This is a genomic window from Janthinobacterium sp. OK676, from assembly GCF_900103595.1.
GTDB lineage: Bacteria > Pseudomonadota > Gammaproteobacteria > Burkholderiales > Burkholderiaceae_D > Janthinobacterium.
Window position 1 is genome coordinate 1 of record NZ_FNHA01000002.1, and the last position, 57,671, is coordinate 57,671.

The following is a 57,671-nucleotide window of genomic DNA, read 5'->3' on the forward strand; positions in this document are numbered from 1 at the left end:
CCCGTACCATTCGCATAATACGTCCCCATCCGGTCATAGGCGGCAGGTATGCCCAGCCGCATCGCCTTTTCCACCAGTTGCACCGCTTCTTCCTCACCATATAAAGGATCGCGCCCTTCCACATACAGGCTGGCCAGATTGAGCATCGCCTTCCAGTGCAATCGCTGCGCCGCCTGACGCGTCAGATCGACGATTTTTTTGTAATCGCGGTCTTCCACGAAAATTTCGGGGTCCTCCAAGGCGCGCGCTTCGAGGAACCAGTCCTCGGCTTGCGCATCGAGGGGAGGCACCTTGCTCCCCTCGATTTCGCAAATGAAGTCGGGAACATGCGGATTGAAGAGCGGCAGGCTTTGGTTGCGTGGCAAGACTTCTTTCGTGTCGTTCGACATTTTGCAAGCACCTAAAGAGAAACTCAGGATAACTGCCGCGAAAAAAAATGGCAGGGGAAGAGGGAAATTTTTATAGTTTTTCATGCTCATCCCAAACGTATCGTGGAACTGCGTCGATCTTCCAAGGGGAGCAAGAAGCCGGTCATTTTCTTGTGGTCAGCACTTGCAGAATCAGATTTTTTCCTGCCACGGTTTTCTCCCATCAACTCGACCCACTTCCGATAAGCATCCACAATCTCCGCCTTCGTCCCCTCCCCGCCATCAACCAATCCCCCGCTATGCATGCGCCACACCCGCTTGCGCAAATCGCGGGCCACGCGGCGGTCATTGGTGGCGATATTGATCTCGCTGTCGACGGCCATGCTGCGCTGGTTCAGGTTGGCGCTGCCCAAGGTCATGAACACGTCGTCGACGAGCATCAATTTGGAATGGATATAGATTTCACGGTAGCGCCAGCGGTCGTTATCGAACGCGCTGACATTGAGCATGGCCACCGACACCTTCAGCCCGAATTCGCTTTCAAGCGTCATCGCGCCGGGTTTGTTGATGCCGTTGGAATGCCGCACCACGTCGGGCAACTGGACTTCCGCCTCGGAGGAAATGCCGAATCCGGCCCTGACACGCCGGGTTTTCGGTCGCTTGTTGTAGTCGTCGATCATGGTGTTTTGCCCGGTCATGCCAGCGTGCTGTCCCAGCGCCGCCAGCGTGTCGTGGGTGCGCGGCACCATCTGCGCCCGCTCCGGCACCGGGATGACGATGAATACGTGCATGACGGGCATATCACGCATGGTCTTGCCCGCTTTCACGCTGCCGGCCTTCCAGGCGGCAACCACCTTCTTGCGCTCGGCAAGCAAGTGCGCGGCCCAATCTTCATACTGGAAATACTGGTTTTCCACATACAGGTAGCCGGCCGCCAGGCTGGCCTGGGTCACGGCGCGAAAGTAGGTTTCCTTGATGGTCTTGTCCTGCTCCTCGGGCTGGGTCAGGACGATCTGCACGGTGGAGTCATCCTTCCTGGCCTCGCGCAACAGCCGCGCCGGTGGGCTGCCACATGGCAACTCCTGGCTAACACAGTCGGTGGAAGCCGAACGCGTGCGGTCGTCGATAGCGCGGTCCCATGCCTTTACGAAATTGTTGTACAGCGCGATCAATGCCTTGCCGCCATCGATGCGGCAGGCGTAATCCTGATAGGGCTTCAAGGTGGCGAAGCCGCCATCCGCGGTCATTCCCTGCAAACACTCGCGCCGCTCGTTGACGCCGCCCTGTTCGCGGCGCGTATCGTCGAGCAGATGGGCCATCGTGTCCCAATAATCGGTCACCGAGTTCAGGCCCATCACATAACCGACGGCCTTGGCGCCCTCTTCATGGTCGAAATCGATCAGGACCGGCTTCTGGTGGTGCGTGCCCAGGTATTGCATGCCGGGCTTTTCGATTTCCCCCATCGTCAGGCCGTGCGGCTGGTTTATTTCGGTCGCGATATTCTTGCTGATCGCGGCGCTGTCGCCGTGCCGCAAGCGAATCTCCAGGCCTTCCAACAAGCCATGGAACGCGGCCGCATACCAGCTGTAGCAATATTCTTCACGCGCAAGCATTGGGATATCCTCGGGCCGGACGATATCGCCCCTGAAAGCACTGCTTAAAACAAGTTTTTTCCTGACTGCCTCCTGCAACATCGCCAGGCTGGCTTTTGCGCTGATGTCGTCGGCGCGCTGTCCATCGGTTTTCCATGGCGAGGTACCGTGCGAATGGCCCGGCATATTGTGCACCATCGGCGAACCGATCCGGTCATGCCAGATCAGCAGGCGCACCCTGACGTGACGCCGTGCGGCGGCGATCAGCAAGTCGCCAAACGTGTCGCCACGCGGCCAGGTGGCGCCGTTGCCGCGCACCAGTTCCATGCCCGGGTCGAAGCCCCAGCAGCACAGGTCGACCGAATGTTTAGCCTTGGCGATCTCGCCGGCGATGTCGGCGAACGCTTCCTGTCCGCAAATGAACAGCGTCAGCTTGTTGTTATGCGTAATCGGGTGGCTGGCCTTGCCTTTCAGGTTGCGGTTTTCCAGCAGCCACTGGAGCGAACTGGTCGCAGTACGGCCAACCTCGTCGATGTGGGTGGTTTCGATACGGCCGCTCGATTCCGGCATGGCGCTCTCCAGTCAGTGTCGTGCATCATTGAACCCAGCGGCCATCGGCGGTGTCGTCGAACGCGCGCAAACCGCGGTTCGATAGCTTCTGTTCGCCGTCCGGCGCGGCGTTCGGGTCGAAGCGTGCACTCGCCTGCAATGAGAACTCTTCGCCATTGCCAAGGACGACACGGTAGCGCGGCGTGCCGTCCTGATGCGCGATGTGGATGCGGCCGAATTCGTCGGTCAAGCCGCGTTCGACTTCGGCGTCCCCCTTGTACAGCGTGTACGGCACGTGCGCGTATTGACCGCCGTCCGCATGGGCCTGTATCGTATGCTGTAACTGCCCTTCGGCGGGTCCGATGGCAGGCTCCAGCTCCGGTTGCGGCCGGTTTTTGGGAGCCAGCGTTTCCAGGTTTCCATGGAACAGCGTCGGCGACGCGGTAAAAAACTGTACCTTGTCGCTAATTTCAAGCATGCAATTGGCGCCATGCAGGCGCACGCCTTTGCGGCCGCGAATATTTACCCAGTCGGTCTGGCTGATCAATTCCAGAACCTTGTTGGCGACGATATCGACCGCATCGGTTTGCGCCGCGATCTGCACCGGGCCAGCTGCGGCGATCAGTTTCATGCCCGCCTTGTGGACGAACAGGCGAAACGCCGCGCCGATGCTGGCGAACAGGCCGCCGCCGGCCGCCAGCGACAAGTCGCACCCGGTCGTCAGCGCGGTATGCTCGGCGCTGGCGATGTGCGTCGATTGCGCGGTCGTCGTTTCGATACCAGCCGGACTGGCCAGCACCAGATGCGGCTTTGATAATTCGGGAAACGCGTTTTCGCCATTGCCGCCACCGCCCTGGATCCCGGCATGCTGGGCTTTCAGCACATCGGCGGCGGCGCCCTGCTGGGCGGCGCTTTCTTGCGCACCGTAATGCTGCGCCAAGGCGGCAAGCGCCTTGTGCCGTTCAGCAGCCTCGGCCAACCGGCGCAAGGTTTCATCCATACTCTTGATATGCGAGGCGACGCCGGGGCGCGCTTCGGTGGTCAGCAACATGCCGCGCCCCGCGCGCGCCACGCCCCAGGCGTCAGACGCCAGCTCCCAGCCCTCGCCACGCGCATCCTTGCGTCCGCTGGCGTCTTCGATGCGGGTGATGCAGCCGAGCGACAACTGGCTGTGCTGATGATCGCTTTTCAGTTGTGCCTGGATGCGCTGGTGCGTGTCATCAAACACCAGCTGGTTGCCGCGCACCCCGTAGCCGCCGCCAGGCATCAGTTCGGCGCTGCGCCAGCCTCCAAGCATGCGTTGCCCCGGCAAATTCCACGGCGGCGCATGCTTGCCGTTGTACACAGCACCGACTATGACGGGACGGTCGATATTGCCGTCGAGAAACTGGATCAGCACTTCCTGGCCAATGCGCGGCAACGCGATCTGGCCGAACGTCTGGCCCGCCCATGGCGTCATGACCCTGATCCATGGCGAACTGCCCGCGTCGAACTTGCCCAGCCGGTCCCAGTGAAATTGCACCTTCACCCGGCCCAGACCGTCGGTATGGATGGTTTCGCCTGCCGGCCCGGTGACAATCGCCGTCTGCACGCCGGGCAATGTGCAAGGCGTGCTGTTGAACTGCCGCCCCGGATACCAGCGGATGCTCTTGCGGACGCTGCGAAAACGGTTTTCATAATGCGACTTCGCGCCCATGCCTGCCTGGTAATTGTTGCTGGCGATATGATCAACCGACAGGATCAGGTATTCGCGCGAGCCGATGTCCGGGCGCGCCGGCTCACCCCTGGCCGGCATGGATTGCTTGCCGCTGAAGTGTCCGCCCAGCGTGAAACTGCGCCCGGCCTGGGCGCAGCGGTGATTGCCGCCAGCGTCGAAATATTGCGCCTGGCAGTTGCTCTCCTCCAGGCGGCGTTGCGCCAGCGCTTCGCCGTCGCCCATGTCGGCATAACCATAGCCGGTATCCTGATACAGTTCATGGGCAAACACGTCGCCCTGCTGGTGCAGCGCATAGCCGCTGGCGCGGCTGGCATACGGCTGCTTGTAGTTGAAACTAGCCAGCGTGAGCGAGCCTGAAGCAATCTTCCGTATTGCCTGCCAATCGCGTATGCCGTCGCGCTCCAGCGAGCCCGCGCCGCTGCGAAACACCATCTCGTCGGCTGTGCTGGCAAGGCCGTCGCCTGGATCGATGCTGTCGCTCAGCCAGGTATTGTCGCCCAAACAGAGCGTATGGCCGTCGGCGCGATGTTCATACCAATAATGGATACCTTGGTCTTCCCAGCGCCGGTGCAGATGGTTGTAATCGGTTTCATTATGCTGGTTGGCGCAGCTTAATATCGCTTTTTCCTCATGCAGCCGGTTTTGCCAGTCGCGCTGCAAATAGTGATCGAAGGTCGTTTCGCTGATGTCGATGACCGTGCGTTCGTGGAACGAAACGTTGTCCATGCGCAGCCTGGAAAACACCAGCCAGGGTTGCAGCACCATCTGGTAGAACGCGAAACCGCCATCGCTGCGCAACAAGCGAAATTCGCCGACATAACCATTGAAATAGCGCAAGCTGCCGTCATCGCGCACCATCGAAATCGTGACCATCCGGCCCATCATCGCCGTCAGGGGGACGTGGAGATTGTCGGACAGCAGTTCGGCCTCGAAGCGGAAGTCGCGCGACATTTCCTCGTGTGCCCGCAAGCTGTTGACCAGCAGCGCGGTATCGGGCGGACCGTCCTCACGTGGAAAATCCATGCGCAGCAAGCGGCTGTCCTGGACTCGCCTGCTCGCTCCGAAAAGCCGCGCCAGATCGGCTGCCAGCTCGCCATCATCCATTTTTCCTCCTTCGGATAGTTCCCCTAACCCATGCTAACCATGGTGAACGCTGGCATATTGACGGAACTCAAACTAGTTGCCCATACGCAAAAAAGCCGCATCAGCCCTGCGGCGGATGCGGCTTTTATTTCAACCAAGAAAGATTATTTCTTGGCAGCTTTCGGATACTTGATGCTCATTTCCTGCAGCAGGTTATCCGCATGGTCCACTTCCTTCATCACCCACAGCATGTAGCGGATGTCGAGGTGGATGGCGCGCGTGATGGCCGTGTCGAAGTACCAGTCCTTGGTGATCGATTCATACGTCGAATCGAAGTTCAGGCCGATCAATTCGCCGCGCTTGTTCATCACGGCCGAGCCGGAATTGCCGCCCGTGGTGTCGGCGCTGGTGAGGAAGTTGACGGGCACCGTGCCCAGCACCGGGTCGCGGAACTGGCCGTAGCGTTTTTGCTTGACGGCGTCGACCAGCGCTTGCGGCGCTTCGAACGGGGCCTTGCCCGTGACTTTCTCGACGATGCCTTCCACGGTCGTGAACGGTCCCTTGGTCAAGCCGTCGCGCGGCGAGTATGGCGACACGGTGCCGTATGTTACGCGCAGGGTCGAGTTGGCGTCAGGATAGACAGGCTTGCCTTGCGACTTCTTCCACGCGATCACGGCTTGCATGTATTGCGGAATCACGCGCTCGAGGTTGCCGTCGATTTCCTTGCGGCGCTCTTCCAGCGCCACGTCCACCGGATGCAGCTTGACGGCCAGTTGCATGAAGGCGTCGTCGGACTGGGCAACGGCGGCCTGGTCCTTTTCCAGCCAGGCCAGGCGCTTGGCCGTGTCAGCCAGTTGCGTCTGCTGGTACAGTGCGGCCACGGCGCCTGGGGCCGGCAGCAGCGCGTCCAGGCCTTGCGGATGGCTCTTCGCCGCCAGTTGCGCGTAACGCTTCAGGCCAGCTTCAAAACGTGCCTGGTCGACCTTGTTGACGTACGACTGTTCCAGACGTGCCAGACGGGCCTTGATGAAGGCCAGGTCGCGCTGCTGGAAGCCCGACTCGCGCTCGGCATCCGCTTTCTGGCGCTCCAGCGACAGACGGTAGATGGTGCGCGCGCTTTTCAGCAAGTCGCTGTTGGTGGCCACCGTCCAGGCGAACTCTTCTTCGCTCAAGGCCATGTCGCTGGCGATCGCCGCGTCCAGTTCGGCCAGCAGGGTCGGCGACACGTTCGGCTGCTTGGCGTACCAGGCGCGGAACTCGGCATCCTGCACGTCCTTGATGGCGGCGATATCCTTGCGCGCAAAACCGTCGAGCAAGCCCTGGGTTTTCTTGAGCACGTTGTTGATGCTTTTCACCACGCTCGCATAGCGCACGGCCGCGGCAGCGTCGCCATTGGTGGCATCGGCCATCACGGCCAGGTCCGCCTGCAATTCCGATACTTTCAATGGGAAGGCCGTGTCGCGCGCAAAGCGGATTTCCGCCGGCAGCTTGTAGCGGCTGGTGCGGCCGGGGTAGCCCGCCAGCAAGATGCCGTCACCGGTTTTCAAGCCTTCGGCCGAGACCACCAGGAAATCTTTCGATTTATACGGCACGTTGTCGGGCGACGGATCGGCCGGACGGCCATCCTTGCCCACGTAGGCGCGCAGGAACGAGTAGTCACCCGTGTGGCGCGGCCATTCGTAGTTGTCGATGTCGCCGCCGAAGTTGCCGATCTTGTCCGATGGCGCGTACACGAGGCGCACGTCGCGTATCATCATCTGGCGGATGCGGTAGTACTCGAGGCCGCGGTGGAAGGCGGGCACGGAGCAGCGGTACATCTTGTCCGTTTCGCATTCGGCGATCAGGTCCTTGATGCGCTTTTCCACGGCTTCGTGGCGCGCGCGGCCGCTCATGTCGGCCGTCAAGCCTTTCAGCACACGGTCGCTGACGTTCTCCACCTTGTCCGTCACATACACGAGGCTGTTCGGACCGCCCGGCAGCTCTGCGGCGCGCGTCTTGGCCAGAAAGCCGTTGGTGATGTAGTTGTGTTCCGGCGTGGAATTGCGCTGCACGGCGCCGTACGCGCAATGGTGGTTCGTCACCACCAGGCCCGCGTCGGAAACGAAGGCTGCCGAGCAGCCGCCCAGCGACACGATGGCGCTCATCGGGTGCTTGCTCAGGTCTGCCAGTTTTTCCGCAGGAATTTCAATGCCGACCCGTTTCAGTTCGGCTTTCAGCTGTGGCAATTGGTGTGGTTGCCACTGCCCTTCGTCGGCGTGTGCGCCGGCGAACGCGCCCATCAAGGCGACTGGTAATACGATTGTCTTGAACAAGATATGCCCCTCCATAAAAAGCAGGCGAAAGTATAGCCTGTCCAGGCCGTCAGGGTCGGCAAAAAATGTTCCTGCAGCAATTACCGCTCAGGTGACCGCGCGCGCCGCGTCCGGCAAGGGAATCTGCAGGGCCAGCCGGCAACCGGCGCCCGAGGCCGGCAAGCCCACCTCGAACTGCCCGCCCAGCGCCGTCACCCGCTCGGCGATGCCGATCAGGCCAAAGCACTGTTTCTTGCGCTGCTGCTGCGGCGTGATGCCGATGCCGTTGTCGCTGATGGCCACGTACACGGCGCAGGCATCCCAACTGAGTTCGATCTCGACCTGGCTGGCCTGGGCATGGCGCATGACGTTGCTCAGTGCTTCCTGCACGATGCGGAACAGCACGATCTCGACCTGGCTGTCGATGGCGGCAAACAGCGCCTCGTCGCGTATCAGCAGGCGGCAGGCGACGCCACTGCGCTTGCGGAAGTCGCCCACCTGCCATTCGATGGCGGCCTGCAAGCCCAGGTCCAGCGCCATCGGACGCAGTTCGTTGATGATGCCACGCACGCTCTTGATGGTCGTGTCGACATTGCTGAGCACGGCGCCAACGCGGTGGTGCAGGCGCGGATGGGAGCCTTCCGTGCGCGCGCTGAGCATGGAAATGTCGATGCGCAGCGCCAGCAGGTTTTGTCCCAGTTCATCGTGGATATCGCGCGAGATGCGCTTGCGCTCGTCTTCCTTGGCCGTTTCCAGATGCAGCGCCAGCTGGCGCAGCTGCGCGTGCGACTGGCGCAGCGCGCCATCCATCAGCTTGCGCTCGGTAATGTCCGTGTGCGCCACCACCACGCGCAGCGGCCCTTCACCGAGGAAACGGCTGACCCTGGCCTGCGACCAGCGGGGGCCGGAACGCGTGGCAAATTCATACTCGAGCGCAAACGTGTCCGCACTGCCGGCAATGACGGCGCGGATGCCGGCGGCCAGCTCGCGCCCGGCGCTGCGCTGCCAGCGCGGGTCCGTCTCGCAAAACGCCAGGTAATGCAGCGGTTTTTGCATCTGCCCGACAAAATCCAGGCAGGCCTGGTTGGCATGCACGACGCTGCCTTCCCGGTCCAGCACCAGCACCCGGTCCGTCAGCGAATCGATGGTGGCGTGAAAGAAGCGTTCTGCATCGCGCAACGCTTCCTGTGCCCGCTCGCGCTGGTGCACTTCCAGCTGCAGATGCTGGTTCGCCCGCAACAGTTCTGCCGTGCGGTCGATGACGCGCTGGTCCAGTTCGCGGTGCAGTTCGCGCAAGTCCGCCTCGGCCAGCTTGCGCTCGGTGATATCGGAAAACACGCCGACAAAATGGCTGATGGTGCCGTCCGACGTGCGCATGGGCGTAATCGACAGCGATTCGACGAAGCGTTCGCCATTTTTGCGCCGGTTCACCAGCTCGCCATACCAGCTGCCGTCCTCGTGCAGGCTGCGCCACATGGCCTCGTAAAAATGCGGCAAATGCGTGCCGCCGCCGAGGAACGATGGATCGCGCCCGATCGCTTCCTCGGCCTGGTAGCCGGTGATGGTGGTGAAGGCGGGGTTGACGGAAATGATGCGGTTGTCGCTGTCCGTCACCAGCACGCCTTCGCGGATACTGTCGAGGATGACGAAGGCGCGCCGCAAGGCCGATTCGCGCGCATGCTCGTCGCCCAGGTCCGTCACCAGCATGCGCGCCGTGGCGCTGTCCGCATCGTAATTGGCTTCGATGCGGACCACGCCGCCCGCCGTCCCTTCGAACAGCTGCGCCTCGAGCACCTGGCGCGCGCCGCTGGCGAAGACGGCGTCGAGGAAGCGGCGGAAGCCGCCTTGCGCCTGCGGCGCGATGAATTGCTCGAAACGCCGCCCCAGCAGCTGATTCTTGTCGCGCTGCAGCAAGGCGCAGGCCGCCTCGTTGGCGCGCGTGACGACGCCCTCGGGCGCCAGCGAGAAATAACTGACGGGCGCCTGCTCATACAGCTGCGCATAACGGTCGCGGCTGCTTTCATATTCATTCTTCAGCTGTTCAAGCTCGGCCAGGGCCGCGTTCTGCATTTCCAGCTCGATCTGGCTGACCTGCAACTCATGCAGCTGGCGCATCACATCTTCATTCGACTGCGGCACGGGCTGGCGCTGCTGCGCCGCCAATTGCTCGGCCTGCTCTCGCAACCTGGCCGGCACGTTCCCGTCGTCGAATGGTTCGTTCATGACACGTTCTCGCCGCTATGGCCGCCCGCCACGGCGCCGGACTGGATCTGGCGCAGCTGGGCTTCCAGCAGTTTCGATTCCGTGATGTTGATGAAGGTCACCACCACGCCATCGATCACATTTTCAATCGTGCGGTACGGCATGATGCGCACGTTGTACCAGCGCCCGTTCTTGGTCGGCACCTGCCGCTCGCAAAACACGAGGCTGCGGATCACTTCCAGCGCATCGTCTTCCAGGCCCGGATAGTCGAGGTCGTTGACGATGTCGCTGAGCGGACGGCGCAAGTCCGTCTGGATCAGCTTGTAGATTTGCGTGGCCGGCGCCGTGAAGCGGCGGATGCGCAGGTCGCTGTCGAGGAAAATGGTGGCGATGTCGGTGCTGTTGAGCAGGTTTTTCATGTCGCTGTTGACCAGCGACAAGTCGTCGACCTTCGATTGCAGCTCGGCATTGACCGTGTACAGCTCTTCATTGAGCGACTGCATCTCTTCCTTCGAGGTGGTCAGTTCCTCGTTCGTCGATTGCAGCTCTTCATTGGTCGACTGCAATTCCTCGTTGGCCGATTTCAGTTCCTCGCGCGAGGCCTGCATCTCGTCGCGGACGGCCTGGATTTCATTGCGCGCCTGCGCCAGCTGCTGTTCCAGTTCCAGTACCTTGGGGTTCGGCGAGCGGCCCCTGCGCGCCTCAGCTATCAGCGGCACGCTGGAAAACGTCACGAACACCATGCCGCGCAGGGATTCGGGCTGGCTCAGCGCTTCCGCGCTCAGGTCCACGCCCAGCGACTGCCCCAGGTGGTCCCTGACCACGAGGCCCTTCAGGCGCACCACGCTTTCGCTTTGCAGGGCTTGCTTGATCAGGCCGGCCAATTCATAGCGCAAGCCTTCGCGCGCCATCGCGTGGATATTCCAGTTGGCCTTGCCGGCCGCCGGTTCCAGGAAGGCGCCCGTACGGCCATTGATGTACAGGATGTCGCCATCCTGGTTCAGCAGCGCGGCGGCAGGCGAATATTTCTGGAGCAATAATTGCTCGACATGGGATTGAATCTTTCCAGTCATGCTCACTTCTCTCGTGTCGCTAGGTGTAGGGGGGGATGCCAACGATACCTTGGTAGGAAAATACGTGGGCAAACGCTGGCGCGCCAGGTTGTCGAGGCGGCGGTACAGCCGGGTCGACGTGGTCAGCGGTGAAAACAGGTCGGAAAAATGGCCCGGCGTGTCGGCGCTGCCCAGCAGCAAGATTCCGTCGCGGTTCAGGGCGTAATGAAACAAGGGTATCAAACGCTGCTGCAACTTGGCATTGAGGTAAATCAACAGGTTGCGGCAGCACAGGATGTCGAGCTTGGTAAACGGCGGATCCGAAATGATGTTTTGCTGGGCAAAGATGATCGTGTTGCGTATCTCTTTCTTCACGTGGTAGCCGTTCTTGTCATTGACAAAGAAACGCTCGATCCGCTCGGCGGACACGTCACTGATGATGCTGTGCGGAAAGCGGCCCTGGCGCGCGCGGTCGATGGCATCGGCCGACAGGTCGGTGGCAAAGATCTGCAGGCTGTATTTCGACGGCGGATTGATGCTGGCCACCACTTCATGGAAGACCATGGCCAGCGAATACGCTTCTTCGCCCGTGGAGCAGGCAGGCACCCAGGCCTTGAAGGCGCGCCCGTCCGGATGAGCCGCCAGCAATTGCGGCAAGGCCACCATCTTCAGGTATTCCCACACCTTGGGGTCGCGGAAAAAGCTCGTCACGCCGATCAGCAATTCCTTGAACAGCAAGTCGATTTCGGCGGGATTGGCGCGCAAATACGGCACGTATTCTTCCATCGACGTCATTTGATACAAGCTCATGCGCCGTTCGATGCGCCGCAGCACCGTGTTGATCTTGTAATCGGTAAAGCTGTTGCCCGTGTGCTCGGATAGCAAGGCAACAATTTCCTGCAGGGAATTACGCCCGTTCGGCTCATGCCCCGGCAAGCTGAGAAAGCTGCTGCGGAACAGATAGGTGATGATCTTGTCCGGCATCTTGTCGGGGAAATCGACCAGGTCCACCACTTCGGCGGCAATCGCGCTTTGCGGCATCATGTCGAACTTGGCCGTGTCGGGATGCTGGGCCAGGGTCAGGCCGCCTGCCTGCTTGATCGCCTGCAAGCCGCGCGTGCCGTCGCTGCCCATGCCGGAAAAAACCACGCCCACGGCCAATTCACCCATGTCGCTTGCCAGGCTCTCGAAAAAGGTATTGATGGGCAAGCGGTGGCCGCGCAGCTGCACCGGCTCGCTGAGCACGAAACGCCCCTTGGACAGGCCCAGGTCGGCATTCGACGGTATCACATAAATATGGTTGGGCCGCAACTCCGCCTGGTGCGTGATTTCCGTGACGGGAATGCTGGTGGCGCGCTGCAGCAGTTCCGGCAGCATGGCCTTTTGCGTGGGATCGAGATGCTGGATCACCACGTAGGCAATCCCGCTTTCCTGCGGCACATTGGCCAGGAAAGCGACGATGGGATCGAGCCCTCCGGCGGAAGCCCCGATGGCCACCACGGGGAAAACGATGGCGGCCACTTCGGGAACGGAAGCATTGCTGTGTTTACTGCGTGTCATCGTCGGCAAGAATGCAGCCACGGCCAAAGCGTCAGGCTGGGAATTGATAATCTTGCATTCTAGCACTCAAGATGCGCGGTAAAACGCGAATTTGGCGCAGGGGTTTTCCCTTGCGCCGTGCGCCCCTTACTGTGCCTGCGGCACGTGCCAGCCGCCGCCCAGCGACTGGATCAGGGCCACGGCCGTCGTCTGACGGTCCGCCTGCGCCTGCACCAGCGAACGGCGCGCCGACAGGGCCGTCACCTGCGCCGTCACCACGTCCGTGTAGCCGACCTGGCCTGCGTTGTAGCGGTTCAGCATCTGCTGCTCGACCTGGTCGGCGGCGGACGACGCCTGCTGGCGCAAGGCCAGCTGTTCGGCCAGCGCACGCGTGGCCGACAACTGGTCTTCCACGGTGCCAAAGGCGGCCAGCACCGTCTGGCGGTAGCGCGCCACGGCCGCCTCGTGCCCCGCCTTGGCCGCGTCCACGCTGGCCGCCGTGGCGCCCGCATTGAACAGCGTTTGCGCGGCCGACACGCCCAGCGACCACAGGCTCGACGATGCATTGAACAGGTCGCCCACACGGCTGGCGCCCGAGCCATACGATCCCGTCAGGTTCAGGCTCGGGTAATACGCCGAGCGGGCGATGCCGATCTGCTCGTTGGCCATGGCCACCCTGCGCTCGGCGGCGGCGATGTCAGGACGGCGCTGCAGCAGGGTCGACGGCACGCCCAGCGGCACCTCGGGCACGGTCAGGGTCCATGGCGCCACGGCCAGGCTGAAGTCGGACGGCGCCTTCCCCAGCAGGATGGCGATCGCGTGTTCGAGCTGGGCCCGCGCGCGCGTCTGGCTCGACAGGTCGATCTGCGCATTGGCCAGCTGCGTCTGCGCCTGCAGCAGGTCGGACTTGGCGGCGATGCCCGAGTTGAAGCGGTTGGTGGTGATGTCGAGCACGCGCTTGTAGCCGTCTATCGTGGCATTGAGCAACGCGATCTGCGCATCGCTCTGGCGCAGCGAAAAATAATTGGTGGCCAGCTCGCCCTGCGCCGACAGGCGCGCCGCGGCCAGGTCGGCCGCGCTGGCGGACGCGTTGGCGTCGGCCCCGGTCACGCCGGCGCGCAGCTTGCCCCACACGTCCGGCTCCCACGACGCGCCGATGGCGGCCTTGAAGTTGTTGTTCGTCTGCTGCTCTCCACCGCCACCGGAACGGGCGCCGCTGCCCGTCAGGTTCACGGTGGGGAACAGCGAGGCGCGCTGTTCGCGCACCAGCGCGCGCGCCTGCTCGTAGGAGGCGATGGCGGCCGCCACGTTCTGGTTCGATATGTCGATGCCTTCGGCCAGCTGGTTCAGCTGCGCGTCGCCGAACAGGGTCCACCAGGGACCCCGCTCGAGGGTGTCGGCCGGCGCGGCAGGCTGCCAGCCGGCCGCCTCCTTGAACGTTTGCGGCGCGGCGGCCGTCGGCGTTTCATACACGGGGCTGACGGCGCAGCCGGCCAGCAAGACAGCTGCGGCCAGCGCCAGTAAATGGCGTGCGGGGACGGCGGATGGAATAGGTTTTACTTGCTTCATGATTGTGTGCTCGGGTTATCTGGCCCAGGAATGCGGCTCAATTGCTGCTCGTCGGCGCCGCGCGTGCGCAGCTTGTCGAGCAGGATGTAGACCACCGGGGTGGTCAGCAATGTGAGTAACTGGCTGGCAATCAGGCCGCCGATGATGGCGACCCCCAAGGGCTGGCGTAGCTCCGACCCCTCGCCGAAACCGATCGCCAGCGGCAAGGCGCCAAGCGCCGCCGCCAGGGTGGTCATCAGAATGGGACGGAAACGCAGCAAACATGCCTCGCGCACCGCCTCCACCGCACTCAAGCCGCGCGAACGCTCGGCCTCCAGCGCGAAGTCGATGATCAATATAGCATTTTTCTTGACGATACCGATCAACAGGAACACGCCGATCAGGGCGATGATGGAAAACTCCATGCGGAACAGCAGCAAGGCCAGCACGGCGCCCACCCCTGCCGACGGCAAGGTCGACAGCACGGTGACGGGGTGGATCAGGCTTTCGTACAGGATGCCCAGCACGATGTAGATCACCACGATGGCGGCCAGGATCAACAGCGGCTGCTCCTTGTTGCTGTCCTGCGCGCTCTTTGCCGAACCCTGGAAGCTGCCGCGCACGTTGACGGGCATGCCGATTTCCGACTCCGCCTGGGCCACGGCGGCCTGCCCGTCGCTGAGCGGATAGCCGTCGGCCAGGTTGAACGACACGGTGGTGGCCAGTTCGCCGCCCTGGTGGTTGATCGAGGTCGCCGTCGAGCTTTCCGCAAAGCTGCTGAACGAGGACAGCGGCACCATGTGCGCCAGGGTGGTCGACAGGGCCGAGCCGCTGGACGGGTCGCGCGCGGCCGTCGTGTTCGACGGCGCCGCGCTGGTGGTGGCCGTCGCCACGCTGGTGGCCGTCGTACCGGTGGCGGCGGCGGCCGCCGCATTCGACGCCGGCACGTACACGGAGCGCAGCGCTTCCGGGCTTTGCGCATAGCGCGGCGCCACTTCCATGATCACGTGATACTGGTTCAGCTCATCGTAGATGGTCGCCACCTGGCGCTGGCCGAAGCTGTTGTACAGCGCATTGTCGATATCCTTGACTTGCACGCCCAGCTGCGTGGCGCGGTCCTTGTCGATGCTGACAAAGGTTTCCACGCCATTTTCCGCCTGGTCCGTGTCCACGTCGATCAGGGCCGGCTGCAGCTTCATCTGGTCGGCCAGTTTCGCCGCCCATTTCTTCAGGTCCGCCTGGTTGTCGCTGATCAGGGTGTACTGGTAGGTCGAATTGCTCGAACGCCCGCCCATGCGCAAATCCTGCACGGGGTTGAGGAACAGCGAGATGCCCGTCACCTTGGCCAGCTGCGGACGCAAGCGGGCGATCACGGCCTGCCCCTTGTCCGTGCGCTGCGACGCCGGTTTCAGGTCGATGAACATGAAGCCGCCCCCCGCCCTGCCGCCGCCCGTAAACCCGACGACGGTGGCGACGGCCGGATCGTCCTTGATGATGTTGACCAGCTGGCGCAATTTACTCTGCATGGCCTGGAACGAGATGCTCTGGTCGGCGCGCATGCCGCCATTGATCTGGCCCGTATCCTGCTGCGGGAAAAAGCCCTTGGGCGCGGCCGCGAACAGGTACACGTTCAAGCCGACGACGAACACGAGGATGGTCATGACCAGCGCCGCGCTCGACAGGGCCCAGTCCAGGCAATGCTCGTAGACTTTCAGCATGCGATCAAATCCCCGTTCGAACCAGCGCGCGACTCTGCCTGGCGGCTTGTGCTGCTGCCCGCTTTTCAGCAGCCAGGCGCACATCATCGGCGTGGTGGTCAGCGAAATGACGAGCGAAATCATCACGGCGGCCGACAGGGTCACGGCGAATTCGCGGAACAGCCGCCCCACCTGCCCGCCCATGAACAGCAGCGGGATGAAGACGGCCACCAGGGACAGGCTGATCGACAGCACGGTAAAGCCCACTTCGCGCGCGCCCAGCAGGGCTGCCTTGAAGCGGTCCATGCCCGCCTCGATGTGGCGCTGCGTGTTTTCCAGCACCACGATGGCGTCGTCGACGACAAAGCCCGTGGCCACCGTCAGCGCCATCAGGGACAGGTTGTTCAGGCTGAAACCCAGCATGTACATGACGCCGAAGGTGCCCAAGAGCGAGACGATGGTGGCGACAGCGGGGATGATGGTGGCGCGCACGCTGCGCAGGAAAGCGCTGACCACCAGCACGACGAGCACGATGGACAGGATCAGGGTGAATTCGATTTCGTGCAGGGACGAGCGGATGGAGTTGGTGCTGTCGGACGCCACCTGCAGCTTGATGTCGCCCGGCAGCTGCGCCTGCAGTTGCGGCAGCAGCGCGCGCACGCCGTCGACCGTGGCGATGACGTTGGCACCCGGCTGGCGCGTGATCAGCACGATGACGGCCGGGTCGCCATTGAACAGACCCAGAGTATTCGTGTTTTCCACGCCGTCCTGCACTTCGGCCACGTCGTCGAGGCGGATGGCGGCGCCGTCGCGCCAGGCCACGACGAGGCTGCGGTAGTCGGCGGCGCTGCGCCCGCCCGAAGCCGTCGCCGCGCCCGAATAGATCTGCAGGCTGCGCTCGTCGCCGGAGATCGCCCCTTTCGGGCGGTTGGCGTTGCTGGCCTGGATGGCCGCGCGCACGTCTTCCATCGACACGGCATAGTGATTGAGCTGGTAGGGCAGCAGCTCCACGCGCACGGCCGGCAGCGAACCGCCGCCCAGCTCTACGTCGCCCACGCCCTTGACTTGCGCCACCTTCTGCTGCACCAGGTTCGACACGGCGTCGTAGATCTGGCCCGGCGTGCGCGTCTTCGACGTCAGCGCCAGGATGATCACGGGTGCATCGGACGGATTGGCCTTGCGGTAGGTCGGGTTGCTGCGCAAGGTGGCCGGCAAGTCCACGCGTGCGGCGGCAATCGCGGCCTGCACTTCGCGCGCGGCCGAATCGATCTTGCGGTTCAAGTCGAACTGCAGGTTGATGCGCGCCGAGCCCGTGCCCGACGACGACGTCATCTCGTTCACGCCCGAGATCACGCCCAGGCGCCGTTCCAGCGGCGTGGCCACCGACGTGGCCATGGTCGCGGGGCTGGCGCCGGGCAGGCTGGCGCTGACGGAAATGGTCGGATAATCGACCTGCGGCAGCGGCGAGACGGGCAGCACGAAGAAGGCGCCGATCCCCGCCAGCGCGATGCCGATGGTCAGCAGCACGGTGGCGATGGGACGCTTGACGAACGGTTCGGACAGGTTCACGCGGCGCTCCCCGCGTTATCGGCCGGCTTGTCCAGGTTCACCCCGGGTGTCTTGCGCGCGAAGCGCTGGCCCAGGCGGTCGAAGCCCAGGTAGATGACGGGCGTGGTAAACAGGGTCAGCACCTGGCTGACGATCAGGCCACCGAAGATGGCCAGGCCCAGCGGACGGCGCAACTCGGCGCCCTCGCCCCAGCCCAGCATCAGCGGCACGGCCGCGAACAGGGCCGCCAGGGTCGTCATCAGGATGGGACGGAAGCGCAGCAGCGCCGCCTGGTGAATGGCTTCCTGCGGGCTTTTTCCTTCATCGCGTTCGGCTTCGATGGCGAAGTCGATCATCATGATGGCGTTCTTTTTCACGATGCCAATTAAAAGGATGATGCCGATGATGCCGATCACGCCCAGATCCTGCCCCGAGATCATCAGCGCCAGCAAGGCGCCCACGCCGGCCGACGGCAGGGTCGATAGTATCGTCAGCGGGTGGATATAGCTTTCGTACAGTACGCCCAGCACGATGTAGACGCAGACGACGGCGGCCAGAATGAGCCACAGCTGGTTCGACAGCGAGTTTTCATACGCGCCGGCCGCACCGAGGAAGGTCAAGGTCACCGATGGCGGCAAGGCGATGTCTTTCGCCGCCTGGCGGATGGCGTCGACGGCGCTGCCCAGCGCCACGCCCTGCGTCGTATCGAAACCGAGGGTCGTGGCCGGGTATTGCGCCACGTGCGTGATTTGCAGCGGCGCCTGTTTTTCGCTGACGCTGGCAAAGGCGGACAGCGGCGTCGACTTGCCGGACCCCGTGCGCACCTGCAGGTCCGACAAATCGGACGGCGTCGTGACGATGCCCGGCTGCGCTTCGAGGATGACGCGGTACTGGTTGGTTTCCGTGAAAATCGTCGAAATGATGCGCTGGCCGAAGGCGTTGTACAGCGCGTCGTCGACGGTGGCCGTGGTGACGGACATGCGCGCGGCGCTGTCGCGGTCGATGGCCACGGTGACGGCCGCGCCCGTGGCGCCCGCATCCGTGACGACGTTGCGCAGCTGCGATTTCTCGCGCATGCGGGCGGCCAGCTTGCCGGCCCACTCGGTGACGGTGGCCGTGTCCGCCCCTTCGAGCGACACGCGGTACTGCGTCGGGCCCGATTCCGCATCGATGGTCAGATCCTGCGTCGGCTGCAGGTACAGGGTCACGCCGGCGACCTTGGCCACGCGGTTGCGCAGGCGCTCCATGATCTCGTCCTGGCTGCCGCTGCGCGAGCGCTTCAGGTTGATCAGCATGCTGCCCGTGTGCAGCATCGTGTTGTTGGCCGCATCGACGCCGACGAGGGAACTCAAGGTATCGACGTCGGGGTCTTCCAGCAGCGCGCTGGCCGCTGCCTGCTGCAAGGTGGCCATGCGTTCGTACGAGACAGCCTGCGAGGTTTCGATGCGCGCCTGCAGCTGGCCCGTATCCTGCGTGGGGAACAGGCCCTTCGGAATCGTGATGTACAACACCACCGTCAGCAGCAAGGTGGCCAACGCGACCAGCAGGGTCAAGCCCTGGCGTTTCAGCACCCACACGAGTGCATGGTCGTACTGATGGATGACCTTGTCGAGAAAGGCCTGGATGCGCTGGCCCGTGGCGCTGATTTTTTCATCGGCGTGGCTTTTCAGCCAGCGCGCCGACATCATCGGCACCAGGGTCAGCGAGACCACGGCGGAAATCAGGATCGTGATGGCCAGGGTCATGGCAAATTCACGGAACAGGCGGCCCACCACGTCGCCCATGAACAGCAGGGGAATCAGCACGGCGATCAAGGACACCGTCAGCGAAATGATGGTAAAGCCGATCTGCGAGGCGCCCTTCAATGCGGCGGCCATCGGCGTTTCGCCCTCCTCGATGTAGCGGGCGATGTTTTCGATCATGACGATGGCGTCGTCGACGACAAAGCCCGTGGCGATCGTCAGCGCCATCAGGGACAGGTTGTTCAGGCTGTAGCCGAGCAAATACATGACGCCGCAGGCGCCGATCAGCGAGATCGGCACGGACAGGCTGGCGATCACCGTGGCGCGCAGGCTGTGCAAAAAGGCGAAGATCACCAGCACCACCAGCAGCACGGACAGCAGCAGCTCCATTTCCACGTGCTCGACCGAGGCGCGGATGCCCGTCGTGCGGTCGCTCAGCACGTCGAGCTTCATGGCCGCCGGCAGGCTGGCCTGCAGGTCCGGCAGCAGGGCCTTGATGGCGTCGACCGTCTTGATGACGTTGGCGCCGGGCTGGCGCTGCACGTTCAGGATGATGGCCGGCTGCTTGCCCGACCAGGCGCCCAGGCGCGTGTTTTCCGCGCTGTCGACGACGTTGGCAACATCCTGCAGGCGCACGGGCGCGCCGTTTTTATAGGTGATGATCAGGCGTTTGTAGTCTTCCGCCGTGACCAGTTGATCGTTGGCGTTGATGGTGAATGAACGCGTGGGGCCGTCGAAACTGCCCTTGGCGCTGTTGACGTTGGCCGCCGCGATGGCCGTGCGCAGGCTGTCGAGGCCCAGGCCGTACGACGCCAGCAATTTGGTGTCGCCCTGGATGCGCACGGCGGGACGCTGGCCACCCGACAGCGAGACGAGGCCCACGCCGTTGACCTGGCTGATCTTGAGCGCCAGACGCGTGTTGACGATGTTCTGCACCTGCGTCAGCGGCATCGTGTCCGACGTGATCGCCAGGGTCAGCACGGGCGCATCGGCCGGGTTGATCTTCGCGTACACGGGCGGCGCCGGCAAGTCGGTGGGCAGCAGGGAGCCGCCCGCGTTGATGGCGGCCTGTACTTCCTGCTCGGCCACGTCGAGGGTCTGGCCCAGGGTGAATTGCAGGGTGATGATGGAGACGCCGGCCGCGCTGGTGGAACTCATGCGCTGCAAGCCCGACATCTGTCCGAACTGGCGCTCCAGCGGCGCCGTCACGGTCTGCCCCATCACTTCCGGGCTGGCGCCCGGGTACAGGGTCTGCACCTGGATGGTGGGGAAGTCCACCTGCGGCAAGGCAGCCAGCGGCAGGAACTTGAAGCCGACCAGCCCCGCCAGCACGATGGCCAGCATCAGCAGCGCCGTGGCGACGGGGCGCTTGATGAATGGCGTCGATGGACTCATTGCGCCGCGCCCTTCGCTGGCGCCGTGGCTGGCGCGCTTGCTGGCGCCGATGCGGCCGGTGCGCTGGCCGCGCCGTCAGCGTGCTGGCGGCGGTGGCGACGTTCGCCGTTGCCTGCTCCCGCGCCACCGGCGCCGCCCATGGCCGGCTTGTCGCCCGCCAAGGTGACTTTTGCGCCTTCCTTCAGGCGGTCGGCGCCTTCCGTGATGACTTGCTCGCCCGCTTCCAGGCCGGCGCGGATTTCCACCATGTCGGTGGTCGCCTGGCCCCGCGTGACCATGCGCACGGTGACGGTTTTATCCGCTTTCAGCACATAGACGAAGTCGCCGTTGTTACTGTGGCGCAGGGCCGTGACGGGCACCAGCACGGCGCCCGTGATGTTGCCCAGTTCCAGGCGCACGTTGACGAACTGGCTGGGGAACAGCGCCATCTTGTCATTCGTGTAGCGGGCCTTGGCGCGTACGGTGCCCGTCTGCACGTCGACCTGGTTGTCGAGCGCCGTCAGGTTTCCCTTGTCCAGGGTATGCGTGCGCGTGCGGTCCAGCGCCAGCGCGGCCAGGGCCGTGCCGCCATTCAGGCGTTCCTGGATGGTCTGCACTTTATCCTGCGGCACGGAGAACTCCACGTCGATGGGCGAGAGCTGCGTCACCACCACCACGCCGCCCGTGTCGCCGGTGCTGACTAGGTTGCCGATGTCGACCACCTTCAGGCCCGCGCGCCCGCTGATCGGCGACACCACCTTGGTGTAGCCGAGGTTCAGCCTGGCCGTGCCTTCGGATGCGCGGTCCGTCATCACCGTGCCTTCCAGCTGTTTCACCAGGGCAGCCTGCGTGTCGACGTCCTGGCGCGCGATGGAATCCTGGCCCAGCAAAGTCTGATAGCGTTTCAGGGTCAGGCGGGCATTTTCCAGCTGCGCCTCGTCGCGCTGGCGCTGGCCCGTGGCCTGCATCAGCGCCATCTCGAACTGGGCCGGGTCGATCTGCGCCACCACCTGGCCAGCCTTGACCATGCCGCCCTCCTTGAATTTCAGCTCCTTCAGAATGCCCGACACTTGCGGGCGCACCGTCACCGTGGACGCGGCCGTCACCGTGCCCAGCGCATCGAGCACCACGGGCAGGTCGGATTTCACGGCCGTGGCCACGCCCACGGTGGTCGATGGCGCGCCGCGGCGCCCGCCGGGGCCGCCTGGCCCGCCAGGGCCGCCCATGCCCGGGCCGCCCTGACCGCTGGTGCCCGAGTGGGTCAGGTACCAGGCACCGCCCCCCAGCGCAGCCATCACGGCCAGCGCGATGACCGTGCCGACGATTTTCGAACGACGGCTGCGCCGCGGGGTATTGGGTGTTGTCTGCGAATCCATCGCTTATCCTTGTCTAGGCCGCTGGCACGGCGAGTCTGTGGCGCCGGCCGAGGTGGAACACACTCAGGCCGGACGACCGTTTTTCGGGTTGTTTCGGTACACAGCCGGGGGAGTCAAGAGCTGAAAGTCAGCTGAAAAAAACATCGCTCCCAAGCGTGAAACGACTCTAGCATAGTCATGTAACTGTTTCATTTCTGCTTGAAACAATTACACACAGCCAGGCGGGCAAGGGAGTATCCGGCGGGCCGGCAGGCGGGCCGCCCCTGTGGGGGAACGGTGGAAAAATCAGGCTTGCGGGGCGCCGCGCCCCGGCAGCAGGCGCGCGCGGGCGACTCGCATGCAGATACAAACTCGCTACAAATCTCCCGCCAGCCGGCTTGACCAGGCGCTGCGCAGGCCGTTTGCGCTTACAGCGTCATGCCGAGGATGACATCCTGGTAGTCGGTGCGGCCCACGCGGAAGGTGCGCCGGCCCAGCTGCGCAAAGCCGCAGCGCGCATAGAAGGCCAGCGCATCGTGGTTTTCCGCGTACACGCCCAGCAGCACGCGCCCTGCCCCGCTGGCACGCGCCTGCTCGACGGCCGTTTGCATCAGGCGCTGGCCCACGTGCTGGCCCTGGAAACGGTGCAGCAGGTAGATGCGCTTGATTTCCAGGTCGTTCGGGCGCGGGTCCGCCACCGGCAGGCTGGCCGGACTGAGCACCAGGTAGCCGACGGGCGCGCCGCCTGGCGTCGCCTCGGCCAGCCACAGGCGCATGGCCGGCAGCGCCAGCCAGTCGCGGTACAGCTGCACGTCGTGCTGGCGCTGGCAATGGGCGATGACGTCGGCGCCGTCGAGGATGCCGGCGAACGCTTCCAGGAAAGTGGCTTGTCCCACGAGGGCCAGCGCCTGTTCGTCGCCCTTGGCGCAAGGGCGGATGGTGATCGCGTTGTCAGTGTGTGTACTCATGTCGCTTGCCATGCCTTACCCCTTTTGCATGGGGTCGGACCCGGCGGGTCCGACCCCGGCCCTCTGCCTTACTTGCCGCCCAAGGGCACCTCGCACAGGCAGTGCGTGAGGGCCATGAACGGTTTATGTTCGCGCGTGATGCCCGTCAGCCAGGAGATATCCTGCGCCATGCCCAGCGCCGCATCGGCCGGCAAGCCGGTCGTGGCCAGGCCCAGCTTCACGTGCTCGCCCAGTCCCAGCGACGCCATGGCCTTGGAACCGAACATGCCGATCAGACGGTCCACGTTCGACGTTTCCTGCTCCATATACGTCACGCGGTAGTCGCTGCCCAAGTTGGCGCGCTTGGCGGCCGAGGCCAGCGCATCGCCATAGCTGCCGATGCGGTCGACCAGATTGCGCTCTTTCGCCTGCAAGCCCGTCCAGACGCGGCCCTGCGCCACTTCATTGATCTTTTCCGGCGTCGTCTTGCGCGCCTTGGCGGCCAGGCCCAGGAAGTCGCCATACACGTGGTTGATCGAACCCTGGATCACTTCGGCGAAACGGGGGTCGAGCGGACGCAATGGATTGCCCGCGTCAGCCAGCCAGGTGGTCGGCGAACCGGCCGTGTGGATGCCCAGCTTTTCCACCACCTTGTCTGCCGTCGGCAGGATGGCGAACACGCCGATGGAACCGGTGATGGTGGCCGCGTCGGCGATCACTTCATCGGACGAGGTGCTGATCCAGTAGCCGCCCGAAGCGGCCACGTTGCCCATCGAGACGACCACGGGTTTACCGGCGGCGCGCGTCAGTTCCAGTTCGCGGCGTATCAGTTCCGAGCCGAAGGCGCTGCCGCCAGGCGAATCGACGCGCAGCACGACGGCCTTGATCGATTTGTCTTCGCGCGCCTGGCGGATCAGGCGCGAGGTGGACAGGCCGCCGATGGCGCCCGGTGGCGCGATGCCGTCGCCGATTTCGCCCGAAGCGATGACCACGCCGACGGCGTCGCCGACGTGCACGGGGCGCAGGCGCGCCAGGTAATCGGTGTAGTTCACCTGGCGGAAGTTCGTGCCTTCCGTGTTCTTCGCGCCGCGCGCCATCATGAACTGGCGCAGTTCATCGCGCGTTTTCAGGCCGTCGACCAGCTTGCCGTTGAGCGACAGCTTGGCGATGTCGCCACCGGCGGCCGTCATCATGGCGGGCAGATTGTCGATCGTTTGCATGATGGCGCCGGCCGGCAGCTTGCGTGCCTTTTCCACGTCCGTCGTATAGGTGGTCCACAGGCCGTTGTTCAGGTAGCGGTCCGCTTCGGCCGCCGCGTCGGACGGGCCGTTGGCGATGAACGGCTCGGCCGCGCTTTTATACGTGCCCACTTTCAGCAGGTTGACCGTCACGCCCACCTTGTCGAGCGCGTCGCGGTAGTAATTGCGGTAGCGGCCAAAGCCTTCGAGCATGACGCCGCCCATCGGGTGCAGGAATACCTCGTCGGCCTTGGCCGCCACCAGATACTGGCGCTGGTTGTAGCTCGAACCCCAGGCCGTCACTTTCTTGCCCGTGGCGCGGAAGCGTTCCACGCCGGCCGCCACTTCGCGCAGCGAAGCGAAGCCGCCGCCCTGCAACTCGTCGAGCAGGATCACCATGGAACCGATGTTCTTGTCCTTGGCGGCCGTGTCGAGCACCGCCAGCACGTCGCGCAGCTGCACGCTTTTCTTGACTTCGCCGCTGACGTTGGCCAGCACGGCTTCGCGCACGCCGCCCGGCGTTTCCTCGACGAGCGGGCCTTGCAAGTCCAGCACCAGGGTGGTCTTTTCCGCCAGGGGCTTGGCGCCGCCGCCGAAGATGGCGATCAGGATGGCGATGACGATCAGCAGGAAAATCAGATTGATGACCGCGCGGCGGGTGGCGTCAAGCGCGCGCCAGAATGCGCCGAAACCGCGGCGCAGCGGCGGGAAGGGGTTGAGTGACATTGATGCTCCGTGAGGTTATATACCTAAAGGAAACCAATATAACTGAAAACGGCTTGAATCGTCTTATTTTGACAACTGTGCCTGGCCTTCGGCATGCACTGGCGCCGGCGTGGAAATGAGGAACAGGCCGCCCAGCACCAGGGCGCCATTGAGGATCAGCAATTCCAGGCCGATGCGGTAATGCTCGAACAGCCGCGCCTGCTCCTGCTCGACCAGCGCGCACAGCAGCGGCCCCGCCACGGCCACCAGCGGCACCCAGCGGTCGCGCACGCCGCGCCGGCTCAATAAGCCGAAGGCGAACAGGCCCAGCAGCGGACCATAGGTATAGCTGGCCAGCTTGAGGATCACGCCTATCATGCTGGGGTCGTCCAGCCACTTGAAGGCCATGATCAGGATCAAGAACAGCGCGGCAAACCCCAGGTGGACGCGGCGGCGCCAGCGCATCTGCGCGGCCGGATTCAAGTCCGCCCGCCGCTGCACGCCGAGGATATCGATGCAGAACGTGGACGTGAGCGCCGTCAGCGCCCCGTCCACGCTGGGAAACAGGGCGGAAATGAGGGCGATAAAGAAGATCAGCTGCACGACGGCAGGGAAATGCCCGAGCACGACAGCGGGAAACAGTTTGTCGCCCGTGGCCGTCAAGCCGGCCAGCGGCGCATACAGGTGCAGCAAGCCGCCGAGGAACAGGAACAGCAGCAGCACACCCGTGAGCACCACGGTCAGGCTGAGCATGTTCTTTTGCGAATCGCGCAAGGTCCGCACGGAGATATTCTTTTGCATCATTTCCTGGTCCATGCCCGTCATGGCGATCGTGATGAACATGCCGGCCACGATGTGCTTCCAGACATAGGCGGGGCTGTCCGGGTCGACGATAAAGATGCGCGTGAGGCCTTGCGCGCGCATGCGCTCGAGGCTGTCGACTAGGGACAGGTCCATCTCGCGCAATAAAAACACGCTGCAGATGACGAGACCGGCCAGCATGCACGCCGTTTGCAGGGTATCGGTCCAGACGATGGTTTTCACGCCGCCTTCATACGTGTAGAGCAGGATCAGCAGCAGCACGGCGCAGGACGTCAGCCAGAACGGCACGCCCAGGCTGTCGAGGATGGTCGCTTGCAGGATATTGACCACCAAGTACAGCCGCGCCGTGGCGCCCAGCAGCCGCGACACGATGAAAAACGCCGCACCGCTCTGGTAGGAGCGCCGTCCCAGGCGCAGTTCAAGGTAGCGGTAAATCGAGGTCAGCTGCAGCCGGTAGTACAGCGGCAGCAAGATGAAGGTGATGGCCAGGTAACCGAGCACATAGCCGATCATCAGCTGGATGTAGCCGAAACCGTTGCTGCCCACGGCGCCAGGCACGCTGATGAAGGTCACGCCCGTGAGTGTCGTGCCCACCATGCCGAAGGCCACCAGCATCCAGTTGCTGTTCTTGTTACCGATGAAAAAACTGTCGTTGGTGGCGTGGCGCGAGGTGCGCCATGCCACGCCCAACAGGATCAGGAAATACGCGAAGACGACGGCAAACAGGATGAGGGGCGACATGGACGTTGCGCTGGCGGCAAAGAGGAACAGGGGCAGCAATATACAGCAAAGCCCACCATCAGCAAGCGCCAGGCTTCACCCGCTCCACTTCCAGGCCGAACCACGGACGCAGGCGCGTGCCGACGACGTTGCCCAGAAAAGCGCAGACCAGCCACAGCCAGCCGTGCAGGCTGCCCGAGATGATGCCGCTGAAGTAGGCGCCGATGTTGCAGCCGTAGGCCAGGCGCGCGCCGTAGCCGAGGAGCAAGCCGCCGACGATGGCGGCAATGATCGAGCGGCGCGGGATGCGCCACACGGGCGCATAGCGGCCGGCCAGCGCCGCCGCCAGCATGGCGCCCAGCACGATGCCGATGTCCATCACGGACGTCTTGTCTTGCGTCAGCGGCGCGGCCAGCGCGGCCGCGTTGGCCTTGGTCGACCAGTAAGCCCAGCTGGCCGTGTCGATGCCGACCACGGACGCCGCTTTCGCGCCCCACAGCGCAAACGCGGACGTCACGCCCCACGGCTTGCCCGACAGCGCCAGTGTGGCGAAGTTCAGCACGACGAGGGCGACGGCGCCCGCCACCAGCGGCCACGGGCCGTGCAGCCAGGGCGAGGCCTGTGCCGGGCGCAATGGCGTGGCGACCAGCTTGCCATGGCGGCGTTTTTCAACGAAGACCGTGATGGCGGCGATCAGCGCGAAGACGATCCAGTTCAGCGCCAGCGCGGGCACCAGGCCCAGGCTGGTGACAATGGAAATGGGCTGGAGTTGCGGCAGCGCCGTCCAGAACGGCATGTGCGCCGTGCCGATCACCGAGCCGATAATAAAAGCGGCCAGCGTGATGAGCATGCGCGTGCTGCCCCCGCCCACCGTGTACAGGGTGCCGGACGCGCAACCGCCGCCCAGCTGCATGCCGATGCCGAAGATGAAGGCGCCAAAGATCACCGAGGTGCCGGCGGGAGACACGAGGCCCGCGACGGGCGTGCCGAACAGGGTGCCGGCCGACAGCGCAGGGAAGAACAGCGCCACGCCCACGGCCAGCATCAGCATTTGTGCGCGCAAGCCGTCGCCGCGCCCATCGGCAATGAAAACGCGCCAGGCGGACGTAAAACCGAAGGCCGCGTGATACAGGGTGATGCCGAGCAAGGCGCCCACCACGTACAGCGCGGCCTGCTTGATGCCGACGCTCTGCGCCAGATACCAGGCGCCTAGCACGATGAGCAACAGGGCGACGCCCAGCGGTTTCGGATTGATGGCGGTGCGCAGGCGTAGCGGTGAGATTGCTGTATCGGACATGGGGAATAGGGGCGAGAGAAAAGTAAACGTCATTCTCGCCCGTTTTGATGTTTTCTGCCAGAAACTTACCGGCAGACCGGGCTAGCTTAGTGCCCTACCGCATGGATCGACTTTTCACCGCCAGCCCGTACGGGAATCGGGTGCAAACGATCCAGCCGGCCGCTCAAGGCCGTCAAGCCGAAGGCACCGAGCACGACGAGCGCGCCGATCCAGCCCGTGTGCACGAGGCCCAGGTGTTCGACGATCAGGCCGCCGCCCCAGGCGCCGCCGGCGATGCCAAGGTTGAAAGCGGCGATGTTCAGGCCCGAGGCCACGTCCACGGCGCGGGGCGTGAAATGTTCGGCTTGCTGCACGACATACACTTGCAAACCGGCCACGTTACCGAAGGCCACGGCGCCCCACAGCAGCACGGTGATAACGACGAGCACCGGATGCGGCGCCGTGAAGGTCAACAGTAGCAAAACAAACGCCAGCAGCAGGAAGATCCGTTTCAGGGCACTGACGGGGCCCTTCTTGTCGGCAAGCTTGCCGCCCCAGATATTGCCGAACGCCACGGAGATACCGTACACGAGCATCACCACGCCCACGGCGCCGGCGCTGAAACCCGACACTTGCTGCAGGATCGGCGCCAGGTAGGTAAAGGCGATGAAGGAGCCGCCGTAGCCGACGGCCGTCATCGCGTACACGAGCAGCAGGCGCGGCTGGCCCAGCACCTGCACTTGCTGCAACAGCGATGCGGGCTTGCTGTGGGCGATGGTCGACGGTACGTACAGCAGGCTGCCGATGAACGCCACCAGGCCGAGGGCCGAGACGGCGAGGAAGGTTTCGCGCCAGCCGAAATGCTGGCCGATGAAGGTGCCCAGCGGCACGCCCGTCACCAGGGCCACGGTCAAGCCCGTAAACATGATGGCAATCGCGCTGGCCGCCTTGTCTTTCGGCACCAATGACGTGGCGATGGTCGAGCCGATCGAGAAGAACACGCCATGCGCCAGCCCCGTCAGGATGCGGGCGACGACGAGGGTTTCGTAGCCCGGTGATTTCCACGCCAGCAAGTTACCCAGGGTGAACAAAACCATCAGCGACAACAGCAGGGTCTTGCGGGGGATCTTGCCCGTCAGTGCCGTCAGCACGGGCGCGCCGACGGCCACGCCCAGCGCATACAGGCTGACCAGCAGGCCGGCCGACGGCAGGTTGACGCCCAGGTCGGCGGCGATGGTGGGCAACAGCCCGACGATGACAAACTCGGTGGTTCCGATGGCAAATGCGCTGAGGGTCAGCGCGAGCAAGGCAATGGGCATGGCAAACTCCGATCAATGATGTTGGCATGCAGTATCGGGGTTTTCTTTATTCCGAAAAATACCTCATTGGGCAGAAGATACTTGCGCACAGCTCAACAATGCGATGGTCTGCTACACTGGCCGCATCGATACGGGGTTACCACCATGAATTCAGAAAAACTGGCGCTGCTGCTCACGCGCGAAATGCCATATGGGAAGTATCAGGGACGGCTGCTGGCCGATTTGCCGGGCCACTACCTGGGCTGGTTCGCGCGCGAGGGCTTTCCCTCGGGCGAACTGGGCAGCTTAATCGCCCTCATGTACGAGCTCGACCACAACGACTTGCGCAGCTTGCTCGACCCGCTGCGCACGCCTCAAAACAGGCCGCGTTCATAAGGCCGCGCCAAACCGCTCCACCACGAAATCGACGAAGCTGCGCAGCTTGGACGACATGCGCCGGTCGCGCAGATAGATCAGATGCAAGGGCCGGCTGGGCGGCGTGTAGCCGTGCAGCAGGCGTACCAGACGGCCATCGGCGATATCCTGTGACAGCATAATCTCGGGCAACATGACGATCCCCATGCCGGCCAGCGCCGCCCGCCGCAAACCTTGCGCGCTGTCGACCCGCATCCGGCCCGCAATCGGCACGCTGATGTCGCCCTGCGGCCCCGTCATGCGCCAGGATGGCTGCGTCGAACGCCACTCGGAGCGTGAGGAATAGGCATAGGCCAGGCAATTGTGCTGCGCCAGATCCTCGGGCCGCCGCGGCTCGCCGTGCTGCGCCAGATACGCCGGTGCGGCGCACAGCATCAGTTGATACGGCGCCAGCGGGCGGGCCACCAGGTCGGCCCCGTGCTGGTCGCCAAGGTTGCCGAGGCGGATAGCCGCCTCGAAGCCATCCTCGGCCAGGTCCACCACGGTGTCCGTGATGACCACATCGATATCGACCTTGGGATAGCGCGCCGTATAGTCGGCAAGCGCGGGGATCAGCCGTTCCGTGCCGAATGTCGCGGAGGCGGTCACGCGCAGCCTCCCCTTGGGGCTGCTTTGCGTTTCCAGCGCCAGCGCCTCGGCATCGCCGACGAGGCCGAGGATCTCCATGCAGCGTTCGTAATACGCCTTGCCGAATTCCGTCAGGTGCTGGCGCCGCGTGGTGCGGTTGATGAGGCGCGTGCCGAGATGCTCCTCCAGCGCCTGCAAATGATTGCCGACCATCGTGGGCGACAGCTCGCATTGCGCCGCCGCGGCCGTCAAGCTGCCCGTATCGACGACACGGATAAAGATGGTCATCGCCTTGAAGATATCCATTATCAATATTTTCTAGGTAGTCAAACAATAAAAATCCAGTTTATCTAATTTTTCAAGGCAATACAATGAGAGCGGAACCAGTCGGCGTTTTTCGCGACGACTCCCATCAACCAGAGCACTCTCTTCGGGACTTCCTCCTCATGCCTACCCTGACACCGCGGCACACCTTATCGCCACGCCTGACCCTGTTCGCCACCAGCCTGGGCTTCGTGCTCGTCATCCTCGACGTCACGGTCGTCAACGTGGCGCTGGAACGCATCCAGGCATCGCTGGGCACCGACGTGACCGGCTTGCAGTGGATCATCAACGCCTACACCCTGGTCCTTGCCAGCCTGCTGCTGACGGCCGGCGCCATCGGCGACCGTTACGGCGCCAAGCGCATCTTCATCATGGGCTTTGCCCTGTTTACCGTGGCATCGCTGGCCTGCGGCATGGCAGACACCATCGGCGCCCTGATTGCCGGCCGGGTCGCCCAGGGCGTGGGGGCGGCGCTGTGCGTGCCCGCCTCGCTGGCCTTGCTGAGCGCCAGCTTTCCGGAAGCGGCCGCGCGTGCGCGCGCCGTGAGCATCTGGGCGGGCGTGGGAGGCCTGGCGCTGGCGGCCGGGCCCGTGGTGGGCGGCATCATGGTCGACCGTTTCGACTGGCCCAGCATTTTCCTGCTCAACCTGCCACTGGGGCTGGTCGGCATCTGCGTGACCCTGGCCTACGCGCCATCGGGTTCAAAGTCAGCGGGACGGGGCCTGGACCTGGGCGGGCAAGCGCTGGCGATTCTCGCGCTGGGCGGACTCACCCTCGGTTTTATCGAAAGCGGCGCACTGGGCTGGACGCACCCGCTGGTGCTGTCCGGTTTTGCCTGCTTCGTCGTGGCCGGCGCCCTGTTCATCCTGGTCGAAGCGCGGGGCACCGACCCGATGCTGCCGCTTGCCTTGTTCCGCTCGCCAGTGATGAGCGCTTCCTGCAGCGTCGGGCTGCTCACCAACTTCGCCTACTATGGCCTGATGTTCGTGCTCAGCCTGTTCTTCCAGACGACCAAGGGGTATACGCCATTGATGACCGGGCTGGCTTTCCTGCCGATGACGGCGCTGGTCACGCTCGCCAATCTGCTGTCTGGCCGGCTGACGGCGCGCTACGGCCCCCGCCTGCCCATGGTGATGGGGCAAGCACTGGCCGCCTGCGGTTATCTGGCGCTGGCCGGCATTGGCGCGGCCACGCCGTATGGCGTCATCGTCGGCCCGCTGCTGGCGGCCGGGGTCGGTGTCGCGCTGACGGTTCCCGCCATGACGACGGCCGTACTCGCCACTGCCGACAGGCAGCGCACGGGGATCGCCTCTGGCGCGTTGAACGCCGCGCGCCAGACGGGCGGCGTGATCGGCGTCGGAGTATTCGGCTCGCTGGTCGCTGGCGACGCGGCACACCTGCTGGCCGGCATGCATGTCGCGCTGCTACTGGCAGGCGCCGCACTCGGCATCGGCGCCCTCATCAGTTTTGGCCAGATCAAGGCACGCTAGCTGCCTGCCCTGCCACGCTTAAAACTCGCGCACTTTCTTTGCCAGCATGGCGCTGAACTCGCCATTTTCCACGAGCTTGTGCAGCTCGCTGGCGCCGCCGATGAGCACGCCGTTGACAAAGACCATGGGAAACGTCGGCCAGCCCGTCCACATTTTCAGGGCATTGCGGCGGTGCCACTGGCTCACATAACTGCCGTATTGCAGATACTGGTAGGGCGTGCCCAGCACGTCGAGGATCTTGCGCGCCTTGCGCGGAAACGGATTGAGCGCCATGCCGACCACCACCACCTGGTGCGCGGCGATGGCCGCCCGCACTTCGCGCACGATGTCCTGGTGCTTGCTGCCGATCAGGGGGCGGGCGGCGGGATGGATCTGGGCTTGGTCGAGGATGGCGCGGGTCATGAAAGTCCTGGGGTCAGTGGCACGTGGCGTGCGGATCCACGCATTGTGCCACGCACACAGGCCGGCGTGGGCTACACTGCGCCCCATCTCCCCTTCGCGTCAAATTCGCATCAAATATATGCAAGCAATCCACCCCATGCCTGAATGCCGCAGCAGCCGCCTGCTCGGCGCTCTTTTGCTGGCCGCCTGCTGCGCCAGCGCCGTTGCCGATCCCGCGCTGGAAACGGAATTGGCGCATGCGCTGCACCTGAAAAAAGGCACGACGGACAGAGTCGGCACTTCCGGCAAGGCCATCGCCGCCTACGTGCGCGAAGGCTACATGGGCAAGCGCCCCGACCAGCGCTTCGACTACACCGATTACTACCTGCTGAAGAAACCGGCCCGCTTCATGGGACATGAACTGGTGCTCATCGAAGAGGAATACATCACGCAATACATAGGCTGCTGCGTGAGCCCCGGCGCCGGCGTGACGGTGAAGGTACGCGGCAGCACGCAGAACCTGCAGGCATTCGCCAGCGCCCAGCGCTGCACCCTGACCGACCCCGTCGATGTGCAACATGCACTGAGCGAGGTGGCCATCAGGACCCGGCTGCCCAAGGGCCATTACGCCTCATTGAGCTGCCGTGAACGCGATGCCGAGCGCGAAGAGTAGCAAGTCCTACCCCAGCGGCACGTGCAGGCCCATCTTCAGGCAAGTCAGTGCCACCGACGTGCGGTAGCGGCGGATATTGTCGTCGCCGCCGAACAGGCGCTCCGTCAGCGCCTCGTATTCGGCCATGCTGCTGGCGGTAATGATCAGCAGGTAATCGGCCTCGCCCGTAATCCCGTAGCACTGCTGGATGGCAGGCTCGGCCATGATGCGCGCGCGCATGCCGGCCGTGCGCTGCGGGTGCTCGTCGTGCAGATGCACTTCCACCGTCAGGATCAGGGGTCGGCCCACGCGGCTTGCGTCGAGTACGGCCACTTCCTTGCGGATCACCCCGCTCTCGCGCAGGCGGCGGATGCGCCGCTGCACGGCCGGCGCCGACAGATGCACGGCCTGGGCGATTTCGCGCTGCGAAGTCGTGTTATCGCGCTGCAAGATGTCGAGGATGGCCAGGTCGAAGGTATCGAGCGTGATGGAAGGCGTGAGCGAAAGTTGCGTCATGAAGGTCAAAATGCAGTGCAAAACTCGGATCAGACACAATAAACTTTCGCTATTCCGATATCAAGCCTTTTATCACCATGCCATTACGCCGCTATTCTTCCTTGATTCCCCTGCTGGCCATCCTCGGCTCCGTCACCTGCCTGGGACTGGGCACGTCATGGGCCAAGCACAGCCTGTTTCCGCTCGTGGGCGCCCAGGGCACGACGGCCGTGCGCGTGGGCTTTTCCGCCTTGCTGCTGTTGCTGTTCTGGCGCCCGTGGCGCTGGCAGCTGAGCCGTGCCGACCTGCGCACGGTGGCCCTGTACGGCGGGGCGCTGGGCTTGACCAACCTGTGCTTCTACATGGCCTTGCGCACGATCCCGTTCGGCATCGCCGTGGCGATCGAGTTTTCCGGCCCACTGGCGGTGGCCCTGCTGGCTTCGCGCCGCCCGCTCGACTTCGTCTGGGTGGCCCTGGCCGTGGCGGGACTGGCGCTGCTGCTGCCGCTCGGCCACGACGTCAGCAAGCTCGATCCCACGGGCGTGCTGTTCGCCCTGGGCGCGGCCGTCTGCTGGGCTTCGTACATCGTCTTCGGCAAGCGCGCCAGCCATCTGCATGCGGGCCACTCCGTGTCGCTGGGCCTGGCCATGGCCGCGCTGGTGGTCGTGCCCGTCGGCGTGATGCACAGCGGCGCCGCCCTGCTCTCGCCCGTCGTGCTGGCCGTGGGTCTGGGCGTGGCCCTCATTTCCAGCGCCATCCCGATCTCGCTGGAAATGGTGGCCCTGAAGCGGCTGACGCCGCAAGCGTTCGGCATCATGAGCAGCATGGAGCCGGCCGTCGCCGCCATGCTCGCGTACATCCTGCTCGATGAACGGCTGGGCGCCGGGCAATGGCTGGCGATTGCCATGATCATGGCCGCGTCGATGGGCAGCTCGTACATGGCGCAGCGCCAGAGACGCGCCGCGCCGGCTGGTGCTCAGGCCCGAATATAAGTCGTGAAGCGGGCGCCGCCCAGCGGCGAGTCGTCGATGGCGATGGCGCCGCCGTGCAGCGCGACGGCCCTGGCGGCGATCGCCAGTCCCAGGCCGTGGCCGGCGGCCGCATGGTCCTGTTCGCGGGCCAGGCGATAGAACGGGGCGAATACCTGTTCGCGCTGGCCGGCGGGAATGCCGGGGCCATCATCCTCGATCACGATGCGCAGCGCATCGCCTTCGCGCACGGCCGACAGCGCGATGCGCGCGGTGGCATATTTGGCCGCGTTGCCAAGCAGGTTGCCGATGGCGCGCGCCAGCAGGCGGGGATCGCCGCGCAATTCGCCCAGGTCATCGGCGATGCAGGCGTCCACTTGCCGCGGCAGGATGGCCGCCATGCAGTCGCGCAGCAAGGGCGCCACGGCAAACGGCTGGCGCGGCAAGGCTTGCGCGTGATCGAGCTGCATCAGGCCCAGCAATTCGTTGACCAGCGTTTTCAATTCCCCGACATCGGCGCCCATGGCGTCGATGCGTCGACGCAGGGCCGGGTCAAGCCCCCCATGCCGTTCGTCCAGCAGCGCCAGGCCGAATTCCAGCCGCGCGATCGGCGTGCGCAATTCGTGCGACACCGACAGCAGCAAATGCCGGCGCGCTTCCAGCAGGGCGCCGATGCGCTCGGCCATCTCGTTGATGCGGCCGGCCAGCGGCGCGATGCTCGACGCCGGCTTGACCTGCGCCCGCGCCGCCAGGTCGCCTTGCCCGAAATCGTCGGCCATGCGCGACAGCGCGGCCAGGCCGCCCCCGTGTGCGCGCGTCCACCAGCCCAGCGGCAGCAGCAGGCATAGCGCGATGACGGCAAAGCGGATCGCCTCCATGCGCAGGGCCTGGCCGACGTCGATGGGCAGGTTTTGCGCGTGGAGCACATCGTCCTCGCTGCCGGCATAGCGCGCGCCCGTGGCGTCCACGCGGCGATAGAAAGCCTTGCCGCCCACGTCCATCACGACGGCGCCCCGCAGCAGCTGCGCGCGCCCCTCGGCAGGCAGCGCCGGCAGCACGGCGGACAAAGGCTGGAGCTCCAGCGCGACGTCCGACACTTCGCGCACCTTGTTCAGGCGCGGCAGCCATTCGTCGGCGGGCGCCTGGTCAATGTACTGCTCCAGCAGGAAGATCTGGCCGGCGGCCTGGTCGCGCGCGATGTGCTCGAGCGGATCGCCGAACAGGCGGCTGAAGGTGAAGTAAATGACGCAGCTGGCCAGCGCGATGGCCAGCACCACCAGCAGCGCGAAACGCCAGAAAAGACGGTTCATTCCCAGGCGGAGGGCGTGAGCAGATAGCCTTCGCCCCACACCGTCTTGATGCGTTCCGCGCCGCCGTCGTCGAACTTGCGGCGCAGGCGCGAGATGCAGTTGTCGATGCTGCGGTCGAGGCCATCGAACTCGATGCCGCGCATGCGCACGAGGATCTCGTTGCGCGACATGACCTTGCCTGCGGCGTCGGCCAGGATCGCGAACAGCTTGAATTCGGCGCTGTTCATGGCGATCTCCTGCCCGCGCCAGTGCACGGCGCGGTTTTCGCGCGACACGCGCAACTGGCCGATGACGATGTCGCTGCCGCCCGCAGCGCTGCCGCGCCGCTGCAGCGCGCGCAGGCGGGCCAGCAGCACGCGCGGCTGGACCGGCTTGTTCACGTAATCGTCGGCGCCCTGCTCCAGGCCCGAGACTTCGTCGAAAGTGTCTTCGCGCGCCGTGAGTATCAGGATGGGCACGGCGCTGAGCTGGCGCAGCTGGCGGCATACCACCAGGCCATCGACGCCGGGCAAGGTCAGGTCGAGTATGACCAGGTCGGGCTGGAGGTCGCGAAAGCGCGCCACGGCCTGGTCGCCGCGCGTCACCACATCGACCGCATAGTCGTATTCATCGAGGTATTCCTTGACCAGCGCGGCAAGCCGCGCATCATCCTCCACCAGCATTACACGTTGCATCGTCCCTCCGCGCCGCCATTTTGTCGCGTATTGTAGTGGAGCGCGGCGCGCAAGTGGCATATTCGACAATCAGGTACACATTTGTACACTTTCCATACAAATGCGGCCTACAAATTGAGGACAATTCAAGGACAAACCTGGGCGGATTCCGGCATGCGGTTTGCCTAACATGGATAGCTCTTACCTCAACCGGAATCCGAACATGAAAAAAATTGTCTGCAGCACCCTGTTTGCCGTCGCCGCCACGTCGATGGTTCATGCCGAAGGCCTGTACGTGGGCGCCAGCGTCAGCCCTTCCAGCGATGGCAAGATCGAGCGTGCCGAAGGCGGCGCGACGGCGCGGCGCGGCCCCAGCAGCAAGGCGGTGCCCTTCGGCGTCTTTGCCGGCTACGAGCTGACGCCGGCCTGGGCGCTGGAAGGCGGCTACCGCGCCAGCGGCGGCGCGACCAGCTTCGACCTCGATCCCGGCTATCAGCTCAAGGTACGCAATAGTGCCGCCTACCTGGCGGCGCGCGGCACGTGGCGGCTGAACGACGACTGGTCGCTGTTCGGCAAGGCCGGCGTGGCGCGCAGCCATGCCGAATTTTCCATCGCCGGCAAGAATGCGCCGCCGGGCGAGTCGGCCAGCAAGACCGGCTTGTACGCAAGCGTGGGAGCCGCCTACCAGATCGGCAAGGACGTGGCGCTGCAGCTCGAATGGGAGCACGCCCCGAAAGTCAGATACGAAGGACTCAATAGCACCATGAACCGCCTGGCGCTCGGCGTGCGCTTCGGCTTTTAAAAGGATGGCATGAACAAGTTCGCTCCCCGTTTCTTCCCCTGTTTTTCTCCCCTGCTGTTGCTGCTGGCCGCCTGCGCTCCGGCGATGGCCGAGGAAGCCACCACCGGCGCCAGCGCGCTGATGATGCCCGACGGGAGCAGGGATATGTACGTGGGAGCGGCGCTCACGGGCAGCTCGGCGGCGGACGATGGCGCATCGCGCGGCGCCGAGCTGCGCCCGCTGCTGCAGGTCCAGTGGAGCAACGGCCTGTTCGTTTCGGCCATCGGCGTGGCGGGCATGCACCTGTCGGCCACGCCGGGCGTGGAATACGGCCCGCTGCTGGCCGCCAGCAACGCGCGCGCGCCGGCAGACAGCCGGCGCCTGCGCGGCACGCGGCAAATCAAGGGCTCGCCCGACGTGGGCGGCTTCTATGGCTATTACCTGGGCGACCAGGCGCGCGTCACGGCGAACCTGATGTACGACACGAGCGCGCGCGGCTGGCGCGGCCAGCTCGGCCTGCAAAAGACCCTGCCCTCGCTGGCGGCCCATCACACGGTGACCTTGTCGGCCGGCGTGTCGCTGGCCAGCGGCGCCGTGATGGACGAGCTGTACGCGGTCAGCGCGGCGGCCGGCGGCGCGCGCGACTACCGTCCGGCCGGCGGCGTCGCGTCCGTCGATGTCGGCGTCAACTGGAACTGGACCCTGAGCAGCAAGTGGCTGCTCAACAGCGCCGTGACGGGCACGCGGCTGGGCAACGGGCCGGGCCGCAGTCCCTTCATCGAACGGCGCAACGTCATCACCTGGTCCAGCGGACTCGGTTACCGGTTTTAAGCGGCATGCTCAAATCCCTGCTTCTCGGCCTGGCATTGCTGCCCGCGTTCGCCTGCGCACAGGAAGCGGGCGACTGGATCGCCTACCGCGACGCCTACCGCCACATGATCTGGTTCGAAAAATACGGCAAGCCCAAGCAATTCCTGCAAAACCATCTGCGCCTGCGCCCGCGCGACGCCGGCGTGTCCACCGATGGCTTGCGCCTGACCTTGCACGGCAAGGGCGCGCAGCTGGCGCTGCCGCTCGATGCACTGGGCCGCGCCGTCTTCCCGTTTTCCAGGGCCGCGTACGACGACAACGCGGAGCTGGCCTGGAACCGCAAGCCGGGCCAGATCACCTCAAGCGCCTGGGTCTCCATCGTCACGCGGCCCGATGGCGTGTATGCGGCGGCCGACTTGCGCGCCGCCTGCGAACAGCTGCTCGCCTACCTGCGCTCCACGGGCGGGGCGAACGGCAAGCGTTGCGCCGGCGTGCAGTTTTCGTATGCGAGGACGGACGGGGCGCAAGTGCGCTACCAGGGCGGCGATGGTACGGCCGTTCCGCTGGCGGCGCAGGAAGGCCCCGCGTTTCCCGGCGACGCCGTGGCCGGTTTCCGCGTCTTCCCCTACCGTTTCAGCGCGCATCCGGACGCGGGGCAAATCCTCACCAGCGGCACGCCGCTGGCCATTGCCGCGCTGCTGGAATAAGCTCACCGCAGCCGCGTGGTACGCCAGGCCAGCAGCGCGGCCAGCACGAGCAGCGCGGCGCTGGCCGTGAAGGTGGCGCGAAAGCCGTGGCCATCGAGCAGCACGCCGCCCACGGTGGAACCGAAGCCTATGCACAGCTGGACGACGGCCACCATCAGGCCGCCACCGGCTTCGGCGTCGCCTGGCAAGGTCTGCGCCAGCCACGACCACCAGCCCGTGGGCGCCGCCGTCGCCAGCAATCCCCACAAGCCCAGCAGCACGAAGACGGGCACCAGCGCGTCGCCGAACGCCAGCAGGGCCAGCGCGATGGCGGCCATCAGCAAGGGAATGGCGACGAGCGTGCGGTACAGGCCGCGCTGCAGCACGACGCCGATCAGCGCCGTGCCGATGAAGCCGGCCACGCCGATCGCCAGCAGCAGCATCGACAAGGTGGGCACGCCGACGCGCGTGACGTTTTCCAGGAACGGTCGCACATAGGTAAACAGCACGAACTGCCCCATGAAAAACGCGCCGACGGCCAGCATGCCCAGCGCCACCTGGCGGCGTTCGAGCAGGCGCAGGAGCTGACCGGAACGGACAGAACGCGGCGCCGCCGGCATCGATGGCAGGCTGCGCCACTGCCAGGCCAGCGCCAGCAACGCTACCGGCGCCAGGCACAGGAAGGCGCCGCGCCAACCGATGCTGGCGCCCAGATAACTGCCCAGTGGCGCGGCCACCACGGTCGCCAGCGCATTGCCGCCATTGAAGATGGCCAGCGCCCTCGGCACGCTGTGGCTGGGCACGAGGCGCATGGCGACGGCCACCGACATCGACCAGAATCCCCCCACCACCACGCCGATCAGCGCGCGCCCCGCCATGTACATCGCGTAGCTGGTGGCCAGCCCCACCACCAGCGCGGACGCGCACATCAGGCCCGTCAACAGCAGCAGCAAGGTCTTGCGGTTCATCGCTGCCGCCAGGGTAGCGATGGACAGGCTGGCCAGCACGGCGAAGGCGCCCGAGATGGCGATGCCGTAGCCGGCCAGGCCTTCGCTGACGCGCAAATCCGCCGCCATCGGCGTGAGCAGGCTGACGGGCATGAATTCGGAAGCGATCAGGGTGAACACGCACAGTGTCATGGCAAAGATGCCGCCCCAGAACGCGGGCGCTGCCGCCTCGCTGCGGACCGCGCTCATGCCGCCAGGGCCCGCTGGAAGAACGACGCCAGCTTGTCCCAGGGGATCAGGGTCACGCGGTCATACAGGTCGACATGGCCGGCGCCGGCAACGTAATGGAGTTCCTTCGGCTCGGCCGCGCGCCGGTAGGCATCCTCGCTGAACTCCTTCGAGTGCGCCTGGTCGCCCGTGATGAACAGCAGCGGACGGGGCGAGATCGTCTCGATATCCATGAAGGGATAGAAATTCATGAACTTCACGTTGCTGCTCAAGGTGGGACGGGTGGCGCGCTCGGGCAGCTGGCCGGCCGGGAGGTAGGCGCCGCGCGGCGTGCGATAAAAATCGTGGAATTCGCGTTCGATAGCACTTGGGTTGGCACTCAGCTCGAGCAAGGTGCCGCTCGTGTAGGCGGTGGCGCCGCCGGCAAACTCCACCTGGCGCTGGCGCGCGGCCGCGGCGATATACGCCTGGCGCTGCGCCAGCGTTTGCGACTGGCGCAAGCCGTGGCGGTTGGCGCTGCCCATGTCGTACATGCTCACCGTGGCGACGGCCTTGATGCGCGGGTCGATCTTGGCCGCGCTGATGACAAAGCTGCCGCTGCCGCAAATGCCGATGGCGGCGATGCGTTCGCTGTCGACCAGGGCTTGCGCGCCGAGAAAATCGACGGCCGCGCTGAAATCCTCGGCGTAGATGTCGGGCGAGACGGCGTTGCGCGGCTGCCCCTCGCTCTCGCCCCAGAACGACAGGTCCAGCGACAGGGCGACGAAGCCCTGCTCGGCCATCTTGGTCGCATACAAGTTCGCGCTTTGCTCCTTGACGGCGCCCATCGGGTGGCCAACGACGATGGCGGCATGCCGGCGAGCGGGGTCCAGCTGCGCCGGCAGGAACAGATTGCCGGCAACCGTCATCTGGTACTGGTTGCGGAAGCGCACCGGCTGCACCGTCACCTTGCCGCTCTTGTAGAAATTGTCGGCGCCATCGGGCATGGCTGGCAAGGCCGGCGCGGCGGCGGCGAAAATGGGTGCGCCCAGGACGGACAGGACGCCCAGTGCCGCCATGCCCGTGCCGGCGGCCTTGACGAATTCGCGGCGGCCAGCTGTCGTTTTCATGCGTGTCGTTTTCATGCCCATGCTCCTTTAAAAGTCAGGGCACCATCATGACGCAGGCAGGTTCTTTTGATTAGCGGGTACAATCTTGATGTAGTTATGAAAAAAATTCAGCAATGAGCCAAAACAAAGTCGACGATCTGCAAGCCTTCCTCGCCGTGGCGCGGGAACGCAGCTTTACCAAGGCCGCCGCCAGGCTGGGCATCACCGCGTCCGCCCTCAGCCACACCATCCGCACCCTGGAAGAACGGCTGGGCGTGCGCCTGCTGGCGCGCACCACGCGCAACGTGGCGCCCACCGACGCGGGCGAAAAGCTCATGCTGGCCATCGCGCCCCTGTTCGAGCAGATCGCCGCCGAAGTCGAAGCGCTCGGGGCGCTGCGCGACAAGCCGCGCGGCACCATCCGCGTCACCTGCACCGACGACCATATCGAACTGCTGCTGCGCCCCATGCTGGCCAGCTTCCTGCGCGACTATCCCGACATCAGCCTGGAACTGGTGGTCGACTACGGTTTCACGAACGTCGTCGAGCAGCGTTTCGACGCGGGCATCCGCCTGGGCGAAGCGATCAGCAAGGACATGATCGCCGTGCGCATCGGCCCCGACTGGCGCCTGGCCGTGGTGGGCTCGCCCGCGTTTTTTGCGCGCCATGGAGCGCCCGCGACGCCGCATGCGCTGACAGAATTCGCCTGCGTGAATATCCGCCACCGGCCCGCCGGCGCCATCTACGCCTGGGAATTCGAAAAGGATGGCCATGCCTTTGCCGTCAAGGCCGAGGGCCAGCTGGTCTTCAACAGCATCATGCACGTGCTCAATGCGGCGCTCGACGGCATCGGCCTGGCCTACGTGCCCGAGCCGCTGCTGGCGCCCTACCTGGCCGATGGCCGCCTGGTCGAAATCCTCGCCGACTGGTGCCCTACCTTCCAGGGCTACCACCTGTACTACCCGAACCGGCGCCAGGCCACGCCCGCGTTTTCAGCCTTCGTGGAGGCGCTGCGCTACCGCGCCTGATTTCGCCACGTTCCTGCGCGCCAGCCAGGCCAGCGGCAGCAAGGCGAGCAATGCAGCCGCCACGCCGGCCCATGGCGACAAGGCCATCATGTGGCGCGACACCATCAGCGCACCGAGCATGGAGCCGAAGGAAATGCCGAGATTAAAGGCGGAAATGTTCAGCCCCGAGGCGAAGTCGACGGCTTGCGGCGCATGGCGCTCGGCCGTGGCCAGCATGCCGGCCTGCAGGGCCGGCGACAGGCCAAAGGCGAACACGCCCCAGACGAACAGCATCACCGTCATCAGCCACTGCGAGTTGATGCTGAGCGCCACGCCCGCTTGCGTGACGGCCAGCAACAGCAGCATCAAACGCAAGGCCTTTTGCCAGCCCAGGTGGCTCGTCAGGTAGCCACCCGCCAGGTTGCCGGCAAAGGTGGCGACGCCGAACACGATCAGCAAGGCGCTGGCCATGGTGGCGGAAAAACCCGTCACATCCGTCAGGATGGGCGTAATGAACGTGAAGGCGGCAAAGCTGCTGCCGAAACCGAAGGTGGTCACGGCCATCATGGTGATAATGGGAGCGCTGCCGAGCGCCGCCAGCTGCGTCGTGGCCTTGCCGCCCTTGCCTTGCGCTAAACCTGCCGGCAGCCAGCGCGCCATGGCCGCCAGGCCCAGCGCGGCCAGGACCACCACGGCAAAGAAGGGCAAGCGCCAGCCCATCAGGTTGCCGAGGAAGCTGCCGAGCGGCACGCCGATCACCATGGCCAGGGTCAAGCCCGCGAACATGACGGAAATCGCCCTGCCCGCCTGCGCCTTGGCTACCAGGCTGGCGGCCACGGTGGCGCCGATGGCAAAGAAGGTGCCGTGCGCCACGGCCGTGATGACCCGGCCCAGCAGCAACAGTTCAAACGTGTGCGAGAAGGCGGCCAGCAGGTTACCTGCCAGGAACACGCTCATCAGCCCCAGCAGGGCGGCCTTGCGCGGCAGGCGCGACATCAGCAGCACCAGCAGCGGCGTGCCGATGGCCAAGGCCAGCGCGTACAGGCTGACCAGCGAGCCGGCCGATTCGATGGAAATCCGCAAATCCTTCGCGATGGCAGGCAAGATGCCGACGACGATGAATTCGGTGACGCCGATGGCAAAGGCGCCGACGGCCAGCGCCAGCACGCCACGCGGCATGGTGCTGGCTGAAGGTGAAACAGGGCTTGCGGTGCTCATGGCATTCTCCGGCTGAGTTCAAGCCAGTCAGTGTATCGATGCAAACGCTTTTGATATAGACTCCAATAATGGAAACACCTGTGAAATGGATTCAATAATGTCCAGGCAAGACATCAACCGTGCGTTCGAGATGGCCGTGTTTGTCGCCGTGGTGGAAACGGGCGCCTTTTCCGCCGCCGCGCGCCGCCTGGCCCTGACGCCGTCGGCCGTGAGCAAGCTCGTCAACCGCCTGGAAGCGCGGCTCGGGGCCCGTTTGCTCCAGCGCAGCACGCGCCAGCTGCACACGACGCCCGAGGGCGACGCCTTCTTCGTGCAGTGCAAGCGCATCCTCGACGATATCGATGGCGCCGAGCGCGAAGCATCGCAGGGCGCGGCGCCGCGCGGGCGCTTGCGCATCAACTGCTACGTGCCGTTCGGCGTGCGCCATCTGCTGCCCATCCTGCCCGAGTTCGCGCGGCGCTATCCCGACATCGTGCTCGACGTCGTCGTCAGCGACGCCATCGTCGACTTGCTGGAAGACCGCACCGACATCGCCATCCGTACGGGCAAGCTGAAGGAATCGAACCTGGTGGCGCGCAAACTGGGCGAGGATCCGATGATCGTCGTGGCGTCGCCCGCCTACGCGGCGCGGCACGGCCTGCCCCGCACGCCGCAGGAACTATCCATGCACAATTTATTGGCGTTCAACTTCCGCTGCCAGAACGAAACCTGGCCCTTCCTCGACGGTGCGGGGGGCACGCTGCAGGTGGCGCCGCAGGGCAATACCTGCGTCAGCGATGGCGAAAGCATGCGCCAGCTGGCGTTGGCGGGCATGGGGCTGGGACGCTTTTCGCGCCAGCACGTGCTGCGCGATATACAGCAAGGCGAGCTGATCCCCGTGCTGCAGGACTACAATCCCGGCGACAGGGAACTGGTGCACGCCGTCTTCGTGGGACCGGGCTTGCAAGTGCCGGCCAGGGTGCGCGTGATGCTCGATTACCTGCTGGAAAAGGTCAAGCTGGGCGACGCTTAAACGGTCGCCGTTTCCAGACGCAACTGCCGGCCCTCGCCCAGCATCACTTCGAATTCGGCCGCCGGCACGGCCGGGCTGAACAGATAGCCTTGCAGCTGGTCGCAGCCCAGTTCGCGCAGGAAGCGCATTTGCTCGGCCGTTTCCACCCCTTCGGCGACGATTTCCTGGCGCAGCTGCTGCGCCATGGTGACGATGGCGCGGGCGATGGCGCAATCGTTTTCCTCGAACGGCAGGCCGATGACGAACGAGCGGTCGATCTTCAAGGTGCTGATGGGGAATTTTTTCAAATACGCCAGGCTGGAATAGCCGGTGCCGAAGTCGTCCAGCGCCAGCGCCAGGCCCATGGCCACGAGCTGGTTCATGATGTCGATCACCTTGTCGGCGCCCCGCATCAGCAGGCTTTCCGTGATTTCCAGCATGATCTGGTCGGGCCGCACGCCGTAGCGCTCGAGCACGGCCGCGATGCGCGCCGGCAGTTGTTCATCGAACTGGCGCGCCGACAGGTTGACGGCGATGGCCGGCATGTGCAGGCCCCGGTCTTCCCAGCTGCGGATCTGGCGGCAGGCCTCGTCCAGCACCCAGGTGCCCAGCTCCAGAATCAGGCTGGTTTCCTCGGCGACGGGGATGAAGACGCCGGGCGAGACCATGCCGCGCATCGGATGCTTCCAGCGCAGCAAGGCTTCCGCGCCCACGATGCGTCCGCTGGCAAGGCTTACTTTCGGCTGGTAATGCAATTCCAGTTCCTTGTCGCCCAGGGCCAATCGCATTTCGCTTTCCAGGCGCAAATGTTCCTTGGCCCTGCGGTTCATGTCTTCGCGGTAAAACAGGAAAGTCGATTCGATGGTCTGGCTCGCCTTGGACACGGCCACGTCGGCAAAACGGAACAGGGCCGGCGCTTCCAGGCCGTCTTCCGGATACACGGTGATGCCGATGCTGGCGCCCACGTGCAGCGCGTGCGCATCGATATTGATCGGCGCCTCGAGCAGGTTGAGCAGCTTTTGCGCCACGTTTGCCGCGTGTTCGCGCTTTTCGATATGCAACAGGGCCACGACGAACTTGCTGTTGTCGACGCGCGCCAGGATGTCCGCGTCGCGCAGGGCGCCACGGAACAGCTTGCCGATGGCGATCACCAGCTGGTCGCCCACTTCATGGCCCAAGGTGTCGCTGATGGAACCGATGCGGCTGATGTCGATGACCATCAGCGCGCCATGCGTGCCCTGCCGCTTCGCTTCGGCCAGGCCCTGGTCGACCAGCTGGTTCAGCAGGCAGCGGTTGGGCAAGCCCGTCAGGCTGTCGTAGTTGGCCATGCGCTGCATGCGCGCTTCCGCATCCTTGTGCACCGAGATATCGGAAAACAGGGAAAACACATGGCTGATTTCGCCGAATTCGTCGCGCACGACGCTGATGGTGACGTCTTGCGGAAACAGTTCGCCATTCTTGCGCTTGCCGATGATTTCGCCGCGCCAGGAACCGTGTCCCCGCATGGCGGCGCGCACCTTGGCGCGGAAGTCGGGGTCGTGCACGCCCGAGCGCAGCAAGTCCGGCGTGCGGCCGATGGCTTCGGCCGGCGAATAGCCGGTGATGCGCGAAAACGAACTGTTGATCGAGACGATGCGCTCTTCCGCATCCGTGATCAGCACGGCTTGCTCGCTGTCTTCGATGATGCGCGCGTGCAATTTGACCTTGTCCACGTCGGACAGTGGCTCGCTCATGGCCGACAGGCGCACGGCCATGCCGCAGGCCTTGCCCGCCTGGTCGTGGATCACGTGGCGGTGCATGCGCAGCCACGTGACCATGCCCGACTTCTTGCGCCGGCGCACGTCGGTGGCCACGTCGCCCTGGGTGAAATGCAGTTCCAGCACGCTCGCTTCCGCGTCGTCTTCCGGATACAGGAACAGGATGTGCTGGCCCAGCGCTTCCAGTTCGGAATAGCCGAACATCTGTTCGGCGCCATGGTTCCAGCCGATCAGAAAGCCGTCGGGATCGATTTCCAGCAAGGCGTCGGCCGGCGCCACGCGCACCACGGGCCGGCTGGCGCCGCGCAGCCGCTCCAGTTCCTCTTCCAACCGCGCCAGGGTGGCGGCCTGCTGCGGCCCCGCCTGTTCACGGGCATCCTGGGCCAGGCGCAGGCACAGCGCGACCTTCGCCTCAAGCATGGCAACCCCACTTGTGGGCCAGGTCAGGAGAAGGTATCAGGGGCGCTGCGGTGTGTGTAATCATCAATATCCCACTGTGGGGCATGGAGGTCGGGCAAGAAATACGATTGCAATACTGCGAATATGGTAACTTAAAAATGTTGGCGTATGTCAACATTTTAAGGCTTACGCCGAATGGCCCGGCAGATGTTGCGTCAGGCGCGCGAACACATCCGGTTCGCGCATGCGCGCCATCCACCAGCGCAGCGCCGCGCCATCCTCGCCCACTCTCCAGGCCAGGTAAAACGTTTCCGACGGTTTCGGCTCTTCCACGGCCTTTTCCACCAGCAAGCCGCGCGCGATGGCGGCGCGGGCGCACGGCCCCGGCAGGAAGCCAAAGCCCAGCCCCAGCACCTGGTAATCGAACTTGACTTGCATGGTCGGCACGCTCAAGGCGTCTTGCCCCAGCAGCAGCCCCACCGTGCGCGGCGCCATCTGGCGCGCCGAATCGGCCACCACGACGGCCCGGTACTGCTGCAGGTGGCCGCGCGACAACGGTTCCCGCACCTGCGCCAGCGGGTGCGTGGGCGCCACGGCAAAGACGAAGTCGAGCATGCCGATCGGCTGCGCGATATAGCCGCCGCCGGCCGGCCCGTCGCCGGGTGCCCCCACCAGCAGGTCGGCGCGCCGGTCCAGCAGCGCTTCCCACGTGCCCGACAGGGTGTCCTGCGACAGGCGCAGGCGCGTCTGCTGCGCCACGTCGTAAAAGGCGCGCACGTCGTCGGCCAGGGCCACGGCGGAAAACATGGAGTCGATGCCGATGGACAATTCCGTTTCCCAGCCGGACGCCACCCTGCGCACGCGGTGCTCGAGGTCCTGCGCCGCCTTCAATAGGTAGCGTCCCTCTTTCAGCAATTCCTGGCCGGCCGCCGTCAGCATGACTTTCGGGCCATTGCGCTGGAACACTTGCACGCCCAGGTCGTCTTCCAGCTTGGCCACCGTATAGGAAATGGTGGACGGGACTTTATGCAGCTCCTTGCCGGCCGACGAAAACGATCCGCGGCGGTCGATGGCGTCGACGATTTGCAGGGCTTCCAGGCTCAGTCTTAACATTCGATTTTTTCGATCATAGTACGGTAGATTTTCCGTTTTTCTTTCTGGCCTGGGCGGCCTATACTTTCTCCATCGTACAGCGAAGGGCAGAAAAGAAGCCACGGCGTAACGCCAGGCAACGGTCCTTCGAAATTATCGCACATTAACCTTTAGAAACGGAGTCCACCATGTTACAGATTCGTCATAGCGAAGAACGCGGCGCAGCCAACCACGGCTGGCTCAATTCCCACCACAGCTTTTCCTTCGGCAGCTACCATGATCCCCTGCACATGGGCTTTGGCCCCCTGCTGGTGATCAATGAAGACAGGGTCACGCAAGGCCAGGGTTTCGGCACGCACGGCCACCGCGACATGGAAATCATTTCGTATGTGCTCGACGGCGCGCTGGAACACAAGGACAGCATGGGCACGGGCTCCGTCCTGCACTACGGCGATGTGCAGCGCATGAGCGCCGGCAGCGGCGTACGCCACAGCGAGTTCAACCACTCGGCAACGGAGGGCTTGCACTTCCTGCAGATCTGGATCCAGCCGAACGTGACGGGCATCCCTCCCAGCTATGAAGAGAAACACTTCACGCCGGAAAGCAAACGGGGCAAGCTGCGCCTGATCGCCTCCTCCGACGGCCGCCAGGGTTCCGTGCTGATCCACCAGAATGCGGCCATCTACGCCAGCATCCTGCAGGAAGGCGAACAGGCCGAACATGCGCTCGACGAAGGCCGCCTCGCCTATGTCCACCTGATCCGCGGCAGCCTGGTGGTCAACGGCACGCCCTTGAAAGCGGGCGATGCGCTGAAACTGACGCAGGAAGCCAGCGTGATCATCACTCAGCCGGAAGATGCCGAGTTCCTGCTCTTCGACCTGCCTAAATAATTGATAAATATACGAAAAGAGGAAATCATGGAAAACAGAAGCAACGTGTTGCTGCCCCTCGGCCGTGCCGCCCTTGGCGTGCTGTTCTTTGTCTCGGGCTTGCTGAAAATCGGCGGCTTTGCGGGGGTGGCCGGCTACATGGCCAGCCAGGGCTTACCGATCGCCAATATCTTGCTCGTCGGCGTGATCGCCCTGGAAGTGGGAGGCGGCCTGCTCCTCATCACGGGCTGGCAGGCGCGCTGGGCGGCGCTGGCCCTGGCGCTGTTCCTGATCCCGACCACCTTGATCTTCCATGCCTTCTGGAGCGCGGACGCGGCCCACTTCCAGGACCAGCTGACGAATTTCCTGAAGAACCTGTCCATCTTCGGCGGCATGCTCTTGCTCGTGGAACGGGGATTCGGCAAGGCCAGCCGTCTTGTAAAAGCCTGATCCGCCCGCAATTAGAGTGACAGTACCAGATATTCCCGCCTTCAAATATCAGCCAGGGGAAATGGTTTCCCCTGCTTTTTGGTATGATGGCAAGGCGCGCCGGCACCGGAGTGGTCAGGCGCGCCTTTTATTTTTGAACATTACCTATATGAGCACAACCATGCAAAGCGGCGCAGACATCCTGGCGACAGGCGAATTGGATTACACGACTTCCTGCGCACTGCCGACGCCGTGGGCCCAGTTCACCTTGCATGCCTTTGTCGAGCACGCCACGGGCAAGGAACACCTGGCCATGGTGCTGGGCGATGTCGGCAACGGCGAACCGGTGCTCGCGCGCGTGCATTCCGAGTGCCTGACGGGCGACGTGCTGTTTTCCCAGCGCTGCGACTGCGGCGCCCAGCTCGAGGGCGCCCTGAAACGCATCGCCGAGGAAGGCCGCGGCATCTTGCTGTACCTGCGCCAGGAAGGGCGCGGCATCGGCCTGATCAACAAGATCCGCGCCTACCGCCTGCAGGAAGCGGGCGCCGACACGGTGCAGGCGAATGAACAGCTGGGCTTCAAGGCCGACGCGCGCAACTACACCTTGTGCAAGCCCATGTTTGCGCAATTCGGCATCCACAGCCTGCGCCTGATGACGAACAATCCGCGCAAGATCGCCGCCATGGAAGCGCTGGGCATCACGGTGGCCGAACGGGTGCCGCTGCTGGTCAACCGCAACGCCTTCAACCAGCATTACCTCAATACCAAGCAAAGCAAGCTGGGTCACATGATGACGCCGGAAAGGGCGCCGGCGCTGGAAGACGGCGCCCTGTAATTGCCGCCCCGGCTTGCCGCTCCGGCTTGCCGGGCCGGCGCGCTCCTGCTCACGCACAAAGGATGCATGAAATTATCTGACTACGCCTTCCTGATGGCCAGCCTGTGCGCTGCCGCTGGCGCACACGCGGCCCCGGCGCCTGCGCCAGCCGCGGCCACCACCGCGTCGACTCCCCCCGCCAAACCACCGCCGGCCACCGCCGCTCCCGCCGCCACCGAACATGCGGCCCTGCCCCCGCCCTCGTCCGCCGCGCAAAAGCTGTACACGGCCGCGCGCGCCGACATCCTGCAAGTGCGCGTGCTGCTGAAAAACGGCCGCACGCAGTCGTCCGTCGGTTCGGGCTTCTTGATCGGCACGGGCGACCTGGTGGTGAGCAACTATCACGTGGTTTCCCAGTTCGCGCTCGACCCCGACACCTATGTGGGCGAATGGGTGGACACGAGCGGCCAGCGCGGCAACGTGGAATTGCTGGCCGTCGACGTGCTGCACGACCTGGCCGTGCTGCGCGTCAACCGCCACGGCACGGGCTTTTTCAAGATGCCGGAGCCGCTGGCGCCCCTGACCCAGGGCCAGTACCTGTATTCGATGGGCAATCCGCTGGACCTGGGCTTCGCCATTTCGGAAGGATCGTACAACGGTGTCGTCACGCGCAGCTTTTACGACCAGCTGATGTTTACGGGGCCGATCAATTCCGGCATGAGCGGCGGCCCCAGCGTCACGGCGAATGGCGACGTGGCCGGCGTGAACGTGTCGAAACGCCTCGATGGCGAACTCGTCAGTTTTCTCGTGCCGGCCCGCTATGCCCAGCAATTGCTGGCCAAGGTGGCGCAGCAAGACAAGCCGCCGAAGGACTTCAAGCCGCTCGTGACGGCGCAGTTGCTGGCGCACCAGGAAGTCATGCTGGCGCGCCTGCTCGACACGCCCCTGAGCCTGAAGGCCATGGGCCCGTACCGCGTGCCCGTACGCGAGTCCGACCAGATGCGCTGCTGGGGCCGCTCCAACGTCAAGTCCGACAAGCCCTATATGCTCGACAACACCAGCTGCGCCATGGAGTCGGCCATCTTCATTTCCGGCGCCCTGCAGACGGGGCAAGTGTCGATGCGCCACGAATTCTTGCGCAGCAGCGAACTGGGCGCCCTGCGCTTTTCCGAGCTGGCCAGCGCCTCGTTCAAGAATGAGAATTTCGGCAGCTATAAAAGCGCGAATCTGACCGGCCCGCAATGCACCGAACAGTTCGTCAAGAACACCACCCTGCCCCTGCGCGCCGTCCTGTGCGTGCGCGCCTACCGCAAGTTTACGGGACTGTACGACTTCGCCCTGCTGGCCGCCAGCACCGATGAACCACTGATGAGCCTGCAAAGCCGCATCGACGCGCGCGGCGTGTCCTACGCCAACGGCATGCGCGTCACGCGCACCTTCCTCGAAGCGCTGTCGCGGGAAAGCGGACGCAAGCCATGAAAGCACCGTACTTCATCGAAATCCTCGCCGAGAATGGCGAAGTGCGGCAGCGCCAGCGGATCGAGTCGCTGCCGATCCGCATCGGCCGCGGCTACGGCAACGACTTCATCCTCGACGACCGGCACACGGCGGCCGAGCACGCCATTGTCGAAGACGATGGCGCGGGCGGCCTGCTGCTGCGCGACCTGGGCAGCCAGAATGGCGTGATCCACCGGGGACAGCGGCAACCGCAGGTGGCCATGGGCGGCAACAGCGTCGTGCGCCTCGGTCACACGCGCCTGCGCGTGCGCGCCAGCGATCATCCGGTGGCGCCCGAACTGGGCGACACGACCAGGCACGACTGGGAAGGCTTGCGCCCCGCCGTCGCCGGCCTGGCCATGATCGGCGTCTCGGCCGCCTTCAGCAACTGGCTCAGCGATGCGGACGCCTTCGAGCCGATCTCCTACCTGATGCTCATCGCCACCGCGCTGGCTGGCGGCATCGTGTGGGCGTCGATCTGGGCCGTGGCAAACCGGTTGTTCGGCCATGTGGCGCGCTTCGGCCGCCACCTGTTCATCATCGGCTGCGGCTTGCTGGCCATGGAAGTGTGGGAACTGGGCAGCAACGTGGCGGCGTATGCGTTCTCGCTCGAGGCGCTGACGCGCTACGGACGCCATATGTTCATCGTCATCGTGTGCGCCATGATCTATTACCATTTGTGCACGATCAAGCCCCAGCACCGGCGCCGCTTCGGCCTCGTCGCCGTCGTGCTGGCCATCCTTGGCTCGACCCTGATCCTGCTGAGCAACCTGCAGATCAGCGGCCGCCTGGCCGACGAGTCCTATATGTCCGTGATCTACCCGCCCGCCTTGCGCGTGAGCCCGAATCACACGACGGATGCCTTCTTCCGCGATGCGGCCAGCCTGCAGCACGCCGTCGACGCCGAGCGGGGCAAGGCAGCCAAGGGCGCCGACGAAGACGAAGACAGCGGCGATTAATCACGCACATGCAAAAAGCCCGCCGTGTCATGACAGACCGGCGGGCTTTTTTATGTGCGCCACGAGGCGCGCAGAGTATCGCTGTTTAGAACTTGGCTTCCTGCTTGCGGCGCGCCGTAAAGCCCAGCAAGCCCAGGCCGACCAGCAACATGGCGTAGGTGGTTGGCTCAGGCACGGCCGAGATCAAGCCATCCTTGGCGCCAAAGCTGACGAAATTGTTATTGCCCGCCTTGAACTGCGCTTGCTGGCCGCCATCGCAGCAACCTTCCAGGCCATAGATGCTCAGGGTATGGTTGCCGGCCGACAGGTTGCCCGAACCGCTGAGGAACTGGCTGCCATTGTTGTAGTTGCCTGCCCACCACATGTCATTGCTCTTGAAGTCCAGCGCCACGCCATCGAGGAACAGGGCACCGCCCTTGCCGAAATCGACGCCGCTGCGGAAGCTCCAGGCGCCCACATCGGCCGCGCTGACGCCAAAATTGATCACCGACTTGAAGGCGATGTTCGAGCCGCTGCCGAACAGGCCGCTGTTGTTGACGTTGTCATAGCTGGCGATCGTCGTCGAGCCATAGCCGGCGCCTGGCGTGGCCACGGCCGCATTCACGACGGACTGGTAGGCGGTGGCCGATGCCTGCGCGCCAGCCGACGAAAAGCCGGTGGACAGGGTAATGGTGCTGGCGTTCGCTTGGGCAAACACACCGGCAACGATCAGGGACAGGGCGATTTTAGGCAAGTTTTTCATGATGGTATCCAATAAGTAAGTATTCAGTGGGCGCAGCAGACAGGCGCTGGAGCTGAATACACGCTGCATTGAGGCGTGTCGGCATAGCGCTAGAAATTGCAAGGATGAGCGGTCGGGGACGTAGCTTCCGCGCAAGGGCGCGGACTTGCGGCGTGCCATGGAGGCACGGCAAGCGTCCTGGAAAGGGTTCGGGTTCCCGGGACAAAGCCAGACAGTTGACGGGTCAGGTAAGACGTTGGGGCTATTCTAGCTTAAATTCCTCGCAAGAAAAGTATTTTTCTTTTGACCATGAAAGATATTTTTCTGGCAAGCACACAAAAACAGGCTGAAGCATGCCGCCTGCAAGGGCATGGCGCCCCTGGCGCGGTAGCCGGACCTGTCGCGCAAGCACCACAAACGCGGTCGCCAGTGTCGCATCTTGCGCATTTCTTTTCGCATGCCGCTGCACCACGGGGCGAAACAGCATGGCAAAATGTAGTCACGCTGCTATCTATCCGAACAGGGGGAAAGAGGAATGGTCGACCTGGAAGAACTACGCTATCTGGCACTGTCGTTTCCCGACACGAGCGAGGAAGAACACCACGACCGTCCAGCCTTCCGCGTGGGCGGGAAGATCTTTGCCACCTTGCCCGACGACGAGCACATCAACGTGCTGCTCGATGCGGAAGCGGCGCATATCGCCACCGTCATCACGCCATCGGGCTGCGAGAAACTGTGGTGGGGCGAACGCCTGGCCGGCATCACGGTGCGCCTGGCGGACGCGGAACTGGACATGCTGGCAGCCGCCCTGACGGCCGCCTGGCGGCGCAAGGCACCGAGCGACCTGGCCAAGACCATTGCCCCGACCGGATAGCTACATCGGCCAGTTGCGCAGCAACAAGCCCACCATCTGCTGCAATTGCTCGCGCGAGACGCCCGCCGCCGCCTGGATGGCCATGCCCTGCGACAGGGTCACGACAAAGCGCGCCTGCTGCTCCGGGCAGGAATCGGGCGGCAGATCCCCTTCTTCCTTCGCGCGCCGCAAGCGGTCGCGCAGCTTGATTTCACCGCGCAGCCGGCGCGCGAACAATTCATCGCGGATCGGCAAGGCATCGTCGCTGCAGGCGAGCGCCGCATTGACGCCCATGCAGCCGTGCGGGCCGTCCGGCATGGTTTGCGCATCGACATACTGCGTCAGCAACGCTTCCACCACCTGGCGCGCCGTCGGCTGTTCCAGCGCCGCATCGAAAAACCGCATGCGCGTGTCGCTGTAGCGCTCGAGCGCCTTGTGGAACAATTGTTCCTTGTTGCCGAAGACGGCATACAGGCTGGGCCGGTTCATGCCCATGGCTTTCGTCAATTCCGGCAGAGAACTGCCTTCATAGCCCTTTTCCCAGAACACTTTCATGGCGCAATCGAGCGCCTCGTCCGCGTCAAACGTGCGTGGCCGCCCCGTTTTCGCCTTGACCGCTTCCTCTTTTTTATCTTGTTTCATACCGTTCGGTAAAAAATTATTGACAACGATGTCCACCTGCCCTGATTATATACCGACCGGTTAAAAACCTCCCGGCTTTTCAGGAACCCTTATGCAACCATCTTCCAACACTGCTGGCGACGATACCACCGTGGCGCCATGGCTGGCCGTCCTGTCGGTCGGCATCGGCGCCTTCGCCCTCGTCACCTCCGAATTCCTGCCCGTCGGCCTGCTGCCGGCCATGGCCGCCGAACTGGCCATCAGCAAGGGCCAGGCGGGGCTGATGATCACCACGCCCGGCATCGTTGCCGCGTTTGCCGCCATCTTCGTTACCGTCGGCTCTGGCCGCCTGGACCGCCGCATCGTGCTGCTGGCCCTCACCGCCCTGCTCGTCGCGTCGAACCTGCTGGTGGCGCTGGCGCCGTCATATGGCTGGATACTGCTGGGCCGCGCCATGCTGGGCGTGGGCGTGGGCGGCTTCTGGGCCATCGGCAGCGCCATCGGCCCGCGCCTCGTGTCGCCGCAGCATGCGTCGCGCGCCATGTCCATCATCTTCGCCGGCGTCTCGCTGGGCACGGTGGCGGGCGTGCCGGCCGGCGCGCTGGTGGGCGAACTGGTGGGCTGGCGGGTCGCTTTCGGCGCGGCCAGCGCCATCGCCGTGCTGGTCTTCATCGGCCAGCTGTTGCTGCTGCCAAAGCTGCCGCCGACACAAGCCATCCGCTTGCGCCAGTTGCCGATGATATTCGGCATCCGCAAGGCCAGGCTGGGCCTGATCGCCACGGCCCTGATCTTCACGGGCCAGTTTGCCGCCTACACGTATATCGCGCCCTTCCTCACGCAAGTGTCGCACCTGGCGGCCGGCACGGTCAGCGCCATGCTGCTCGTGTACGGCGCTGCCGGCTTCATCGGCAACCTCGCGGGCGGCTGGGCCGCCGGCCGCCATGAACGGGCCGCGCTGATGGTGACGGGCGCCGTGCTGGGCCTGTCCACCCTGGCCCTGGCCGCGTTCGGCAGCCATGCGTTGACAGCCATGCTGCTCGTGGCCGTGTGGGGCTTCGGTTTCGGCGCCATGCCGATCGCCGTGCAGACGTGGATGTTCAAGGCGGCGCCGCATTTGATGGAAGGCAGCAGCGCGCTGTTTGTCGCCATCGTGCAAGTGTCGCTGGCGTCGGGCGCCTTGCTGGGAGGCATGGCCGTCGACCGGCTGGGCGTATCGAGCGCGATGGTGGTCGGTGGCCTGTTCGCCCTTGGCTGCGCCGTGACGATCGCGCTCTTCGGCAAGCCGCAGGCCAGCGCCAAGGCTGTCGCGGCCTGCATCGCATCGTAGAAATCAGATACGGCCGCGACGGAATTCGCCGAGGAATTTCGTCACTTCGGCCGGCGTCATCACGACGTCCGCGTCGCCGTGATACGCATACAGGAAGGGCGTGCCGCCCAGGCGGTCCGTCAGCTTGGCAAACAGCAAAAAGCGGCTGCCCAGCGGATAGCGCTGCACATCGGCCAGGCGGCGCGAGCATTGCACGGCCAGCTCGGGAGAGAAGGCCTGGCCCGGCACGGGGCGGATTTCCACGCGGCCGTTGACGGCGCGCGATTCGACGGCAACGTGCCGGTATGCATAAATATCACGGGCCATGCCGCCACCTTGAATGAAGTAAAGGCGCCATCTTAAGCGAAGTGGGCGCCTGCCGTGTTACTGCGCCACGATGCGCAGCAAACGGCCGTTGTCCTCATCGGTCAGCGCATACAGGTAGCCGTCCGGCCCCTGGCGCACGTCGCGCACGCGCGCGCCGATGGCCAGGCGGTCCTGCCCCGTCACCTTGCCGCTGGCATCGACGGCGATGCGGCGGATATCCTTGGCCGCCAGGCCGCCGCTGAAGATGCTGCCGCGCCAGGCGGCGATCTTGTCGCCCGTATAGACGGCCAGTCCCGACGGCGCCGGCGACGGCACCCAGGCCACGCTCGGATTGAGCATGCCAGGCACTTCATGCTTGCCGACGGGCTCATGCGTCCTGTAGTCGGCGCCATAGCTTTGCAAGGGCCAGCCGTAGTTGCCGCCCGCCACCACCAGGTTCAGCTCGTCACCACCATACGGCCCGTGTTCCGTGGCCCACACGCGGCCGGAAACAGGGTCAAGTGCCAGGCCCTGCACGTTGCGGTGGCCATAGGACCAGATTTCCGGCAAGGCGCCCTTGGCCGCCAGCGGATTGCCGGGCGCCGGTTTTCCCTCTTCCGTCAGGCGCAGGATGGAGCCCTGGTGCGTGGCCAGGTTTTGCGCCTGCTCGCGCGCCAGGCGGTCGCCGATGCGCAGCGGCGGGTTGCCGCCATCGGCCACGCTCATCAGCAAAGTGCCGTCCGGCAGCCACAGCAAACGCGAACCGAAATGCTGGCCGCCGCTCTTGTCCGTGGCCACCTTGAACAGGGTCTGGATGCCCGTCACCTTCTTGCCGTCGAACACGCCGCGCACGAGGGTCGTGCGGTTGGCGTCATTGGTGCCCGTCGACACCGTCATGTAGACGCGTGGATTCGGCTTGCCCGCATCCTGCGGGTGAATGACGATATCGAGCAAGCCGCCCTGCCCACCCGTAAACACCTTGGGCATGCCTTCCAGCGCCACGTCCTCGAACTTGTTGCCGTTCAGCAGGTGCAAGGTCCCCTGCTTGCTGGTGACGAGCGCGCGTCCCTCGCCCAGCCAGGCGATGCCCCACGGCTGGCGCACGCCCTGCGCGACGGTCTCGGCCTTCCAGCCCTGTTTGGCGGCGGGCGGCTCGCCCGTGGCTGGCAGCTCGGCGTGGGCGGGCAAGGCGGACGCCGCGAAGACTCCCAGCAGCAATGCGGTGGCAAGGTGTGTGCGCTTGATGATAGGCATGCGGAATTCTCCTGTGTCGTCAATGAAAAAAGGCGGCCGGGATGGTCTTCGCCATCGCGCCGCCTTCTAAAAATAGCACAAATTACACGGCGGACGCGCCGCCTGTTCAGGCCCGCAACAGCAAGGCCACGGCTTCGGCCGCGATGCCCTCTTCCCGGCCCAGATAGCCGAGCTTTTCATTCGTCTTGGCCTTGATGTTGACCTGCCCCACGGATACCCCCAGGTCTTCGGCCACGTTGGCGCACATGGCGGCGATGTGCGGCGCCATCTTCGGGCGCTGGGCGATGATGGTGGCGTCGATGTTGCCGATCACATAGCCGGTCGCTTGCACGCGGCGCACGGCTTCGCGCAGCAGTGTGCGCGAATCGGCGCCCTTGAATTGCGCGTCCGTGTCGGGGAAATGGCGGCCGATGTCGCCCAGGGCGGCGGCGCCGAAGATGGCGTCGGTAATCGCGTGCAGCAATACGTCCGCGTCGGAATGGCCGAGCAAGCCCAGGTGATGGGGAATCTTCACGCCGCCGATGATCAGGTCGCGGTTTTCCACCAGCGCGTGGCAGTCGTAGCCCTGGCCGATGCGAAATGGGAGGTCGGGAGTCGTTGGGTTCATGCGGGTCTCTCAGGAATTCAAGGATGGGCCAAATACAGCTCGGCCGTGTGGATGTCGCGCGGCAGGGTCACCTTCAGGTTGCGCGGGTGGCCCTCGACCAATCTGGGTGCCAGGCCCAGCGCTTCGACGGCGCTGGCGTCGTCCGTGATCGCTTGCGGGTCGGGCGCTTCGGACAAAGCTTTGTGCAGCAGCGCATAGCTGAACATTTGCGGCGTCTGCGCCAGCCACAGGCCGTCGCGCGGTACCGTCTGCGCCGACAGGCTGCCCTGCCCCGCCCGCTTGACGGTGTCGACCACGGGCAAGGCCAGCAAGCCGCCGGCCGGATGTCCACCGACTTCGGTAATAAGCTTTTCGATCAACGCCGGCGTCAGGCCGGGCCGCGCCGCGTCGTGCACCAGCACCTGGTCGTGGGCAGCGATGCTGCCATGCATGGCGTGCAAGCCGTTGAGGATGCTTTCCATGCGCGTGGCGCCGCCGCAGCGCAGCACAGTGA

47 protein-coding genes and 1 pseudogene (1 of these 48 running past the window's edge) are annotated in these 57,671 nt (G+C 64.7%); 16 read left to right on the plus strand and 32 right to left on the minus strand.

The window, feature by feature from the left end; genetic code table 11:
- The 15 genes and pseudogenes from BLU39_RS03580 to BLU39_RS03650 form a co-directional block, all read right to left on the minus strand.
- Positions 1-473: pseudogene (locus tag BLU39_RS03580) on the minus strand (sel1 repeat family protein); the annotation flags it as partial.
- A gap of 2 nt (positions 474-475) precedes the next feature.
- On the minus strand, positions 476-2,530 hold the full coding sequence (locus BLU39_RS03585; RefSeq protein WP_092709955.1) for a phospholipase D-like domain-containing protein: 2,055 nt from the start codon (positions 2,528-2,530) through the stop codon (positions 476-478).
- Between the two features lie 25 nt (positions 2,531-2,555).
- A complete protein-coding gene (locus tag BLU39_RS03590; protein WP_254788880.1) occupies positions 2,556-5,249 on the minus strand; it encodes a type VI secretion system Vgr family protein in 2,694 nt (897 codons plus the stop codon).
- A 224-nt stretch (positions 5,250-5,473) separates the two neighbouring features.
- A complete protein-coding gene (locus BLU39_RS03595) occupies positions 5,474-7,621 on the minus strand; it encodes a S46 family peptidase (RefSeq protein ID WP_368087019.1) in 2,148 nt (715 codons plus the stop codon).
- Between the two features lie 87 nt (positions 7,622-7,708).
- Positions 7,709-9,823 (minus strand): PAS domain-containing sensor histidine kinase, encoded by a 2,115-nt coding sequence (locus BLU39_RS03600; RefSeq protein ID WP_254788881.1) that lies wholly within the window; start codon positions 9,821-9,823, stop codon positions 7,709-7,711.
- Positions 9,820-12,414 carry a chemotaxis protein CheB gene (locus BLU39_RS03605; protein WP_092711249.1) on the minus strand — a complete coding sequence of 865 codons (2,595 nt, stop codon included), beginning with the start codon at positions 12,412-12,414 and terminating at the stop codon, positions 9,820-9,822. The genes BLU39_RS03600 and BLU39_RS03605 overlap by 4 nt, the downstream gene beginning before the upstream one ends.
- A gap of 126 nt (positions 12,415-12,540) precedes the next feature.
- A complete protein-coding gene (locus BLU39_RS03610; protein ID WP_175539205.1) occupies positions 12,541-13,962 on the minus strand; it encodes an efflux transporter outer membrane subunit in 1,422 nt (473 codons plus the stop codon).
- Complete coding sequence (locus BLU39_RS03615) at positions 13,959-17,207, minus strand: efflux RND transporter permease subunit (RefSeq protein ID WP_092709964.1); 3,249 nt, start codon at positions 17,205-17,207, stop codon at positions 13,959-13,961. The genes BLU39_RS03610 and BLU39_RS03615 overlap by 4 nt, the downstream gene beginning before the upstream one ends.
- Positions 17,204-20,323, minus strand: coding sequence for an efflux RND transporter permease subunit (locus BLU39_RS03620; protein WP_092709967.1), 3,120 nt, complete (start codon positions 20,321-20,323; stop codon positions 17,204-17,206). The genes BLU39_RS03615 and BLU39_RS03620 overlap by 4 nt, the downstream gene beginning before the upstream one ends.
- Positions 20,320-21,678: an efflux RND transporter periplasmic adaptor subunit gene (locus BLU39_RS03625; protein ID WP_092709970.1), complete on the minus strand. Its 1,359-nt coding sequence runs from the start codon at positions 21,676-21,678 to the stop codon at positions 20,320-20,322. The genes BLU39_RS03620 and BLU39_RS03625 overlap by 4 nt, the downstream gene beginning before the upstream one ends.
- Positions 21,679-22,085: 407 nt before the next feature.
- On the minus strand, positions 22,086-22,625 hold the full coding sequence (locus BLU39_RS03630; protein WP_092709973.1) for a GNAT family N-acetyltransferase: 540 nt from the start codon (positions 22,623-22,625) through the stop codon (positions 22,086-22,088).
- A 68-nt stretch (positions 22,626-22,693) separates the two neighbouring features.
- Complete coding sequence (gene sppA / locus BLU39_RS03635; RefSeq protein ID WP_092709977.1) at positions 22,694-24,568, minus strand: signal peptide peptidase SppA; 1,875 nt, start codon at positions 24,566-24,568, stop codon at positions 22,694-22,696.
- A 63-nt stretch (positions 24,569-24,631) separates the two neighbouring features.
- Positions 24,632-26,110 (minus strand): sodium:solute symporter, encoded by a 1,479-nt coding sequence (locus tag BLU39_RS03640; RefSeq protein WP_092711251.1) that lies wholly within the window; start codon positions 26,108-26,110, stop codon positions 24,632-24,634.
- Between the two features lie 58 nt (positions 26,111-26,168).
- Entirely contained in the window at positions 26,169-27,386 is a 1,218-nt protein-coding gene (locus BLU39_RS03645; protein WP_092709980.1) for a YeeE/YedE family protein, read from the minus strand.
- Between the two features lie 86 nt (positions 27,387-27,472).
- Entirely contained in the window at positions 27,473-28,684 is a 1,212-nt protein-coding gene (locus BLU39_RS03650; protein ID WP_092709983.1) for an MFS transporter, read from the minus strand.
- Positions 28,685-28,828: 144 nt separating this feature from the next.
- On the opposite strand from BLU39_RS03650, the gene BLU39_RS03655 reads away from it, so the two are divergent.
- On the plus strand, positions 28,829-29,059 hold the full coding sequence (locus tag BLU39_RS03655) for a DUF3820 family protein (RefSeq protein WP_092709988.1): 231 nt from the start codon (positions 28,829-28,831) through the stop codon (positions 29,057-29,059).
- Here the strand turns inward: BLU39_RS03655 and BLU39_RS03660 are convergent.
- Positions 29,054-29,971, minus strand: a complete 918-nt coding sequence (locus tag BLU39_RS03660; protein WP_175539206.1) for a LysR family transcriptional regulator — start codon at positions 29,969-29,971, stop codon at positions 29,054-29,056. The two genes, BLU39_RS03655 and BLU39_RS03660, sit on opposite strands and share 6 nt — an antisense overlap.
- 140 nt (positions 29,972-30,111) lie before the next feature.
- Between BLU39_RS03660 and BLU39_RS03665 the strand changes: the two genes are divergently transcribed.
- The gene (locus BLU39_RS03665; protein WP_254788882.1) at positions 30,112-31,479 is read left to right on the plus strand and encodes an MFS transporter; all 1,368 of its coding nucleotides are present in this window, start codon (positions 30,112-30,114) and stop codon (positions 31,477-31,479) included.
- Positions 31,480-31,497: 18 nt separating this feature from the next.
- Here BLU39_RS03665 and BLU39_RS03670 read toward each other — a convergent pair whose 3' ends face one another.
- Positions 31,498-31,881 (minus strand): glutaredoxin, encoded by a 384-nt coding sequence (locus BLU39_RS03670; RefSeq protein WP_092709997.1) that lies wholly within the window; start codon positions 31,879-31,881, stop codon positions 31,498-31,500.
- A gap of 136 nt (positions 31,882-32,017) precedes the next feature.
- On the opposite strand from BLU39_RS03670, the gene BLU39_RS03675 reads away from it, so the two are divergent.
- On the plus strand, positions 32,018-32,533 hold the full coding sequence (locus BLU39_RS03675) for a hypothetical protein (protein WP_092710000.1): 516 nt from the start codon (positions 32,018-32,020) through the stop codon (positions 32,531-32,533).
- A 6-nt stretch (positions 32,534-32,539) separates the two neighbouring features.
- Here BLU39_RS03675 and BLU39_RS03680 read toward each other — a convergent pair whose 3' ends face one another.
- Complete coding sequence (locus BLU39_RS03680; RefSeq protein WP_092711253.1) at positions 32,540-33,028, minus strand: Lrp/AsnC family transcriptional regulator; 489 nt, start codon at positions 33,026-33,028, stop codon at positions 32,540-32,542.
- A 77-nt stretch (positions 33,029-33,105) separates the two neighbouring features.
- Between BLU39_RS03680 and BLU39_RS03685 the strand changes: the two genes are divergently transcribed.
- On the plus strand, positions 33,106-33,999 hold the full coding sequence (locus BLU39_RS03685; protein WP_092710003.1) for an EamA family transporter: 894 nt from the start codon (positions 33,106-33,108) through the stop codon (positions 33,997-33,999).
- Here the strand turns inward: BLU39_RS03685 and BLU39_RS03690 are convergent.
- Positions 33,984-35,285 (minus strand): ATP-binding protein, encoded by a 1,302-nt coding sequence (locus BLU39_RS03690; RefSeq protein ID WP_092710006.1) that lies wholly within the window; start codon positions 35,283-35,285, stop codon positions 33,984-33,986. The two genes, BLU39_RS03685 and BLU39_RS03690, sit on opposite strands and share 16 nt — an antisense overlap.
- Positions 35,282-35,959, minus strand: a complete 678-nt coding sequence (locus tag BLU39_RS03695) for a response regulator (protein WP_092710009.1) — start codon at positions 35,957-35,959, stop codon at positions 35,282-35,284. Before BLU39_RS03695 ends, BLU39_RS03690 begins: the two co-directional genes overlap by 4 nt.
- A 202-nt stretch (positions 35,960-36,161) precedes the next feature.
- On the opposite strand from BLU39_RS03695, the gene BLU39_RS03700 reads away from it, so the two are divergent.
- From BLU39_RS03700 to BLU39_RS03710, 3 genes are read left to right on the plus strand one after another with little or no spacing between them, the layout of a single operon-like run.
- The gene (locus tag BLU39_RS03700; protein ID WP_092710012.1) at positions 36,162-36,740 is read left to right on the plus strand and encodes a porin family protein; all 579 of its coding nucleotides are present in this window, start codon (positions 36,162-36,164) and stop codon (positions 36,738-36,740) included.
- 9 nt (positions 36,741-36,749) lie between these two features.
- Positions 36,750-37,550: a MipA/OmpV family protein gene (locus BLU39_RS03705; RefSeq protein WP_092710015.1), complete on the plus strand. Its 801-nt coding sequence runs from the start codon at positions 36,750-36,752 to the stop codon at positions 37,548-37,550.
- Between the two features lie 5 nt (positions 37,551-37,555).
- Positions 37,556-38,236 carry a hypothetical protein gene (locus tag BLU39_RS03710; protein WP_092710018.1) on the plus strand — a complete coding sequence of 227 codons (681 nt, stop codon included), beginning with the start codon at positions 37,556-37,558 and terminating at the stop codon, positions 38,234-38,236.
- 2 nt (positions 38,237-38,238) lie between these two features.
- On the opposite strand, the gene BLU39_RS03715 is transcribed toward BLU39_RS03710, so the two are convergent.
- Positions 38,239-39,354, minus strand: a complete 1,116-nt coding sequence (locus BLU39_RS03715; protein WP_092711255.1) for an MFS transporter — start codon at positions 39,352-39,354, stop codon at positions 38,239-38,241.
- Positions 39,355-39,407: 53 nt separating this feature from the next.
- Positions 39,408-40,514 carry an alpha/beta hydrolase gene (locus BLU39_RS03720; protein WP_254788883.1) on the minus strand — a complete coding sequence of 369 codons (1,107 nt, stop codon included), beginning with the start codon at positions 40,512-40,514 and terminating at the stop codon, positions 39,408-39,410.
- Positions 40,515-40,612: 98 nt separating this feature from the next.
- On the opposite strand from BLU39_RS03720, the gene BLU39_RS03725 reads away from it, so the two are divergent.
- Positions 40,613-41,506 (plus strand): LysR family transcriptional regulator, encoded by an 894-nt coding sequence (locus BLU39_RS03725; RefSeq protein ID WP_092710023.1) that lies wholly within the window; start codon positions 40,613-40,615, stop codon positions 41,504-41,506.
- Here the strand turns inward: BLU39_RS03725 and BLU39_RS03730 are convergent.
- Complete coding sequence (locus BLU39_RS03730) at positions 41,471-42,703, minus strand: MFS transporter (RefSeq protein WP_217635048.1); 1,233 nt, start codon at positions 42,701-42,703, stop codon at positions 41,471-41,473. The genes BLU39_RS03725 and BLU39_RS03730 overlap by 36 nt on opposite strands.
- 97 nt (positions 42,704-42,800) lie before the next feature.
- On the opposite strand from BLU39_RS03730, the gene BLU39_RS03735 reads away from it, so the two are divergent.
- The gene (locus tag BLU39_RS03735) at positions 42,801-43,715 is read left to right on the plus strand and encodes a LysR family transcriptional regulator (protein WP_092710029.1); all 915 of its coding nucleotides are present in this window, start codon (positions 42,801-42,803) and stop codon (positions 43,713-43,715) included.
- Here the strand turns inward: BLU39_RS03735 and BLU39_RS03740 are convergent.
- The gene (locus tag BLU39_RS03740) at positions 43,712-45,871 is read right to left on the minus strand and encodes a putative bifunctional diguanylate cyclase/phosphodiesterase (RefSeq protein ID WP_092710031.1); all 2,160 of its coding nucleotides are present in this window, start codon (positions 45,869-45,871) and stop codon (positions 43,712-43,714) included. The genes BLU39_RS03735 and BLU39_RS03740 overlap by 4 nt on opposite strands.
- Before the next feature lie 165 nt (positions 45,872-46,036).
- Positions 46,037-46,963, minus strand: coding sequence for a LysR family transcriptional regulator (locus BLU39_RS03745; RefSeq protein WP_092710034.1), 927 nt, complete (start codon positions 46,961-46,963; stop codon positions 46,037-46,039).
- 167 nt (positions 46,964-47,130) lie between these two features.
- Here BLU39_RS03745 and BLU39_RS03750 point away from each other — a divergent pair, with 167 nt between their 5' ends.
- The 5 genes from BLU39_RS03750 (at position 47,131) to BLU39_RS03770 (ending at position 51,510) form a co-directional block, all read left to right on the plus strand.
- Positions 47,131-47,832 (plus strand): pirin family protein, encoded by a 702-nt coding sequence (locus tag BLU39_RS03750; protein ID WP_092710037.1) that lies wholly within the window; start codon positions 47,131-47,133, stop codon positions 47,830-47,832.
- A gap of 27 nt (positions 47,833-47,859) precedes the next feature.
- A complete protein-coding gene (locus BLU39_RS03755; RefSeq protein ID WP_092710039.1) occupies positions 47,860-48,261 on the plus strand; it encodes a DoxX family protein in 402 nt (133 codons plus the stop codon).
- A gap of 160 nt (positions 48,262-48,421) precedes the next feature.
- Positions 48,422-49,075 (plus strand): GTP cyclohydrolase II, encoded by a 654-nt coding sequence (gene ribA, locus BLU39_RS03760; protein WP_092710042.1) that lies wholly within the window; start codon positions 48,422-48,424, stop codon positions 49,073-49,075.
- Between the two features lie 66 nt (positions 49,076-49,141).
- Positions 49,142-50,533, plus strand: coding sequence for a S1 family peptidase (locus tag BLU39_RS03765; protein ID WP_092710044.1), 1,392 nt, complete (start codon positions 49,142-49,144; stop codon positions 50,531-50,533).
- On the plus strand, positions 50,530-51,510 hold the full coding sequence (locus BLU39_RS03770; protein ID WP_092710046.1) for an FHA domain-containing protein: 981 nt from the start codon (positions 50,530-50,532) through the stop codon (positions 51,508-51,510). The genes BLU39_RS03765 and BLU39_RS03770 overlap by 4 nt, the downstream gene beginning before the upstream one ends.
- Positions 51,511-51,595: 85 nt before the next feature.
- On the opposite strand, the gene BLU39_RS03775 is transcribed toward BLU39_RS03770, so the two are convergent.
- Positions 51,596-52,252: a CCXG family PEP-CTERM protein gene (locus BLU39_RS03775; protein ID WP_092711257.1), complete on the minus strand. Its 657-nt coding sequence runs from the start codon at positions 52,250-52,252 to the stop codon at positions 51,596-51,598.
- Between the two features lie 241 nt (positions 52,253-52,493).
- On the minus strand, positions 52,494-52,718 hold the full coding sequence (locus BLU39_RS28085) for a hypothetical protein (RefSeq protein ID WP_139178149.1): 225 nt from the start codon (positions 52,716-52,718) through the stop codon (positions 52,494-52,496).
- A 48-nt stretch (positions 52,719-52,766) separates the two neighbouring features.
- On the opposite strand from BLU39_RS28085, the gene BLU39_RS03780 reads away from it, so the two are divergent.
- Positions 52,767-53,105: an MmcQ/YjbR family DNA-binding protein gene (locus tag BLU39_RS03780; protein WP_092710049.1), complete on the plus strand. Its 339-nt coding sequence runs from the start codon at positions 52,767-52,769 to the stop codon at positions 53,103-53,105.
- Here the strand turns inward: BLU39_RS03780 and BLU39_RS03785 are convergent, their stop codons facing one another.
- Positions 53,106-53,726, minus strand: coding sequence for a TetR/AcrR family transcriptional regulator (locus BLU39_RS03785; RefSeq protein WP_077407037.1), 621 nt, complete (start codon positions 53,724-53,726; stop codon positions 53,106-53,108).
- 91 nt (positions 53,727-53,817) lie between these two features.
- On the opposite strand from BLU39_RS03785, the gene BLU39_RS03790 reads away from it, so the two are divergent.
- A complete protein-coding gene (locus tag BLU39_RS03790; protein ID WP_092710051.1) occupies positions 53,818-55,032 on the plus strand; it encodes an MFS transporter in 1,215 nt (404 codons plus the stop codon).
- Positions 55,033-55,035: 3 nt separating this feature from the next.
- Here the strand turns inward: BLU39_RS03790 and BLU39_RS03795 are convergent, their stop codons facing one another.
- The 4 genes from BLU39_RS03795 to ispD form a co-directional block, all read right to left on the minus strand.
- A complete protein-coding gene (locus tag BLU39_RS03795; protein ID WP_175539208.1) occupies positions 55,036-55,338 on the minus strand; it encodes a hypothetical protein in 303 nt (100 codons plus the stop codon).
- 57 nt (positions 55,339-55,395) lie between these two features.
- Complete coding sequence (locus BLU39_RS03800) at positions 55,396-56,571, minus strand: PQQ-dependent sugar dehydrogenase (RefSeq protein ID WP_092710057.1); 1,176 nt, start codon at positions 56,569-56,571, stop codon at positions 55,396-55,398.
- A gap of 106 nt (positions 56,572-56,677) precedes the next feature.
- Positions 56,678-57,178, minus strand: a complete 501-nt coding sequence (ispF, locus tag BLU39_RS03805) for a 2-C-methyl-D-erythritol 2,4-cyclodiphosphate synthase (protein WP_092710061.1) — start codon at positions 57,176-57,178, stop codon at positions 56,678-56,680.
- Positions 57,179-57,195: 17 nt separating this feature from the next.
- On the minus strand, positions 57,196-57,671 hold the 3' portion of the coding sequence (ispD, locus tag BLU39_RS03810; protein ID WP_092710063.1) for a 2-C-methyl-D-erythritol 4-phosphate cytidylyltransferase. 226 nt of this gene lie beyond the right edge of the window; only the last 476 of its 702 coding nucleotides appear in the window; the start codon falls outside the window, past its right edge — the gene reads right to left on this strand; its stop codon occupies positions 57,196-57,198.

Excerpts from the sequence above, each read along its gene's own strand:
- BLU39_RS03585 (WP_092709955.1), bottom strand. The coding sequence starts at position 2,530 with ATGCCGGAATCGAGCGGCCGTATCGAAACCACCCACATCGACGAGGTT.
- BLU39_RS03590 (WP_254788880.1), bottom strand. The coding sequence starts at position 5,249 with ATGGATTTTCCACGTGAGGACGGTCCGCCCGATACCGCGCTGCTGGTC.
- BLU39_RS03600 (WP_254788881.1), bottom strand. The coding sequence starts at position 9,823 with ATGAACGAACCATTCGACGACGGGAACGTGCCGGCCAGGTTGCGAGAG.
- BLU39_RS03605 (WP_092711249.1), bottom strand. The coding sequence starts at position 12,414 with ATGACACGCAGTAAACACAGCAATGCTTCCGTTCCCGAAGTGGCCGCC.
- BLU39_RS03610 (WP_175539205.1), bottom strand. The coding sequence starts at position 13,962 with ATGAAGCAAGTAAAACCTATTCCATCCGCCGTCCCCGCACGCCATTTA.
- BLU39_RS03620 (WP_092709967.1), bottom strand. The coding sequence starts at position 20,323 with ATGAGTCCATCGACGCCATTCATCAAGCGCCCCGTCGCCACGGCGCTG.
- BLU39_RS03625 (WP_092709970.1), bottom strand. The coding sequence starts at position 21,678 with ATGGATTCGCAGACAACACCCAATACCCCGCGGCGCAGCCGTCGTTCG.
- BLU39_RS03630 (WP_092709973.1), bottom strand. The coding sequence starts at position 22,625 with ATGAGTACACACACTGACAACGCGATCACCATCCGCCCTTGCGCCAAG.
- sppA (WP_092709977.1), bottom strand. The coding sequence starts at position 24,568 with ATGTCACTCAACCCCTTCCCGCCGCTGCGCCGCGGTTTCGGCGCATTC.
- BLU39_RS03640 (WP_092711251.1), bottom strand. The coding sequence starts at position 26,110 with ATGTCGCCCCTCATCCTGTTTGCCGTCGTCTTCGCGTATTTCCTGATC.
- BLU39_RS03645 (WP_092709980.1), bottom strand. The coding sequence starts at position 27,386 with ATGTCCGATACAGCAATCTCACCGCTACGCCTGCGCACCGCCATCAAT.
- BLU39_RS03650 (WP_092709983.1), bottom strand. The coding sequence starts at position 28,684 with ATGCCCATTGCCTTGCTCGCGCTGACCCTCAGCGCATTTGCCATCGGA.
- BLU39_RS03655 (WP_092709988.1), top strand. The coding sequence starts at position 28,829 with ATGAATTCAGAAAAACTGGCGCTGCTGCTCACGCGCGAAATGCCATAT.
- BLU39_RS03660 (WP_175539206.1), bottom strand. The coding sequence starts at position 29,971 with ATGGATATCTTCAAGGCGATGACCATCTTTATCCGTGTCGTCGATACG.
- BLU39_RS03665 (WP_254788882.1), top strand. The coding sequence starts at position 30,112 with ATGCCTACCCTGACACCGCGGCACACCTTATCGCCACGCCTGACCCTG.
- BLU39_RS03670 (WP_092709997.1), bottom strand. The coding sequence starts at position 31,881 with ATGACCCGCGCCATCCTCGACCAAGCCCAGATCCATCCCGCCGCCCGC.
- BLU39_RS03675 (WP_092710000.1), top strand. The coding sequence starts at position 32,018 with ATGCCTGAATGCCGCAGCAGCCGCCTGCTCGGCGCTCTTTTGCTGGCC.
- BLU39_RS03680 (WP_092711253.1), bottom strand. The coding sequence starts at position 33,028 with ATGACGCAACTTTCGCTCACGCCTTCCATCACGCTCGATACCTTCGAC.
- BLU39_RS03685 (WP_092710003.1), top strand. The coding sequence starts at position 33,106 with ATGCCATTACGCCGCTATTCTTCCTTGATTCCCCTGCTGGCCATCCTC.
- BLU39_RS03690 (WP_092710006.1), bottom strand. The coding sequence starts at position 35,285 with ATGAACCGTCTTTTCTGGCGTTTCGCGCTGCTGGTGGTGCTGGCCATC.
- BLU39_RS03695 (WP_092710009.1), bottom strand. The coding sequence starts at position 35,959 with ATGCAACGTGTAATGCTGGTGGAGGATGATGCGCGGCTTGCCGCGCTG.
- BLU39_RS03700 (WP_092710012.1), top strand. The coding sequence starts at position 36,162 with ATGAAAAAAATTGTCTGCAGCACCCTGTTTGCCGTCGCCGCCACGTCG.
- BLU39_RS03705 (WP_092710015.1), top strand. The coding sequence starts at position 36,750 with ATGAACAAGTTCGCTCCCCGTTTCTTCCCCTGTTTTTCTCCCCTGCTG.
- BLU39_RS03710 (WP_092710018.1), top strand. The coding sequence starts at position 37,556 with ATGCTCAAATCCCTGCTTCTCGGCCTGGCATTGCTGCCCGCGTTCGCC.
- BLU39_RS03715 (WP_092711255.1), bottom strand. The coding sequence starts at position 39,354 with ATGACACTGTGCGTGTTCACCCTGATCGCTTCCGAATTCATGCCCGTC.
- BLU39_RS03720 (WP_254788883.1), bottom strand. The coding sequence starts at position 40,514 with ATGAAAACGACACGCATGAAAACGACAGCTGGCCGCCGCGAATTCGTC.
- BLU39_RS03725 (WP_092710023.1), top strand. The coding sequence starts at position 40,613 with ATGAGCCAAAACAAAGTCGACGATCTGCAAGCCTTCCTCGCCGTGGCG.
- BLU39_RS03730 (WP_217635048.1), bottom strand. The coding sequence starts at position 42,703 with ATGAGCACCGCAAGCCCTGTTTCACCTTCAGCCAGCACCATGCCGCGT.
- BLU39_RS03735 (WP_092710029.1), top strand. The coding sequence starts at position 42,801 with ATGTCCAGGCAAGACATCAACCGTGCGTTCGAGATGGCCGTGTTTGTC.
- BLU39_RS03740 (WP_092710031.1), bottom strand. The coding sequence starts at position 45,871 with ATGCTTGAGGCGAAGGTCGCGCTGTGCCTGCGCCTGGCCCAGGATGCC.
- BLU39_RS03745 (WP_092710034.1), bottom strand. The coding sequence starts at position 46,963 with ATGTTAAGACTGAGCCTGGAAGCCCTGCAAATCGTCGACGCCATCGAC.
- BLU39_RS03750 (WP_092710037.1), top strand. The coding sequence starts at position 47,131 with ATGTTACAGATTCGTCATAGCGAAGAACGCGGCGCAGCCAACCACGGC.
- BLU39_RS03755 (WP_092710039.1), top strand. The coding sequence starts at position 47,860 with ATGGAAAACAGAAGCAACGTGTTGCTGCCCCTCGGCCGTGCCGCCCTT.
- ribA (WP_092710042.1), top strand. The coding sequence starts at position 48,422 with ATGCAAAGCGGCGCAGACATCCTGGCGACAGGCGAATTGGATTACACG.
- BLU39_RS03765 (WP_092710044.1), top strand. The coding sequence starts at position 49,142 with ATGAAATTATCTGACTACGCCTTCCTGATGGCCAGCCTGTGCGCTGCC.
- BLU39_RS03770 (WP_092710046.1), top strand. The coding sequence starts at position 50,530 with ATGAAAGCACCGTACTTCATCGAAATCCTCGCCGAGAATGGCGAAGTG.
- BLU39_RS03775 (WP_092711257.1), bottom strand. The coding sequence starts at position 52,252 with ATGAAAAACTTGCCTAAAATCGCCCTGTCCCTGATCGTTGCCGGTGTG.
- BLU39_RS28085 (WP_139178149.1), bottom strand. The coding sequence starts at position 52,718 with ATGCTGTTTCGCCCCGTGGTGCAGCGGCATGCGAAAAGAAATGCGCAA.
- BLU39_RS03780 (WP_092710049.1), top strand. The coding sequence starts at position 52,767 with ATGGTCGACCTGGAAGAACTACGCTATCTGGCACTGTCGTTTCCCGAC.
- BLU39_RS03785 (WP_077407037.1), bottom strand. The coding sequence starts at position 53,726 with ATGAAACAAGATAAAAAAGAGGAAGCGGTCAAGGCGAAAACGGGGCGG.
- BLU39_RS03790 (WP_092710051.1), top strand. The coding sequence starts at position 53,818 with ATGCAACCATCTTCCAACACTGCTGGCGACGATACCACCGTGGCGCCA.
- BLU39_RS03795 (WP_175539208.1), bottom strand. The coding sequence starts at position 55,338 with ATGGCCCGTGATATTTATGCATACCGGCACGTTGCCGTCGAATCGCGC.
- BLU39_RS03800 (WP_092710057.1), bottom strand. The coding sequence starts at position 56,571 with ATGCCTATCATCAAGCGCACACACCTTGCCACCGCATTGCTGCTGGGA.
- ispF (WP_092710061.1), bottom strand. The coding sequence starts at position 57,178 with ATGAACCCAACGACTCCCGACCTCCCATTTCGCATCGGCCAGGGCTAC.